Annotated in this window: 8 protein-coding genes and 2 pseudogenes (2 of these 10 cut by a window edge); 6 read left to right on the plus strand and 4 right to left on the minus strand. The window is 70.9% G+C overall.

Translation table 11 applies throughout. The features are described from left to right. The 3 genes in view from DVK44_RS33990 to DVK44_RS34000 are tightly spaced (at most 37 nt apart) and all read left to right on the plus strand, a layout consistent with a single transcriptional unit that may run on beyond the window. A protein-coding gene (locus DVK44_RS33990) for a type I polyketide synthase (RefSeq protein WP_228447487.1) crosses the window boundary here: on the plus strand, positions 1-12,742 show its end. 14,960 nt of this gene lie to the left of the window's left edge; the window shows 12,742 of its 27,702 coding nt (coding positions 14,961-27,702); the start codon falls outside the window, past its left edge; the stop codon is at positions 12,740-12,742. Between the two features lie 15 nt (positions 12,743-12,757). Next, positions 12,758-18,127: a type I polyketide synthase gene (locus DVK44_RS33995; RefSeq protein WP_114664455.1), complete on the plus strand. Its 5,370-nt coding sequence runs from the start codon at positions 12,758-12,760 to the stop codon at positions 18,125-18,127. Between the two features lie 37 nt (positions 18,128-18,164). Then, the gene (locus tag DVK44_RS34000) at positions 18,165-24,137 is read left to right on the plus strand and encodes a type I polyketide synthase (RefSeq protein ID WP_114664456.1); all 5,973 of its coding nucleotides are present in this window, start codon (positions 18,165-18,167) and stop codon (positions 24,135-24,137) included. 394 nt (positions 24,138-24,531) lie between these two features. Here DVK44_RS34000 and DVK44_RS34005 read toward each other — a convergent pair whose 3' ends face one another. Together DVK44_RS34005 and DVK44_RS34010 are read right to left on the minus strand one after the other, a co-directional pair. Continuing rightward, a complete protein-coding gene (locus DVK44_RS34005) occupies positions 24,532-25,590 on the minus strand; it encodes a DegT/DnrJ/EryC1/StrS family aminotransferase (protein WP_114664457.1) in 1,059 nt (352 codons plus the stop codon). A gap of 32 nt (positions 25,591-25,622) precedes the next feature. Next, complete coding sequence (locus DVK44_RS34010) at positions 25,623-26,999, minus strand: glycosyltransferase (RefSeq protein WP_114665617.1); 1,377 nt, start codon at positions 26,997-26,999, stop codon at positions 25,623-25,625. 229 nt (positions 27,000-27,228) lie between these two features. On the opposite strand from DVK44_RS34010, the gene DVK44_RS34015 reads away from it, so the two are divergent. Both DVK44_RS34015 and DVK44_RS34020 read left to right on the plus strand, forming a co-directional pair. After that, a complete protein-coding gene (locus DVK44_RS34015) occupies positions 27,229-36,375 on the plus strand; it encodes a type I polyketide synthase (protein ID WP_456243363.1) in 9,147 nt (3,048 codons plus the stop codon). Positions 36,376-36,465: 90 nt separating this feature from the next. Beyond that, positions 36,466-55,743: a type I polyketide synthase gene (locus DVK44_RS34020; protein ID WP_408055423.1), complete on the plus strand. Its 19,278-nt coding sequence runs from the start codon at positions 36,466-36,468 to the stop codon at positions 55,741-55,743. Positions 55,744-55,946: 203 nt separating this feature from the next. On the opposite strand, the pseudogene DVK44_RS37460 reads toward DVK44_RS34020, so the two are convergent. Further along, positions 55,947-56,162 (minus strand): annotated as a pseudogene (locus DVK44_RS37460) (IS630 family transposase); the annotation flags it as partial. A 148-nt stretch (positions 56,163-56,310) separates the two neighbouring features. Here DVK44_RS37460 and DVK44_RS34030 point away from each other — a divergent pair. Next, positions 56,311-57,375 (plus strand): annotated as a pseudogene (locus tag DVK44_RS34030) (IS256 family transposase). A 198-nt stretch (positions 57,376-57,573) separates the two neighbouring features. On the opposite strand, the gene DVK44_RS34040 reads toward DVK44_RS34030, so the two are convergent. Then, positions 57,574-57,671 (minus strand): IS5 family transposase gene (locus DVK44_RS34040; protein WP_408055377.1) (it continues 723 nt past the right edge of the window). Within the gene, positions 57,574-57,671 belong to an annotated coding region that runs on past the window's edge; the region does not span the whole gene.

The raw sequence follows: 57,671 nt of genomic DNA on the forward strand, positions 1-57,671 counted from the left end.
CGTCGGCGTGGTGCTGCTGGAGAGACTGTCCGACGCACAGGCAAACGGACACCAGGTGCTCGCCGTACTCAAGGGCTCGGCGGTGAACCAGGACGGCGCGTCCAACGGCCTGACCGCGCCGAACGGGCCCGCGCAGCAGCGGGTCATCCGCGCGGCGCTGGCGAACGCCCGGCTGACGGCGTCCGACGTGGACGCGATCGAGGGGCACGGCACCGGGACCGCGCTCGGCGACCCGATCGAAGCACAGGCGCTGTTCGCGACCTACGGCCGGGACCGCGACCCGGAGCGGCCGCTGCTGCTCGGCTCCGTGAAGTCCAACATCGGCCACACCCAGATGGCCTCCGGCGTGGCCAGTGTGATCAAGCTCGTACTGGCTCTGCGGCAGGGTGTGCTGCCGCGGACCCTCCACGCGCAGACGCCGTCCTCGCACGTCGACTGGTCCAGTGGTGCCATCAGTCTGCTGACCGAGCAGGTGCCGTGGCCGCGGACGGACCAGCCGCGCCGCGCCGCCGTGTCGTCGTTCGGACTCAGCGGTACGAACGTGCACGCGATCCTGGAACAGGCGCCGGCTGTGGAGGAGACGGACCCGCCGCGCGCCGGCGGCGTGATCCCGGTCGTCCTCTCCGGACGGACGGATGCCGCGCTGCGGGGGCAGGCCGGCCGCCTGCTCGACCTCCTGCGCACGAGTCCCGGCACACACCCGACCGACCTCGCCTCGTCACTGGCGACCGGCCGCTCGGCGTTCGAGCGCCGAGCCGCCGTTGTCGCGACGGACCTGGCTGAGCTGGGCCGTGGCCTGACGGCCGTGCGGGACGGCGCGCCCGGCGCAGGGGTGGTGCGCGGCTCGGCGGAACGAGGCGGTCTGGCCGTCCTGTTCACCGGCCAGGGCGCGCAGCGCGGCGGCATGGGCCGTGAACTGTACGAGCGGTTCCCGGTGTTCGCCGACGCCCTCGACGAGGTGCTGCTGCACCTCGACAGTGAGCTGGACCGCCCGCTGCGGGACGTGATGTGGGCGGACGACACCACGGAGCTGGACCGCACCGCCCACACCCAGCCGGCGCTGTTCGCCATGGAAGTGGCCCTCTACCGGCTCGTGGAGTCCTGGGGCGTGCGGCCCGACCACCTCGCCGGCCACTCGGTCGGTGAGCTGGCCGCCGCACACGTCGCCGGCGTGCTGACGCTGGCCGACGCCGCCAGACTCGTCGCCGCGCGCGGACGGCTGATGCAGGCGCTGCCCCAGGGCGGCGCGATGGTCTCCGTACGGGCGTCCGAGGCGGTCGTCGCGCCGCGCCTGGACGAGCGGCGCGTGTCCGTCGCGGCGGTCAACGGTCCGGAGTCCGTGGTGATCGCCGGGGACGAGGACGAGGTGTTGGCGCTGGCCGAGGGCTTCGAGGCCGACGGGTACCGCACCCGGCGGCTGCGAGTGAGCCATGCCTTCCACTCGCCGCGCATGGACGCGGTGCTCGACGACTTCCGCCGGGTCGCGACGACGCTGACCTACCGGCCACCGCGCATCCCGATCCTGTCCAACGTGACCGGCGAGCCGGTCACCGACGGACAGGTCTGCGACCCCGAGTACTGGGTGCGGCACGTGCGCGCCGCGGTGCGGTTCGCCGACGGCGTCACCTGGCTGGCCGCCCAGGGCGTCCGCGCCTTCCTGGAACTCGGCCCGGACGCGGTGCTGACCGCAATGGCGCGGGAGAACCTGCCCGAGGACGGTGTCGCGGTCGTGGCGTCCCTGCGGCGCGACCGCTCCGAGGCCGCCGCCATCGCCGCGGCGATGGCGACCCTGCACGTGCACGGCGTTTCCGTCGACTGGGCGGCGTACTTCGCGGGCAGCGGCGCCCGCCGGATCGACGTGCCGACCTACGCGTTCCAGCGCGAGCGCTTCTGGCCGGAGCCGGACACCGACCCGGTGCCGCGGCCCGGCGACACCGTGGACGCCGCGTTCTGGGCGGCCGTGGAACAGGCGGACGTCCACTCCCTCGCCGCCGACCTCGATCTGCCCGCCGAGACGGTCTCGGCGATGGTGCCGGCGCTGTCCACCTGGCGCCGCCGCCGCGACGAGGAGTCCGCCGTGGACTCCTTGCGCTACCGCGTCGGCTGGGCCCCGTTGCCCAGCGGCTCCACGCGGCTCGATGGCACCTGGCTGGTGCTGGCGCCCGGCGACTCGGAGTGGGTGACCGCGGCCATCGGCGGTCTTGTCGCCGCAGGCGCGCACACCCTCCGGCTCGACGTCGCGGAGCCCGACCGGGCCGCGCTCGCCGACACACTGCGCGCCCAGGCCGCCGGAGGCGGCTTCGCGGGCGTGGTGTCGCTGCTGTCGGCCGCCGCTTCCGGCGACGGTGTGGTGCCCGCGGGCCTGGTCCTGACCACAGTTGCCGTACAGGCGCTCGGCGACGCCGGGATCACCGCGCCACTGTGGTGCGTCACGCGCGACGCCGTCGCGGTTGACGGCACCGAGGTCCCGGACCCGGCCCAAGCCGCGGTGTGGGGCCTCGGCCGGGTCGCGGCTCTGGAGCGGCCCGGGACCTGGGGCGGCCTGATCGACCTGCCGGCCCGACTCGACACCGTCACCGCGCGAAGGCTGGGCGGTGTGCTCGCCGCGGCCGGTGAGGACCAGGTCGCCGTGCGCGCGGCGGGCGCGTTCGCCCGCAGACTCGCCCACGCCGCCGCGGGTGCCGGGCAGCCGTACAGCCCGCGTGGCACCGTGCTCATCACGGGCGGCACCGGCGGCATCGCCGGGCATGTCGCCCGCTGGCTGGCCGAGGCGGGCGCCGAGCATCTGGTGCTGGCGAGCCGGCGCGGCGCGGACGCGCCCGGCGCCGCGGACCTCGGCGCCGAACTGGAGGCACTCGGCGCGCGGATCACCATCGCCGCGTGCGACGCCGGCGACCGCGAGGCGCTCGCCGCCCTGCTCGCGGGCCTCACGCCGACCGCCGTCTTCCACACGGCGGGCGTGCTGGCGGACGGCGTACTGGACGCGCTCACACCGGAGTCGTTCGCGACCGTGTTCCACGCCAAGACGGCAGCGGCCCGGAACCTGGACGAACTCACTGCGGGGCTGGAACTCGACGCGTTCGTGCTGTTCTCGTCCACCACCGGCACGATCGGGGCGCCGGGGCAGGCGAACTACGCCGCGGCGAACGCCTGGCTGGACGCCTTCGCGGAGTGGCGGCGGGCACAGGGCCGGGTCGCGACCTCGATCTCGTGGGGTCCGTGGGCCGACGCGGGCATGGTCGCCGACGGCGCGCTGGCCGCACGTGTCCGGCGCGGCGGATTCGAGCCGCTGAACTCGCGGACAGGTGTGGACGCGCTGCGACGGGCGGTCGAGCTCGACGATGTGGCGGTGGCTGTCGCGGACGTCGACTGGGCGGCGTTCGTACCGGCGTTCGCGTCGACGCGGCCGGCCCGGCTGGTCCAGGACCTGCCGGAGGTCAAGGCGCTGCGCATGAGCCCGGCCGTGGAGCGCCCGTCCGAGTCCGGACTGCGCGCGAGCCTTGCGGGCCGCCGGGAGAGCGACCGCAAGAAGGTGCTGCTGGAGCTGGTGCGGGGGCAGATCGCCGCCGTGCTCGGGCACTCCGGCGCGGACCGGATCGAGCACGACCGCGCGTTCCGCGATCTGGGCTTCGACTCGGTGACGACGCTGGAACTGCGCAACGGCCTGGCCGCTGCGACCGGTACGACGCTGCCCGCGTCGCTCGTCTACGACTACCCGACGCCGGCGGAGCTGGCGGACTTCCTGCTCGCCGAGATCCTCGGGGACACGGCCGTGCCGGTGGCCCCGGTCGCGACGCGCCCCGTCGACGACGAACCGATCGCCGTCGTCGGCATGGCCTGCCGCTTTCCGGGCGGCGTCAACTCGCCGGAGGACCTGTGGGAACTCGTCGCCGGCGGAGACGACGGCATTGGAACGTTCCCCACGGACCGCGGCTGGGACCTGGCCGCCCTCGCGGCGGGCGCTTCGGCCACGATGGAGGGCGGCTTCCTCCAGGGCGCGGCCGACTTCGACGCGCCGCTCTTCGGTATCTCGCCGCGTGAGGCCATGGCGATGGACCCGCAGCAGCGGCTGCTGCTGGAGACGGCGTGGGAGGCGGTGGAGCGCGCGGGCATCAGCCCCACGGCTCTGCGCGGCTCACAGACCGGCGTCTTCGTCGGCACCAACGGGCAGGACTATCTGGCCGTCCTGCGGACCGCCGCCGAGGATGTGCACGGTCACGCGGCCACCGGCAACACGGCGAGCGTCCTGTCCGGCCGGCTGTCGTACACGCTGGGCCTGGAGGGCCCGGCTGTCACCGTCGACACCGCTTGTTCGTCGTCCCTGGTCGCGATGCACTGGGGCACACGGGCGCTGCGATCCGGCGAGTGCTCGCTCGTGCTGGCGGGCGGTGTGTCGGTGATGTCCACACCGGACTCGATCATGGAGTTCACCACCCAGGGCGGGCTGTCGCCGACCGGCCGGTGCCGTTCCTTCGCCGACGACGCGGACGGCACCGCCTGGGCCGAGGGAGTCGGCGTCCTGGTACTGGAACGGCTGTCCGACGCACGGGCCAACGGTCACCACGTACTGGGCCTGGTAAGTGGCACCGCCGTCAACCAGGACGGTGCCTCCAACGGCCTGACCGCGCCCAGCGGCCCCTCGCAGCAGCGAGTGATCCGTGCCGCGCTCGCCGACGCCGGTCTGACCACACGGGACGTGGACACGGTCGAGGCGCACGGCACCGGCACCGCGCTCGGCGACCCGATCGAGGCGCACGCGCTGCTGGCCACCTACGGCCGGGACCGTGAGACACCGCTGCTGCTCGGTTCGGTGAAGTCGAACTTCGGCCACACGCAGGCCGCCGCGGGCGTCGCCGGTGTCATCAAGATGGTGCTGGCGATGCGGCACGGCACCGTGCCGCCGACCCTGCACGCGGACACACCGTCCTCGCACATCGACTGGTCGGCCGGCATGATCGAACTGGTCACCGACCCGGTCGCGTGGCCGGAGACCGGGCGTCCGCGCAGGGCCGGAGTCTCGGCGTTCGGTATCTCCGGCACCAACGCGCACGTGATCATTGAGCAGGCCCCGGAGGCGGAGCCTGTCGCCGGCTCCGTCAGCCCCGACATCGTGCTGTGGCCGGTGTCCGGCCGCACCCGCGAGGCGCTGGACGCGCAGCGGGGGCGGCTGGAGGCATTCGCGACCGGACACGAACGGGTCGACGTGGCATGGTCGTTGGTCAGCACCCGCGCCCACCTGGCGCACCGGGCGGTGCTGCTGTCCACCGCGGCCGGTGTCGTGGAGACGGTGACCGGCGTGGCACACGGCGGAGGCTCGCTCGCGGTCATGTTCTCCGGACAGGGCTCGCAGCGGCTGGGCATGGGGCGCGAGCTGTACACACGCTTCCCGGCGTTCGCGGTGGCTTTCGACGCGGTGGTCGCCGAGCTGGAGCCCGGCGTCCGCGACGTGATGTGGGGCTCGGACGCCGACGCCCTGAACGACACCGGACGCGCGCAGCCGGCGCTGTTCGCGGTGGAGGTGGCACTGTACCGGCTGGTTGAGTCGTGGGGTGTACGGCCCGACTTTGTCGTCGGGCACTCGGTCGGTGAGATCGCGGCCGCGCATGTCGCCGGTGTGCTGTCGCTGACCGACGCGGCAGCGCTGGTGTCGGCCAGGGCGCGGTTGATGGCCGCGCTGCCGGCCGGCGGCGGCATGACGGCGATCGAGGCCGGCGAGGACGAGGTCCGCGCCCACCTCGTCGACGGCGTGAGCATCGCGGCCGTGAACGGGCCCCGGGCCGTGGTTGTCGCCGGCCGGACGGACGCCGTCGCCCATCTGGCGGCGCGGTTCGCGACCTCCCGTCGGCTGCGGGTGTCACACGCGTTCCACTCACCGCTGATGGACCCGATGCTGGCCGAGTTCCGCGCGGTGGTCGAGGGCCTGTCCTTCCACCGGGCGCGGATCCCGGTGGTGTCCAATGTGTCCGGCGGCATCGCCGGAGATGAGCTGGCCACGCCGGAGTACTGGGTCCAGCACGTACGCGAGGTGGTGCGCTTCGGCGACGGTGTGTCGACGCTGCTCGACGCGGGAGTGGCGACGCTCCTCGAACTCGGCCCGGACGGCGTACTGTCCGCGATGGCGGCCGAGACCGTGCGGGATCGCGGCGCGGAGGCGACCGCCATGGCGGTGCTGCGCCGCGACAGGGGCGAGGAACGCGCGGCCGTCACGGCGCTGGCCCGACTCCACACACGGGGCATCGACGTCGACTGGACCGCATTCTTCGCCGGCAGCGGCGCACACGCCATCGACCTGCCCACCTACGCGTTCCAGCGCGAGCGGTTCTGGCCGACCGCGGCGCACACGACCGCGACCGACCCCGTGGACGCGGAGTTCTGGGCGGCGGTCGACCGCGCGGATCTCGACACACTGGCGTCGACCCTGGATCTCGGCGGCATGGAGCTGTCCGCGGTGGTGCCGGCGCTGTCACAGTGGCGCCGCCGCCGACGCGACCGCGCGGCCACGGCCGGCCTTCGCTACCGAGTCGCATGGCGACCCGTCCGTCAGGAGCCCGGCAGCGGGAGGTGGCTGGCGCTCGTGCCGAACGGCTGGGAGGCGGACGGGACCGTGGCCTCCGCCGTGGCGGCACTGGACGCGGTGCCTGTCGTGCCGGGCGCGGACCTGCCCGCGACCGGCGGTTTCGCCGGAATAGTGTCCCTGCTCGCCGCCACCGACGGCGACGACGTGCCCGACGGTGCCTGGCCCCGGGCGCTGGTGACGGCGTTCGGGGAGAGCGGCCTGCCGGTGTGGCTCGTGACGCGTGGCGCCGTCGCCGTCGTCGACGGCGAGCGGCCCGTACCCGCCCGGGCCGCGCTGTGGGGCGCGGGCCGCGTCGAGGCACTCGACCACGCCGACCGCTGGGGCGGCCTGGTCGACCTGGACGGCCCGGTGACCACCACCACATCCGAGCACCTCAAGGCCGCGCTCGGCGGGGCGGAGGACCAGGCCGCCGTGCGCGATCACGGCGTGCTGGCCCGCAGGCTGGTGCGAGCCGAGGGACTTGACGCGCGGTGGACCGCCACCGGCACGGTGCTCGTCACCGGCGCCGACACCCCCGAAGGCGTTCGTGTGGCGAGCTGGCTGGCCGACCGGGGCGCGCCCGGCCTGCTGCTGCTCGGCGGTGACCCCGGCGACCTGGGTGTACCGGTCACGGTGTCCGACGTAAACCCCGAGGACCCGGACGCGCTGGCCGCGCTGCTCGCCGAGCACACCGTCTCGGCGGTGTTCGTCACGGGCGACGCGGGCGCCGACGCCCTGGCCGCGCTGCTGCACGACACCCCGCTCGACGCGTTTGTGCTGTTCGGCTCGGTCGCCGGCACATGGGGAGTACGGGACAGGGGCGAGCAGGCCGCCGCCGACGCCCGGCACGAGGCCGTCGCCGCCGAGCGCCGGGCCCGCGGCCTGGCCGGCGTCGCGGTGTTCTGGGGCGCCTGGGTCGGCAGCGAGCACGACGGGATGGCACGGCACCTTCAGCTCAACGGCCTGCCGGCCATGGAGCCCGGTCGTGCCCTCACCGCTCTGGACGGTGTGCTCGGCGGCGCGGTCGACGTGACGGTCGCCGATGTGGAATGGGAGACCTTCGCCCCCGCGTTCACCCGCGACCGGCGCAGCAGGCTGTTCGCCGAGCTGCCCGAGGCCGCCGTCGCGCAACCGGTGGCACATGGTCTGCGCGACCGCCTGCTGGCCCTGCCCGGGCAGGACCGCGCGGATGAGGTGCGCACCCTGGTCCGCGACCGGGTGGCGGCTGTGCTCGGTCACGCGGCCGGCACGGCGATCGAGCCGGACCTGCCGTTCAAGGATCTCGGCGTCGACTCACTGACCGCGGTCGACCTGCGCAACCAGCTCGGCGAGTTGAGCGGGCTGGCGCTGCCGGCCACGCTGGTCTTCGACCATCCGACGCCCGCCGCGCTGGCCGGCCATCTGCTGGCCGAGCTGCTCGGCGAGCGGACCGAGCGGCTCGCGCCGGCGCGAGCCGCCGTCGCTGACGACGACCCGGTGGTCATCGTCGGCATGGCCTGCCGCTACCCGGGTGGTGTCGGGTCGCCGGAAGAGCTGTGGGAGCTGATCGTGGCGGGCACCGACGCCATCGGGCCCATGCCCACGGACCGCGGCTGGGACCTGGCCGGACTGTTCGAGGCCGGACCGGAGGGGAGTTCGCGCACGGTGGCGCGCGGCGGCGGATTCCTGTCCGAGGCGGCCGACTTCGACCCGACGTTCTTCGGTATCTCGCCGCGCGAGGCGGTCATCATGGACCCGCAGCAGCGGCTGGTGCTCGAATCGGCGTGGGAGGCGCTGGAGCGCGCCGGCGTCGACCCGGCCGGGCTGCGCGGCTCGGACGCGGGCGTCTACGTCGGCGGTATCAGCGGCGACTACCGGCCCGTCGCGGACGGCCGTGACTGGCAGACCGCTCAGTCCGCGAGCCTGCTGTCCGGCCGCCTCGCCTACACCTTCGGCCTGGAGGGACCGACGGTCTCGGTGGATACGGCGTGCTCGTCGTCCCTGGTCGCGCTGCATCTGGCGGCTCAGGCGCTGCGCTCGGGTGAGACGGACCTGGCACTCGCCGGTGGTGTGGCGGTGATGTCCACGCCGGTCAACTTCGTGGAGTTCACCGACCTCGGCGCGCTGTCGCCGGACGGCCGTTGCAAGGCGTTCTCGGAGGCCGCGGACGGCACCGGCTGGGCCGAGGGCGTGGGCATGATCGTCCTGGAGCGGATGTCCGACGCGCGACGCAACGGCCACGAGGTGCTCGCGGTGATGCGCGGCTCGGCCATCAACCAGGACGGTGCCTCCAACGGCCTGACGGCGCCGAGTGGCCCCGCGCAGCAACGGGTCATCCACCGGGCGCTGGCGGCGGCCGGCCTGGCGCCGTCCGACGTGGACGCCGTGGAGGCGCACGGCACCGGCACCAGGCTGGGCGACCCGATCGAGGCGCAGGCGCTGCTGGCGACCTACGGCCGTGACCGGGAGACCCCGCTGCTGCTCGGTTCCGTGAAGTCCAACATCGGCCACACGCAGGCGGCGTCCGGTGTCGCCGGTGTCATTAAGATGGTGCTGGCCATGCGGTACGGCATGCTCCCGCGCACCCTGCACGCCGACACGCCGTCCTCGCACGTCGACTGGTCGTCCGGCTCGGTGCGGCTTGTCACCGAGCCGACGGCCTGGCCGCAGAACGACCGGGTACGCCGCGCCGCGGTGTCGTCCTTCGGAGCCAGCGGCACCAACGCGCACCTGATCCTGGAGCAGGCGCCGCCCGTCGCCACCGAGACGGCTCCCGAGCGTCCGCACGGCATGCTGGCGGTGCCGCTGTCCGCGGTGACCGGTGCGGCACTGCGGGACCAGGCCCGCCGTCTTCTCGACACGGACCTCACCTCGCTGCCGGACCTGGGATTCTCCCTCGGTACCACCCGCGGCGTGTTCGACCGGCGCGCCGCCGTGCTCGCGGCCGACACCAGTGCCCTGCGGGCCGGGCTCACCGCCCTCGCCGAAGGCACACGGTCGCCGGCCGTGCTCACGGATCGCGCCGGCAGCGGCGCGGTGGCGCTCCTCTTCACCGGGCAGGGCTCGCAGCGCGTCGGCATGGGCCGCCGCCTCCACGCGCTGTACCCGGTGTTCGCGGAGGCGTTCGACGCGGTCGTCGCGGCGCTGGATCCCCATCTGGCGCGCCCGCTGCGTGACGTCATGTGGTTCGGCACGGACGGCGCCCTCGACCGGACGGAGTTCACCCAGACCGCGCTGTTCGCACTGGAAGTGGCCCTGTACCGGCTGGTGGAGTCCTGGGGCGTCAAGCCCGACTTCCTGGCCGGGCACTCCATCGGCGAGCTGGCCGCGGCCCACGTGGCCGGCGTGTTCTCGCTGGCCGACGCGGCGGCGCTGGTCGCGGCCCGCGGACGGCTGATGCAGGCGCTGCCGACCGGCGGCGCGATGGTCTCCGTACAGGCGTCCGAGGACGAGGTGACTCCGCTGCTCACCGACGCCGTGTCCATCGCCGCGGTGAACGGCCCCGAGGCAGTGGTGATCGCCGGCGACGCCGCCGCCGCGGACGCGGTGGCCGCGTACTTCGCGGAGCGGGGACGCAGGACCAAGCGGCTCAACGTCAGCCACGCGTTCCACTCCCCGCACATGGACGCGATGCTCGGCGACTTCGAGAGCGTGGCCCGCCAGGTGACCTACCACGCCCCGACGACACGGCTGGTGTCCACACTCACGGGCGAGGTCGTCGAGCCGGGGAACCTCATCGCGGATCCGGCCTACTGGGTCCGGCACGTCCGCGACTCGGTCCGGTTCGCCGACGGCGTACGGACCCTGCTGGCGCGTGGCGTGACGACGTTCCTGGAGATCGGTCCGGACGGTGTGCTCACCGCGATGGCGCAGGACACCATCGCGATGAGTGGCGCAGGCCCGGTCGCGGTCGCCTCGCTGCGCCGGGACCGGGACGAGGACGCGGCGCTGGCCGCCGCGCTCGGCACTCTCTTCACACGGGGCGTCCGTGTCGACTGGGCCGGGGTGCACGCCGGTGCTCGCCGGATCGGACTGCCCACCTACCCCTTCCAGCACGAGAGGTTCTGGCCGGAGGTGCCGGCCGCCACGGCGGTGTCCGCTGTCCGACGCGACGACGAGCGCTTCTGGGAGGCCGTCGCGGAGACCGACCTCGACTCCCTGGAGTCCTTGCTCGACGTCGACGGCGAGGCGCTGGCGAAGGTCATGCCGAAGCTACTCGACTGGCGGCGGGAGAAGGACGGACAGGCCACGGTCGACAGCTGGCGGCACCGGATCGCGTGGCGCCCCCTCGCAGGGCGCCGCGGCGCCGTCACGGGCCCATGGCTCGCGGTGCTGCCGGCCGGTCCGGCCCGCGACGCCTGGGCGGAGAAGGTGATCGGGACACTCGGCCCGAACACCGTCCTCGTGGAGAGCGGTGACACGGACCGCGAGCACGTGGCCGCGCGGCTGCGCGAGCGGACGGACGGCATACGGTTCGCCGGCGTTCTCTCGCTGCTCGCGCTGGACGAGACGATGGTGGGCGCGGTGCCGAACGGCGTGCTGCTGACCGCGGCGCTCGTGCAGGCCCTCGGCGATGCCGGCATCACCGCCCCGCTGTGGTGCGCCACGCGGGGTGCGGTGTCGGTGCAGGCGGGTGAGCCGCCGGCGCACCCGGTGCAGGCGGCGGTGTGGGGTCTCGGGCGCATCGTGGCTCTCGAACACCCCGACCGCTGGGGCGGTCTTGTGGACCTGCCGCCGCTTCTGGACGGGGCCACGGCGGCCCGACTGCCGGGAGCCCTGTGCGGCGAGGGCGGTGAGGATCAGGTCGCGGTGCGGCCGGGCGCGGTGTTCGGTCGGCGGCTCGTCGCGGCGCCGGCGTCCGGTCCGGACCGTCTGTGGTCGCCCGACGGCACGGTCCTGGTGACCGGTGGCACCGGCGCTCTGGCCGCGCACGTCGCCAGGTCGCTCGCCGCGGAGGGCGTGCCCCACGTCCTGCTCGCCAGCCGTCGCGGCGAGGCCGCGCCCGGCGCCGCCGCACTGCGCGCGGAGCTGGAGGGCCTCGGGGCACGTGTCACCATCGCCGCGTGCGATGTGGCCGACCGGGCCGGCCTGACCGCGCTGCTGGACGGCATCCCGGCCGGGCATCCGCTGACCGCGGTCGTGCACACGGCGGGTGTACTCGACGACGGGGTGGTCGACGCGCTGACACCGGAACGCTTCCAGGACGTGTTCCGTGCCAAGGTGGCCTCGGCGCTGCTGCTCGACGAGCTGACACGCGGTCTCGGCCTGACCGCGTTCGTGCTGTTCTCGTCCGCGTCCGGCACGGTGGGAAACCCCGGCCAGGCCAACTACGCCGCCGCGAACGCGGTGCTCGACGCGCTGGCCGACCAGCGTCGTGCGAAGGGCCTGCCGGCCACATCGATCGCGTGGGGTGCCTGGGGCGGCGGTGGCATGGCCGCCGGCGCACACGCCGACGAGGGCGCGCGGCGCACCGGCGTCGGCGCGATGGAGCCCGCTCTCGCCGTGACGGCGCTGCGGCAGCTTGTCGCGGAGCCGGCCGCGACCGCGGTGGTGGCCCAGGTGACCGCCGCGGCGTTCCTCCGCGGCACCACGGGCTCCCGGTTGCGGACGTTGCTTCAGGAACTGCCCGGAGGCGGGCATCCGAACGCCCCGGAGCAGCAGCGGGAGCAGGCGCCGCAACTGCTGACTCGGCTCGCGGGCCTGACTCCGGTGCGGCGCGGGGAGGAAGTGCTCCGGTTGGTTCAGGACAGTGCCGCCGCGGTGCTCGGCCACGCCGACGCCGAGCTGGTCGGAGCCGACAAGGTATTCCGGGACATGGGCTTCGACTCGCTGAGCGGCGTGGAGCTGCGCAACCGGCTCACCGCCGTGACCGGGCTGACACTGCCGTCCACGCTGGTGTTCGACCAGCCCTCGCCCGCGGCGATGACCGCGTATCTGCTCGACGAGTTCCGGCTCGACGGGGAGAGCGGCGGGGGGCCGGCCGACGGGGACGAAACGGCCGTTCGCGCGCTGCTCGCCTCCGTGTCGCTCGGCCGGCTCCGCGAGATAGGTGTACTGGAGCCGCTGCTGCAACTGGCCGGCCGCGGCGACGGACTCGCGGAATCCAGCGAGGACGACGACGCCAACCGGATCGACGTCGACGAGATGACCGTGGACGACCTGGTCCGAGCCGCGCTGAACAGCTCGTCGGACCTGACGCTCGACTGAGGAGGGTAAATTCCGGTGACTACAGCCAAGGACAGCACCGACAAGGTCGTCCAGGCGTTGCGTACGGCCGTGAGGGAGAACGAGCGGCTGCGCGCGCAGAACCAGCGGCTGGTCTCGGCTGCCACCGAGCCCATCGCGATCGTCGGCATGGCATGTCGGTTCCCGGGCGGCGTCGCGTCGCCCGAGGACCTGTGGCGGCTGGTCGCCGCGGGCGGTGATGCCATCGCTCCGATTCCCGCCGACCGCGGCTGGGACATCGGGGAGCTGGCGGGCGGCGGCGACACCACACTGCTCGGCGGCTTTCTGCCGGAGGCCGCCGACTTCGACCCCGCGTTCTTCGGCATCTCGCCGAGGGAAGCGCTGGCGATGGACCCACAGCAGCGGCTGTTGCTGGAGACCTCGTGGGAGGCGTTCGAACGGGCCGGGATCGACCCGGCATCGCGGCGCGGGAGCCGGACCGGTGTGTTCGTCGGCACCAACGGCCAGGACTACGCGTATCTGATGGTGCGTTCTCCGGCGGAGAGCACGGGCGAGGTGGGCACCGGCATCGCGGCCAGCGCGATGTCCGGCCGGCTCTCCTACACCCTCGGGCTGGAGGGGCCGGCGGTCACGGTGGACACAGCGTGTTCGTCGTCGCTCGTCGCGCTGCACTGGGCCGCGCAGGCACTGCGGGCCGGCGAGTGCACGCTGGCGCTGGCCGGCGGTGTGAACGTGATGAGCACGCCGGGCGCGCTGGTGGAGTTCTCCAAGCAGGGCGGGCTCGCCCCGGACGGGCGCTGCAAGGCGTTCGCCGACGAGGCCGACGGCACCGGCTGGGCCGAGGGCGTCGGCATGCTTCTGCTGGAGCGATTGTCCGACGCCCGCCGTAACAACCACCCGGTCCTCGCGCTGGTACGCGGCTCGGCGATCAACCAGGACGGCGCGTCCAACGGTTTCACGGCGCCGAGCGGGCCGTCGCAACAGCGGGTGATCCGCGCGGCGCTGGCCAACGCCCGGCTCACCGGGAACGATGTCGACGCCGTGGAGGCGCACGGCACCGGCACCAGGCTGGGCGACCCGATCGAGGCGCAGGCGCTGCTGGCGACTTACGGCCGTGACCGGGAGACCCCGCTGCTGCTGGGATCCGTGAAGTCGAACTTCGGGCACACGCAGGCCGCCGCGGGCGTCGCCGGCGTGATCAAGATGGTCCAGGCCATGCGGTACGGCGTGCTTCCGCGTACCCTCCACGCGCGGAACCGGTCCTCCCAGGTGAACTGGTCGACGGGCTCGATCGAGCTGCTGACCGACGACACGCCCTGGCCACGGACGGGACGGCCGCGCCGCGCCGCCGTCTCCTCGTTCGGCATCTCAGGCACCAACGCGCACACAATCCTGGAACAGGCGCCCCCGCCGGCGCCTGCCGGGCAGAGCCCGGTCCGCGACGCGGTGGTGCCGTGGCTCGTGTCCGGCCGGACGCTTCCCGCGCTGGGGGACCAGGTCGTACGGCTGGCCGGGAACGTGGGGACGGCGAGCGCCGTCGACGTGGCCGCCACGCTGGCCACCGGCCGTACCGCCCACGAACACCGTGTCGCCGCCGTCGGCCGCGGCACCGGGGAACTCGCGTCGGCACTCTCGGCGTGGGCATCGGGCGACCCCGTGCCGGGTGTGGTGTCGGACACCGCCACCCGCACCGGGAAGCTGGCCGTGGTGTTCACCGGCCAAGGCTCCCAGCGGCTCGGTATGGGCCGTGACCTGCACGCCCGGTTCCCTGCCTTCGCCGCGGCCTTCGACGAGGCCGCCACCGAACTGGACCGGCACCTGCCCGGCTCGGTCCGTCAGGTCGTCTGGGGCGCGGACGCCGACACTTTGAACGGCACCCACTGGTCCCAGCCGGCGCTGTTCGCCGTCGAAGTGGCGCTCTACCGGCTCGTCGAGTCCTGGGGTGTGCGGGCCGACCTCGTGGCCGGCCACTCGCTCGGCGAGATCACCGCCGCGCACGTGTCCGGGGTGCTGAGCCTCTCCGACGCGTGCCGGCTGGTCGCCGCCCGCGCTGTGCTGATGGGTGCGCTGCCGGCCGACGGGGCGATGCTCGCCGTGGCGGTGAACGAGGCCGAGATCGCGCCACTGCTCGACGCCACGGTATCGCTGGCGGCGGTCAACGGCCCGACGGCCGTGGTCGTCGCCGGGGACCGGGACGCGGTCGAGCGCGTCGCCGCGGCGTCCGACGAACGTGGCTGGAAGCACAAACGGCTCACCGTGTCGCACGCCTTCCACTCGCCGCACATGGATCCGATGCTGAGTGACTTCGCCGACGCCATCGCGGGAATCGAGTTCGGCGAGCCGGAGATCCCACTGGTCTCCTCCGTGACGGGCACGGTCGCGGAGGCCGCGCGGATTCGCGACGCCGCCTACTGGGTGGCGCACGTGCGCCTGCCCGTACGGTTCGCCGACGGTGTGGGCGCGTTGGTCGCCGCCGGTGCGACGACCTTCCTGGAACTGGGCCCCGACGCGACGCTGTGCGCCATGGTCCAGGACGCCGCGCCGGACCGCGTCACCACCATCCCCGTACTGCGCGTTGGCCGCGACGAGGAGACCACCGTGGTGACGGCGCTCGCCAGCCTGTTCGTACGCGGCGAGCACGTGGCGTGGGACACGTTCTTCGAGCAGCTCGGCACTCGTCCGGTGGACCTGCCCACCTATGCGTTCCAGCGCTCCCGGTTCTGGCCCGGCGCCGGGGCCGGCGGCGACGCCGCGTCCCTCGGGCAGGCCGCGCTCGGCCACGCTCTGCTCGGCTCGTCCGTGGAACTGGCCGGCGACGGCGGCGTGGTGCTCACCGGCCGGCTTTCGACAGCCGTCCAGCCGTGGCTGGCGGATCACGTCATCCGGGGCCGGACCCTCTTCCCCGGCACGGGATTCGCCGAACTGGCGCTGCGCGCGGCTGAGGAGACCGGCGCGGACGCCGTCGAGGAGCTGACCCTTTCGGTGCCACTGGAGCTGCCCCGGCATGGCGCCGTCGCCCTCCAGGTGCGGGTGGGCCCGGCCGACGAGAACGGCCGGCGGCCGGTGGGTATCCACTCCCGCGACGCCGAGCACGCCGGCGAGTGGCTCCAGCACGCCGCGGGCACGCTCGGCACCGGAACCCCGCGGGCCGCCATGGACTTCGCGGCGGCGTGGCCGCCGCCCGGCACCGATCAGGTCGACCTGTCCGGCTTCTACGACCGCGGCGACTACGGACCGGCCTTCCAGGGCCTGCGCGCGGTGTGGCGGCGCGACGGCGAGGCGTTCGCGGAGGTGGCGCTGCCCGCCGAGGCCCGTGGCACGGACCGTACGGGCATTCACCCGGCGCTGCTGGACGCCGTGCTGCACGCTGTCGGCTGGGTCGAGTCGGCGGACGGCGGCCGCGGTGTGCTGCCGTTCTCGTGGGAGGACGTGGCCCTGCACCGCACGGGCGCCACCGCGCTGCGCGTGCGGCTCTCGCGCCGCGGTCACGAGGCCGTCGCGATCGAGGCCGTGGACGGCACGGGCCGACCTGTGGTGACGGTCGGCAAGCTGGTGCTGCGCGCGCCGTCGGAGCGGGACACGACGCGGCGTCCCGACTGGCTGTTCCGTGTCGACTGGACACCGTTCGCCGCCCGGCCGGTGACCGGGACCTTCGCGGTGCTCGGCGCGGAGCCGGGCGGACTTCCCGGCGCGGCGCGGTACGACACCATCGACGCCGCGCTCGCAGCCGGCCCGGACGTGGTGTTCGCCCCGGTCGCAGGAGCTTCCGTGCTCGACGCGACGACGCGGACGCTCGGCCTGGTGCAGGAGTGGCTCGCCGACGAGCGTGCCGAGGAGGTGCCGCTGGTGTTCGTCACCGACGGCGCTGTGTCCGGGGCGGACACTCCGGCCGCCGGTGTGTGGGGCCTGGTGCGGACCGCGCAGTTCGAGAACCCGGAACGTTTCGTGCTGCTCGACGCCTCCGCCGACGAGTGGCCTCTGCTCGCGGTGGTGCCGGAACTCGTGGCGGCGGGAGAGACCCAAGCCGTCATTGAGGAAGGCACCGTGAAGGTCGGCCGGCTGGTCCGGTTCACCGGCGGGGAGCGGCCGTTCGACTGGGACCCGCACGGTACGGTGCTTGTCACCGGCGGCACCGGCGGCCTTGGCAGCGTGCTGGCCCGGCACCTCGTCGCGGAGCGCGGCGTGCGAAAGCTGCTGCTGCTCAGCAGACGCGGCCCCGCGGCGCCCGGCGCGAGTGAACTCGCGGCCGAACTCACCGGGCACGGCGCGGACGTCGACATCGTCGCCTGCGATGTCGCGGACCGCGACGCCCTGGCAGCCGTGCTCGACGGGCGTACGGTAACCGCCGTCGTACACACCGCGGGTCTGCTGGACGACGGTGTCGTCACCACGCTCACCCGGGATCGGCTCAACAGTGTGCTACGGCCCAAGGCGGACGCCGCCCGGCACCTGCACGAACTGACCCACGACCTCGCGGCGTTCGTGTTGTTCTCCTCCGTCGCGGGCACGCTTGGCAGCCCCGGCCAGGGAAACTACTCCGCAGCCAACGCCGCCCTTGACGCACTCGCCAGGGAGCGGCACGCGGCCGGTCAGGCCGCGCTGTCGCTGGCGTGGGGGCCATGGGCGCAGGACGCCGGCATGACCGGTGCGCTGACCGAGACCGACGTCAAGCGTATGGCGGATTCCGGTTCCGTGCCGCTCACGGTGGCGCAGGGGCTCGCGCTCTTCGACGCGGCCGTCACCACCGACGAACCGGTGCTCGTACCACTGGCGGTGCACGCCGGCGCCCGCGGCGCCGCACACCATCCGCTCCTGCGCGGTCTGGTACGCACGGAACGCCGCCGCCCGTCGGCCGACGCGGCTCCGGCGGTGCCCGCCGTGGACCGGCTCGCCGGGCTGGACGAGCAGGGACGGACACGGTTCGTCCTCGACCTGGTGCGTGCGGAGGTGGCGGCGGTGCTGGCGCACGATTCCACGGACGGCATCGGCGACGACCGCGAGTTCCGCGACCTGGGCATGGATTCGCTGACCGCCGTCGAACTGCGCAACCGGCTCGCGACGGTCACCGGGCTGCGGATGTCCGCGACGCTGGTGTTCGACTACCCGACCCCGGCCGTGCTCGCCGCCCACCTGCTGCCCCGGCTCGGCGGTGGCACGACCGCCAAGGCGCAGGGCCCGAACCCGCTGGCCGAGCTGGACCGGCTGGAGTCCGCGCTGGCGGGCGCCGACCCCGACCCGATCACCCGCGCCGGGATTTCCGCTCGGCTGCGCGGCCTCGCGGCGCAGTGGGCCACCCCCGGTGCCGAGCCCGACGGCGAGGCCGTCACGGAACAGATCTCCTCGGCCAGCGCCGACGAGATCTTCGCCTTCATCGACAACGAGCTCGGCCGGCTCAACGACCGCTGAACCCCACTCATCCCGGACGGAAAGGTAGCCATTCGCGATGGCGGACGACACAAAGCTGGTCGAGTACCTGAAATGGGTGACGGCCGATCTGCACCGGACCCGGCGCCGGTTGGAGGAGGCCGAGTCGGGCCACCACGAGCCTGTCGCGATCGTCGGGATGGCCTGCCGCTTCCCGGGCGGCGTCACGACGCCCGAGCAACTGTGGGAGCTGGTCGCCGACGGCGGTGAGGGAATCGTGCCCTTCCCCGCCGACCGTGGCTGGGACATGGATCTGCTGGCCGGCGACGGCCCCGGCCACAGTGCCACCCTGCGCGGCGGCTTTCTGCGGGACGTCGCCGGATTCGACGCGGGCTTCTTCGGGATCTCGCCACGCGAGGCCGTGGTGCTGGACCCGCAGCAACGGCTGCTGCTCCAGACGTCGTGGGAGGCGTTCGAGCGGGCCGGTATCGATCCGGCGTCGCTGCGGGGAAGCCGCACCGCGGTGTTCGCCGGCACCGACGGGCAGGACTACGCGTCGCTGGTGCTGAACTCCGGCGAGGACGCGGAAGGGCACGCCGGCACGGGCATCGCGGCCAGTGCCATCGCCGGGCGCCTGTCCTACACGTTCGGCCTCGAAGGCCCCGCGGTCACGGTGGACACCGCCTGCTCGTCGTCGTTGGTGGCTCTCCATCTGGCGGCGCAGGCGCTGCGGGCGGGGGAGTGCGACCTCGCGCTGGCCGGCGGTGTGACGGTGATGTCGACCGCGCTCAGGTTCGCCGGCTTCACCCGCCAGGGCGCGCTCGCGTCCGACGGGCGCTGCAAGGCGTTCGCGGACGCCGCCGACGGCACGGGCTGGTCCGAGGGCGCCGGCATGTTCGTCGTGGAGAAGCTGTCCGACGCGCGGCGGCTTGGCCACCCGGTCTGGGCCGTGGTCCGTGGCTCCGCCGTCAACCAGGACGGCGCGTCCAACGGTTTCACCGCTCCCAACGGACCCTCACAACAGCGGGTGATCGAGCAGGCCCTGGCGAGTGCCGGCCTGTCCGCGGGCGATATCGACGTGGTCGAGGCTCACGGCACCGGCACCAGGCTCGGCGACCCGATCGAGGCGCAGAGCCTGCTCGCCACCTACGGCCAGAACCGTGAGCGGCCGGTGCTGCTCGGCTCCGTGAAGTCCAACATCGGCCACACACAGGCGGCGGCCGGTGCGGCCGGCGTCATCAAGATGGTGATGGCGATGCGGCACGGTGTCGTACCGCGGACACTGCATGTGGACGCGCCCTCCTCCCACGTGGACTGGACCCAGGGCGCGGTCGAGCTGGTGACGACCGCCTCGCCGTGGCCGGAGACCGGACGTCCGCGCCGGGCCGGCGTGTCGTCGTTCGGCGTGAGCGGCACCAACGCGCACACGATCCTGGAGCAGGCGCCCACGCAGGACACCGGGGCGAGCGTGCCGGAGGACACGGTGATCCCGTGGGCGGTGTCGGCGAAGACCGCCGCGGCCCTACGTGATCAGGTGGCCATGCTGGTGGAGCACGTCGAGCGGGAACCGGACCCGCACGTGGCGGACGTCGCGGCCGCGCTGGCCGCGCGAACCCAATTCGAGCACCGCGTGGTCGCCACCGGCCGCACGAGGCACGGTCTGGCCGACGCGCTGTCGGCGTGGTCCGCCGGCGGCGAGGGGCGCGGCGTCGCCGACGGCGTGGTGACGCGCGGGCGGCTGGGCATAGTCTTCACCGGACAGGGCTCGCAGCGTCTGGGCATGGGACGTGGGCTGTACGAGCGGTTCCCCGTCTTCGCGGACGCGTTCGACGCCGCCATCGCGGAGCTGGGTGCCGAGGTACGCGACGTCATGTGGGGCGAGGACGCCGACGTCCTCCACCGCACCCGCTGGTCGCAGCCGGCGTTGTTCGCGCTGGAGGTGGCGCTCTACCGGCTGGTGGAGTCGTGGGGCGTGCGGCCGGACTTCGTTGGCGGGCACTCGCTGGGTGAGGTCAGCGCCGCACACGTCGCCGGTGTCCTGTCACTGCCGGACGCGTGCCGCCTGGTGACCGCGCGGGCGAGCCTGATGGGCGCGTTGCCGGCCGGCGGCGCGATGCTCGCCGTGTCGGCGGCGGAGGCAGATGTGGCCGCCGTGCTCGGCGCGGACGCGACCGTCGCCGCGGTGAACGGGCCGGCGGCGACCGTCGTCGCCGGCCGGGCGGAGGCGGTGGAGCGGGTCGCCGCGCTGGCGGCCGAGAACGGCTGGAAGCACAAACGGCTGCCGGTGTCGCACGCGTTCCACTCGGCGCTGATGGACCCGATGCTCGACGGCTTCGCCGAAGCCATGACCGGTATCACGTTCGCGCGGCCGGTGATCGGCCTTGTCTCGGGCGATCCCACCGATCCCGGCTACTGGGTGCGGCATGTCCGGGAGCCGGTTCGGTTCGCGGACACCGTCACCACTATGGCCGAGGGCGGTGTGACGACGTTCCTGGAGCTGGGACCCGACGGCACACTGTCCGCGATGATCTCAGCGACGCCTGGGAACAGGACCACGGTGGCGATGCTGCGACGGGAGCGGCCGGAGGAGGAGTCCGCCGTCACCGCGCTCGCCGCCCTGCACACCAAGGGTGTCGCCGTCGATCTGCGCGCGGTGCTGCCGTCGGCGCGGCCGGTGGACCTGCCGACCTACGCCTTCCAGTACGTCCGCTACTGGCCGGAGGCCCGTTCCGCCGCGGCCGACGTCACGGGGGCCGGTCTCGCCCCGGTGGCGCACCCGCTGCTCGGCGCGACCGTCGAACTGGCCGACGGTGACGTCCTGCTGACCGGACGGCTGTCGCTGCGGACTCATCCGTGGCTCGCCGATCACGTCGTGGCCGGGAGCGTCGTACTCCCGGCCACCGCCTTCCTGGAGCTGGCGTTCCGAGCGGCCGACGAGGTCGGCTGCGACACCGTGGAGGAACTGACTGTCGCGGTCCCTCTCGGCCTCCCGGACAGCGGCGCGGTCGCGGTGCAGGTACGGGTGGCCGCAGCCGACGACCGGGGCCGCCGCAGTGTTGGTGTGTTCTCCCGGCCGGACTCGGTCGGCGGCGAGTTGCTGCTCCACGCCACCGGTACCCTCACGACCGGCGGTGCGAGCGGCGCGACCGTGGTGTGGCCGCCGCGTGACGCCGAATCCCTCGACATCGGCGCGCACTACGAGGGCGCCGGCTACGGTCCGGCGTTCCGGTGCCTGCGCGAGGTCCGGCGGGCCGGCGAGAGCGTGTACGCCGAAGTGGCGCTGCCGAACTCGGTCCGGGACGCCGCGGACTTCGGTGTGCATCCCGCGCTGCTCGACTCGGTGGTGCAGGCGGTGGCGTTCCTGCCGGAGGCAGCCGGCCGCGTGCTGGCGCCGTTCTCGTGGGAGGGTGCGTCGCTGCACGCCTCCGGGCCGGCGCTGCTGCGCGTGGCGATCACGTCCCTCGGGGGCGATGCCGTGTCCATCACGGCGGTCGACGCCACCGGCCGTCCCGTGGTGTCTGTGGCGTCGCTGACGTTGCGTGAGCCCGTCGCCGCCGCGCCGGTGCGGCCGGAGTCCGACTGGCTCTTCCGCCTCGACTGGACGCCGGCCGACGTCGCCCCGAGGACGGGCCGGCGCTGGGCGGTTCTCGGCGCCGACGAAGCCGGCCTCGGTGACGCGCTGGTGCGTGCCGGCTGTGACGTCGTCGGATACGGCGACACCGCGGACTCCGTGCTGGCCATGCGGCCGGACTCCGTGCTCGCGGCCGTTGGGGGCGCTTCTGTGCGGGAGGCAACGGCTTCCGCGCTCGGTCTCCTCACGTCCTGGCTTGCTGACGAGCGTGCCGACGAGGTGCCGCTCGTGCTGGTCACCTCCGGTGCCATGGCCGGTGCGGACGTGCCCGCTGCCGGTGTGTGGGGTCTGGTGAGGGCGGCGCAGTCCGAGAACCCGGGCCGGTTCCTGCTGCTCGACGTCGATGACACGGAAGCGTCACGTCGGCTGGTCGCAGCGTCGCCCGGCCTGCTGGACGACGGTGAGACACAGGCCGTCCTCACCGATGGTGTGGCCGCCGTCGCACGGCTGGTGAAGTTCGGCGCCGTGCCGGAACCCAGGGCATGGGACCCGGCCGGCACCGTCCTTGTCACCGGCGGCACCGGCGGCCTCGGCAGCGTACTGGCCCGGCACCTCGTGCTGGAACGGGGCGTGCGCAAGCTGCTGCTGGTGAGCCGGCGCGGCCCGGAGGCCCCGGGCGCGCGGGAGCTGGCAGCCGAGCTGGCCGAGGAGGGCGCCGACGTCACCTTGGCAGCGTGCGACATGGCCGACCGTGACGCGGTGGTCGCGCTGCTCGCCGAGCACCCGGTCCGGGCGGTGGTGCACACGGCGGGCGTGCTGGACGACGGCGTGATCACCACGCTGACGCCGGAGCGGCTGGCGGCCGTCCTGCGGCCCAAGGTGGAAGCGGCGCAGTATCTCGACGAACTCGTCGGCGACGTGGACGCGTTCGTGCTGTACTCCTCGCTCTCCGGAGTCATGGGCAGCGCCGGCCAGGGCAACTACGCCGCTGCCAACGCCGCGTTGGACGCCGTCGCGGCCCGGCGCCGCGCCGACGGGCGTCCCGCGCTCTCGCTGGCGTGGGGCGCGTGGGCACAGGACTCCGGCATGACGGAAACGCTGTCGCAGGCCGAAATGCGGCGCATGGCGAACGCGGGTTCCATGCCGCTCACCGCGGCGCAGGGCCTGGCCCTGTTCGACGCCGCGACCGCCACCGACGAGGCGCTGCTCGTACCCTTGGCGGTGAAGCCCGGCGCGAAGGGCGGACCCGCCACGCACCCGCTCCTGCGCGGGCTGCTGCGGGCGCCGCGCCGCCGCGCCGCCGCTGACGCGTCCGAGGTGTCCGCCTCGACGCTGCGTGACCGGCTGCGCGGGCTCTCCGCCGCCGACCAGGAGAGGGTGCTGTGTGAGCTGGTCGTCGACTACGCGGCGGCCGTGCTCGGCCACGCCGACGCCCGCGACGTGGACCCGGAGCACGACTTCCTGGAAGCCGGCTTCGACTCGCTGATGTCGGTGGAGCTGCGCAACCGGCTCGCCGACACGGTCGGCCTCCGGCTGGCCAGCACGGTCGTGCTCGACCACAAGTCCCCTGCCGAACTGGCCCGCTGGCTGCGTGGTCAGCTCGCAGGCCATGTCGATCCCGGCGCGCCGGCCACATCCGAGCAGTCCGGAGACACGGTCGGCAAGCTGTACTTCGAGGCGGTCCGGGCCGGCAAGGTCGACGAGGGCTGGCAGCTGCTTAGGGCAGTAGCCGTCACTCGGCCGTTGTTCGAGGAGCCTGCCGAACTGGAGGCGCTGCCCGCGCCCGTCACCCTCGCGGACGGGCCGACCAAGCCGAAGCTGATCTGCATCAGTTCGCCCGTGCTGGTCGGCGGCGCACACCAGTACGCGCGCATCGCCGCCCACTTCCGCGGGGACCGTGGTGTGCAGGCGCTGCCGCTGGTCGGGTTCGCGGCGGGGGAGCGTCTGCCGGGCTCGGCCGGGGCTATCGCACGGGTCGTCGCGGAGTGTGTGCTGCAGGCCGGTGACGGGGACCCGTTCGTGCTGGTGGGCCACTCTTCGGGTGGTGCGTTGGCCGTCGCGGTGGCCGGACTCCTGGAGACCGTGTGGGGTGTACGTGCCGACGGTGTGATCATGCTTGACACGCTCAGCCTGCTGCACGACCCCGCGGACAGCGTCGACTACCGGCAGCTGGCCAGGAGGTTCATGAGCGAGATGGACACGCCGACTGTTTCCGTGGACAGCAACCGGCTGTCGGCGATGACGCACTATCTCGACCACATGTCCACCCTGGAGATCCGGCCCATGACCTCGCCGAGACTGCTGGTCCGATGCAGCGTGCCCCTCCTCGGGGGGCCTGACGCGAGTGTGGAACACGCGCAGCAGAAACTGCTCGTCCCCGCGGAGACGGTCCGCACGATCGACGCCGACCACTTCTCACTGGCGCAGCGGGACTCCGACGTCACGGCGACGGTCATGAAGGAGTGGCTGGCCACACTGTGACCCGGCTACCGCGGCCGTTCAGGACCTCGGGGACTCCGCCGGGCCACGACGCACGGCTGACAGCCGCATGACGGCACAGCGTGCGCCCGCGAGGATGAGCGGGCGCACGCTGTGCGGTAGGGATCCAACGGGGGCGTACGCGGAACAGCCACGCGAGCCGGGACCGAACGCGCCACAGCGGAAGCGCCTCCGCCGGGAGGGAACAAGACGTCGTGCTTCTTGTTCCCTCCCGGCGGAGGCGCTTCCGCTCGCCCGGCCGGGTGCCGGGCCGCACGCACGGCGCACCGGACGCCGTGAGCCCGCTTCCCTCCTGCGGATCGCGCTGTGTGCCGGACAGGACGTGGCGGTCCGGCGCGATCGTGCCGGAGGGGGTTCGTTGCGGTCGGGGTGCCGGTCAGCCGGCTTCGTAGAACTCGCGCACCCGGCCGACGATGAAATCCTGGTCCTCGGCGCTCAGATCGGTGTAGGTGGGCAGGTAGAGGCCCTCCTGACTGAACCGGGTGGCGTTGAGCGAGGGCCACACCGGGTCGTGGTACATGGGTTGTTTGCTCATCGGCTGGAAGAAGTACCGGGTCTCTATGCCGTCGTCCTTGAGGAACTCCATGAGGGCGTCCCGATCCGTGGCCAGCAAGTCGTACATCCAGAGCACGTCTCGCGCCGGCATCAGGGTGATCCCGTCGATGCCGGCCAGGCCCTCGTCGTAGCGGTGCCCGATCTCCTTGCGGACGTCCAGGATCTCGTCGATGCGTTCCGCCTGCGCGAGTGCCACCGCGCCCTGGAGCGCGGTCATCCGAAAGTTGTAGCCGATGGTCTTGTGCAGGTAGCTGCGGTCCTTGGTGAACGCCATGGAGCCCAGGTGCGACATCTGCCTGGCCAGCCTGGCGTCGTCGGTGAGGCAGATGCCGCCCTCCCCCGAGGTGATGATCTTGTTGGCGAACAGTGAGTAGCACGCCACGTCGCCGACCGGCTTGATGCCGTGCGCCTCCGCGAAGTCCTCCACCACCCGCAGGTTGTACTCGAACGCGATGTCCATGATCCGGTCCATGGCGCAGCGCCGGCCGTTCACATGTACCGGCATGATCGCTCGGGTGCGAGGAGTGATCTTCTCCTCGATCAGGTCCGGGTCGATGTTCAGGTCGTCCCGGCAGTCCACGAACACCGGCGTGGCGCCCGTGTAGGTGACTGCCCACGCGGAGGCTATGAACGTCATCTCCGGCACGATGACCTCGTCACCGGGACCGATACCCAGGGCACGCAGTGCGAGCGTGAGAGCCGCGGTGCCAGACGAGCACGCCACACCGTGCGCGACTCCGTTGTACTGGGCGAACTCCTCCTCGAAGCGCCGGACATGAGACCCGTGCGCGGAGATCCATCCGCTGTTGATCGCGTCGGACACGTATGCCAGTTCGGCTCCCGTCAGGCTGGGCCGGGAGACCGAGTACCTGATTCCCATTGCTTCCTCGTTCGTTGAGTGGTCGCCAGCGTTCAGGACAGAGCGGGCAGCGCGAGCACGAGATCGGTGGCAGTGGCCGCGCCGCCCGCGACACGCAGTTGCTCGCCGAAGTGGCGGGCGCGCCCGGCGAAGGACGGCTCGTCCAGTACCCGGGTGATGGCCCGCTCGATCTCGTCGACGCCGGTCCGGTGCGCGTCGATCGTGAGGCTCACGCCGAAGTCCTCGCCGCGCACCGCCTGGTCGTGACAGTCCACCCACAGGGGACGGACCACCATCGGTTTGCCGAAGTACAACCCCTCGTGGAAGCCGTTGCCACCGCCGTGGGTGACGAACAGCTTCACGTTGGGATGCGCGAGCACGTCGAGCTGTGAGGGGACCCAGCTCTCGATGCGTACGTTCGCCGGCAGCGGTGTGTCCGGCAACAGGTGCTGCTGGCTCTTCGGTAGTTTCCACAGGAAGTGGGTCCGGCCCGAGAGCCTGCGGATCACCTCCAGCATGCCCGAAACCTGCCCTGCGGTCAGGCGTGTGGTCGTGCCGAGGCCGACGAACACCACGGACTCGTGCTCGGACAGCCAGTCGTCGAGGCCGTCGCTCTCGGGAGCTTGCGGCAGCGGCGGGATCAGCGCGCCCACCATCCGCATGTTGTCCGGCGCCGTGAACGGGTAGTCCAGTTCGGCGAGCGACGTGACCAGCACAAGTTCCGCCCGGTCGATCTTCGCCATGAAGCGGCGCGCCTCCGGGTCGATGCCCAGCTCCTCGGAGGTGCGCTTGTCCTTCTTGAGCATGCGCATCATCGAGGGCCGGAGGAAGACCCCCAGGGTGCGCCACCGGAACAGCCGGTTCTCGATGCGCTGGCGCGCTGTCATTTTCACCGACAGGCCCGAGTGCGGCACCGGGAAGTCCGCGTGTGTGTACGCCTTGCCGAACGGAGTGTAGGAGGTGACGTAGTTGCTCGGCAGGAACGGCACCACCAGTACATAGGGGATCTTGCGAGTGATCGCGATGTCAACGGCATACGCGGTGAGGCTCTCGATGACCATCAGCGCGGGCTTCACCTCATCGACTATCTTGACGAGCCGCTTGTACTTCTCGACGTGCAGCGCGGGGTCGAAGGTGTGGCGGATGAGGGCGGCGTGGGCGGCGAACCGCTTCGGGCCGGTCACCTTGGCGTACACATCCTCGTCCCACGTCAGGGATGACAGCTCAGGCACCACGTCGCCCAGGGAGGCGAACCGGATTTTCGAGGCGTCGGCCAGCGCGTCGATGTCGCTTCGGCGTTCCTCGTCGGTGGCGTACCACAGGTCCTCGACACCACGCCGTGTGAACTCGCCCGCGATCGTGTGCAGCGGGTTGAACAGACCGCTCTCCGGGAGGCTGACGAACAGGATTGGCCGTGAGCTGGATGACATGAACAGTACCTTTCCGGCGGGCTTGTCCATGGACGCGGGACTGGCATGCGCCCCCGAGGTTCCGTTTATCCCATCGCTGGTGCTCGGAATTCCCTAGTGCCTCTCCCGGCAAGCTCTGCCCGTGACGGCAGACATCGCCGGTCATGGCACCGGGCCCACGGAGAGCCGCGCGGTGATCCCCCATCAGTAGGGAAAAACGGGTTGGGCTGCTCATACGCTCCACCGCTGTGTGTCCCTGTCGTGCCTACCGGTTGGGTGGTCCCGCGTCATGAGCGAAGCCGGAAACGAGAACTCCGAAGTGATCGACCCGGTGGTGATCGTCGCCGGCGCGTGCCGTCTGCCCGGCGGCATCGACTCGCCCGAGGCACTGTGGCGCCTGCTGCGCGACGGCGAGGACGTGTTCGGACCGTTCCCCGCGGACCGAGGCTGGAATCTCGACACGCTGTACGACCCCGACCCGGCGGCGCCGGGCCGGAGTTACGTGCACGAGGGCGGATTCCTCCCCGGCGCCGCCGAGTTCGACGCCTCCTTCTTCGGGATCTCACCCCGTGAGGCCGAGGCGATGCATCCGCAGCAGAGAGTGCTGCTGGAGGTCGTGTGGGAGGCGCTCGAACGGGCGGGTATGGATCCGACGACACTGCGTGACAGCGTTACCGGTGTGTTCGTCGGCGCAGAGGCGCACGAGTACGGGCCGGGACTGACCAACGCACACGGCGCCGAGGGCCACCTGCACACAGGCACCGCCGGCAGCGTCGCCTCCGGCCGAGTCGCCTACGAACTGGGGCTCCGCGGACCAGCGCTCACCGTGGACACGGCGTCCTCCAGCTCGCTGGTCGCCCTGCACCTCGCGGTGCGCTCGGTGCGCGGCGGTGAATGCGAGCGGGCCATCGTCGGAGGCGTCACGGTCATGCCGACTCCCGCCGCGTTCATCGCGTTCAGCCGACAGCGGGCACTGTCGCCCGACGCACGGCCGAAACCCTTCGGCGCGGCCGCGAACGGGACCGCGTGGAGCGAGGGCGTCGGTGTGCTGCTCGTGGAGCGCCTGTCCACGGCACGCGCCGAGGGACATCAGGTACTGGCCGTGGTGCGGGGCTCGGCGATCAACTCCGACGGTGCCTCGGCCGGACTCACCGCTCCGAGCGAAGAGGCACAGCGCGAGGTCGTTGTCGCGGCGCTCGCCGACGCCGGCCTGGACACGTGCGAGGTGGATGCTGTGGAGGCGCACGGCACCGGCACCCCGCTCGGCGACCCGATCGAGGCCCGCGCACTGCTCGCCACGTACGGACAGGGCCGCGACCGGCCGCTGTGGCTCGGGTCGTTGAAGTCCAACCTGGGGCACACGCAGGCCGCGGCCGGCGTGCTCGGCGTGATCAAGATGGTGCAGGCCCTGCGGCACGGCGTCCTGCCCGCCACTCTGCGCGCCGAACCACCGACGCCACACGTGGACTGGTCGTCCGGTGCGGTCGCACTGCTGACGAAACGCCGTGACTGGACAGTTGGCGACGCCCCGCGGCGGTGCGGCGTGTCGTCCTTCGGTTTCAGCGGCACCAATGCCCATGTCCTTCTGGAGGAGGCCCCGCCCGTGCCCCCGCCGGTGGCACGCGAGCCCGAAACCGACACGGCCGCGCCGCCGTTGGTGCTGTCGGCCAGGTCCGCGGCGTCGTTGCGCGGCCAGGCGGCGGCTCTGGTCGGGCTTGCGGCCGATCCGCGGGACCTCGGGCTTTCCCTGGTGACCTCACGTGCGTTGTTCGAACACCGGGCGGTGGTCGTCGACCGCGAGGCGCTGGCGGTGTTCGCCCGCGGCGAGGCGTCACCCGCCGTCGTCGAGGGTGTGGCGGACGTCGAGGGCCGGACCGTTTTCGTGTTTCCCGGCCAGGGTGCGCAATGGTCCGGCATGGGCGCGCGGCTGCTGGACGAGTCGCCGGTATTCGCGGAACGGATCGCCGAGTGCGCGGCGGCGTTGTCCGAGTTCACCGACTGGTCTCTGGAGGACGTACTGCGCCGGGCCGAGGGCGCCCCCGGGCTGGACCGTGTGGACGTGGTGCAGCCGGCGTCCTTCGCGATGATGGTGGCGTTGGCGGCGATGTGGCGTTCGCGTGGTGTGCGTCCGGACGCGGTTGTCGGGCATTCGCAGGGTGAGATAGCCGCCGCGGTCGTCGCCGGCGCGCTGTCTCTCGAGGACGGAGCACGGGTGGTGGCACTGCGGAGCCAGGCCATCGCGCGCAGGCTCGCGGGAGCGGGCGGCATGATGTCGGTGCCGCTGCCGGTGGAGCATGTCGAGCCGTTGCTGCCCGCGGACGGATCCGTGCAGATCGCGGCGGTGAACGGGCCGGGCTCGGTCGCCGTGGCCGGTGCGCCCGCCGCGTTGGATACGCTCTTCGACACCTTGACCGCGGACGGCGTGCGGGTACGGCGTATCGCCGTGGACTACGCCTCACACTCGTCGCAGGTCGAGGACGTCCAGGAGGAACTGCTCGCACTGCTCGCGCCGGTCCGGCCCCGCACCGCGGAGGTGCCCTTCTACTCGACGGTGACCAGCGAGTGGCTCGACACCACACTGATGGACGCCGGCTACTGGTATCGGAACCTCCGCAACACGGTGAACTTCGGGCCCGCCGTCGCCACGCTGCTCGGCGAGGGACACCGCGCGTTTATCGAATGCAGCCCGCATCCGGTGCTGCGCATCGGTATCAACGAGGTGGTTGAAGCTGCCGGGGTACGCGCGGTGGTGACGGGTACTCTGCGCCGCGACGAGGGCGGCCTGGACCGTGTGCACAGGTCGCTCGCCGAGGCGTTCGTACGCGGTGTGGCGGTGGACTGGGCCGGGCTGTACGAGGGCGGCCGCCGGATGGACCTGCCCACGTACGCGTTCGACCGTCGCCGGTACTGGACGGCCGGTCCCGGTGCCACGGCAGCGCCCGTGCGGGAACCGGAACCCGTCGCCGTCACAGGAGTTCCCGCACTCGATCGCGCGGCGCTCCTCGATACCGTCCGGACACAGGCCGCTACCGCGCTCGGACACTCGAGTACGGACGCGATCGACACGTCCCGCGAGTTCCGCGCCCTCGGCTTCGACTCGATCACCGCCGTCGACCTGAGCGAGCGACTCGTCGTCGCACTCGGCATCCGCCTGCCGGCCTCCGTCGTCTACGACCACCCGACGCCCGACCGTCTCGCCGACTACCTGTTTGCCACTGTCAACGGCGAGGGAGAGGAGACCACTGCCACCACGGCCGTCGCCGACGAGCCGATCGCGATCGTCGGCATGGCCTGCCGGTTCCCGGGCGGCATCGCCGGCCCCGAGGACCTCTGGCGGGTCGCCGCCGAGGGGCGTTGCGTGGCCGGCGAGTTCCCGGTCGACCGTGGCTGGGACCTGGACGCGCTCTTCACCCCCGGCTCCGACGGTACGCCCGCCGTCGCCACTCGCTCGGGCGGATTTCTCCCTGACGCGGCGGCCTTCGACGCCGAGTTCTTCGGGATATCGCCGCGTGAGGCCATGGCAATGGACCCGCAGCAGCGCCTGCTGCTGGAGACCGCGTGGGAGGCGCTGGAGCGCACCGGACTCGACCCGACCTCCCTGCGCGGCACCCGCACCGGCGTGTTCGTCGGAACGTTCGGCGGCAACTACGGATCGTTGCTCGGCCGACGCGACGACTCCCGCGGCTTTGTGATGACCGGAACGACGCCGAGCGTCATGTCGGGCCGTATAGCGTACATGCTCGGACTTGAGGGTCCGGCGCTGACCGTCGACACCGCGTGTTCGTCGTCACTGGTCGCGCTGCACTTGGCAGCACAGGCACTGCGGGCCGGGGAGTGCGGGCTCGCGCTGGTGGGCGGCGTGACCATCATGTCCACGCCCGACAACTTCGTGGAGTTCACGCGGCAGGGCGGCCTCGCCGCCGACGGCCGGTGCAAATCGTTCTCCGACACCGCCGACGGCACCGGCTGGTCCGAGGGCGTTGGCGTGCTCGCGCTGGAGCGGCTGTCCGCCGCGCGTGCGAACGGACACCACGTACTCGCCGTCGTGCGTGGCTCGGCCATCAACCAGGACGGAGCCTCGAACGGCCTGACCGCGCCGAACGGGCCGTCGCAGCAACGGGTGATCCGTGCCGCGCTCGCGAACTCGGGTCTGCGTCCCTCGGAGGTGGACGCGGTCGAGGCGCACGGCACCGGCACGAGACTCGGCGACCCGATCGAGGCCGAGGCCCTGTTGGCGACCTACGGCCGTGACCGGGAGACGCCACTGCTGCTCGGCTCCCTGAAATCCAACATCGGCCACACACAGGCCGCCGCCGGAATCGCGGGCGTGATCAAGATGGTGCAGGCCATGCGGCACGGGACGCTGCCGCGGACACTGCACGTGGAACAGCCGTCCTCCCATGTGGACTGGTCGGCCGGTGCGGTGGAACTGCTCACCGAGACCATGCCGTGGCCCGACACGGACCGGCCGAGGCGCGCGGGCGTCTCGTCGTTCGGTATCTCCGGCACCAACGCTCACGTCGTACTGGAGGCGGCCGCCCCGCCGGAGCCCGCGCCGGAGACGAACGGTGTACTGGTCCCGTGGGTGGTGTCGGCCCCCACATCCCAGGCGCTGAGCACGCAGGCGGCGCGGGTCGCGACCGCGTCCGGCGGCGCGGCCGATGTGGCGCTCTCCCTGGCGGGCACCCGCACGCGGTTCGCGCACCGTCTCGCCGTGATCGGCCGGGACGGCGACGCCCTGCGGGCCTCACTGACCGATCTGACCCACACCGTCGAGGGCACGGTCGTCCAGGGCAAACTCGCCGTACTGTTCACCGGGCAGGGGGCACAGCGCCTCGGCATGGGCCGCGGCCTGTACGAGCGATTCCCGGCGTTCGTCACGGCGTACGACGAGGTCATCGCGGCGCTGGGCACCGAGGTCCGGGACGTCATGTGGGGCCTGGACGCGGAGGAACTGGACCGGACCGGTTGGACACAACCGGCGCTCTTCGCGCTGGAGGTCGCCCTGTACCGGCTCGTGGAGTCGTGGGGCGTCACACCGGACGTGGTCGGCGGCCACTCGGTCGGTGAGATTGCCGCCGCGCACGTCGCCGGTGTCCTGTCACTGGCCGACGCGGCGACACTCGTGCGCACGCGGGCCGGCCTGATGCAGGCCCTGCCCGAGGGCGGTGCGATGCTGGCCGTCGAGGCGTCCATGGAAGAGGTCTGCCCGCTGCTGGTGGAGGGCGTGTCCATCGCCGCCCGGAACGGGCCGATGTCGGTCGTCGTGGCCGGTGCCGGCGAGGTGGTGGCGGCGATCCGCGACTCGTTCACGGAGCGGGGCCGCCGCACGAGGCGGCTGCCGGTCTCCCACGCCTACCATTCGCCGCTGATGGACCCGATGCTGGCCGAGTTCGGCGAGACGCTGGCGGACCTGACGTTCCATGAGCCCCGCATTCCGTTTGTGTCGGCCCTCACCGGACGCATCGACACCCCGGACAACGCGACCTACTGGGTGCAGCACGCCCGGCAACCGGTGCTGTTCACGGACGCGGTCCGGGCACTGGCCGACGCGGGCGTCCGCACGGTGCTCGAACTCGGACCGGACGGCACGCTCAGCGCACTGGTGCCCGACGCCGTGCCGGACGCCGACATACGGGCGATCCCACTGCTGCGCCGTGACCGGCCCGAGGAGGACCGGGCCGTCACCGCGCTGACGGAACTGCACGTGCGCGGCACGGAGGTGGACTGGCCGGCCTTCCTCTCGGACACCGGCGCGCGCACCGTGGATCTCCCCACCTACGCGTTCCACCACCAGCGGTTCTGGCCGGACGGAGGCGAGAGCGGTGACGTCATCGGCGCGGGTCTCGACCGGGCCGGCCACCCACTGCTGGGCGCGGTTGTGCGGCTGGCGGACGGTGATGGCGTGGTGCTCACCGGCCGTCTGTCCGCCGCGGTGCACCCCTGGCTGGCGGACCATGTGATCGGTGGCCGGATCCTGTTCCCGGGTACGGGATTCGTGGAGCTGGCGCTGCGCGCGGGGGACGAGGTCGGTTGCGGACGGCTGGACGAACTGACGCTGGCCGTGCCGCTGGTGCTGCCCGAGCACGGTTCGGTGCCCGTACAGGTCTCGGTCGGCGTGGCCGAGGGCGGCAGCCACCCGGTGAAGGTCTCCTCGTGGACGGACGGCGCCTGGACGCTGCACGCCACCGGATCCCTCACGGCGGACACCTCCGTGGCGGACACCGCGTTCGCGTGCGGCGAGTGGCCGCCGGCCGGCGCCCTGGCACTGCCGGTGGACGGCTGCTACGAGCGGCTGGCCGGGATGGACCTCGCCTACGGCCCGGCGTTCCGGGGCGTGCGTGCGGTGTGGCAGCGGGGCACCGAAGTATTCGCAGAGGTCGCGCTCCCCGACGTGGTGGCGGGCCGGGCCGGTGCCTTCGGCCTGCATCCGGCGCTGCTCGACGCCGCCGTGCAGGTGGCGTTCCTCGGTGATGTGGGGGTGACGCCCGGGGCCCTGCCGTTCGCGTGGGAGGGCGTGTCCCTGCCGGCGGCCGGCGCGGCGACGCTGCGGGTCCGCCTGACCCCGAACGGCTCGGGTGTTGCCGTCACCGCCGCGGACGTACTCGGCAAGCCGGTCGCGGTCGTGGAGTCGCTGACGCTGCGGTCGGCCGCCGCTCCCGTCGCGGCCCGCGCGTACGACTCGCTGTTCGCGCTGGACTGGAGCCCGCTGCCGCGGGCCGAGCTGGTCGGCCCTCCCGAGGCCGTGGACTTCGCTCCGGCCACCGGCGACATGGCGGCACTGGCCCGTACGGCGGCGACCAGGGCGCTCAAGGCCCTCCAGGAGCGGATATCCGGCGGCAGAGAGGAACCGCTGCTGTTCGTGACGCACGGTGCGGTGACGGGCGACGATCCGGCCTCGGCCGCGGTATGGGGCCTGGTGCGGAGCGCGCAGACCGAGAACCCCGGCCGCTTCCTCCTGCTGGACCTTCCGGAAGGCGGAGACCTGGCGACGGCGTACGGTGCGCTGGTGGCGTCCGGCGAGCCGCAGGGGTGGGTAAGGGACGGAGTCGTGCACGCCCCCCGCCTGGCACGCCTCGGCGCGAACGCGGGCCTGCTGCCGCCCGGCGGCGACGCGTGGCGGCTGGACATCCCTGAGCGGGGCAGCATCGACGACCTCGCACTTGTCCCGTATCCCGAGGCCGGACGGGCACTGAGCGGCCGGCAGGTCCGCGTGCGGGTGCGCGCGGCGGGAGTGAATTTCCGGGACGTGCTCAACGTCCTCGGCATGTACCCCGGCGACCCGGGCGCGCCCGGCGCCGAGGGCATGGGGGAGGTCGTCGAGGTCGGTCCCGAGGCGCGCGGCGTGCGGGTCGGCGACCGCGTCATGGGCCTGATCGTGAGTGCCTTCGGTCCGCTGGCGGTCGTGGACGAACGGCTGGTCACGCCCGTGCCGGCGGCCTGGTCGGACGAGGCCGCCGCGACAGTCCCGGCGGTCTTTCTCACCGCGTACCACGGCCTTGTCGACCTCGCTGGGCTGCGCGGCGGCGAGCGGGTCCTCATCCACGCCGGGGCCGGCGGGGTGGGCATGGCGGCGATCCAGCTGGCGCGGCACCTGGGCGCCGAGGTGTTCGCCACGGCGAGCGAGGGCAAGTGGGACACGCTGCGCGCTCTCGGCGTCCCGGACGACCACATCGCTTCCTCCCGGACGCTCCGGTTCGCCGAGACGTTCGGCAGGGTGCTGGGCGGGCGGCGGATCGACGTTGTCCTCAACTCCCTGGCCGGGGAGTTCATCGACGCGTCCCTGGGCCTGCTCGCCGCCGGCGGCCGCTTCGCGGAGATGGGCAAGACGGACCTGCGCGATCCGGCCGATCTGCCCGACGTGCGGTATCTGCCGTTCGACCTGATGACGGTGGAACCGGATCGCGTCGCGGGCATGCTCGTCGAACTGGGTGAGCTGTTCGATGCCGGCGCGCTGGCGCCGCTGCCGGTGCGGTCGTGGGACGTGCGGCGGGCGGGCGACGCCTTCCGGTTCATGAGCCACGCCAAGCACATCGGCAAGATCGCCCTCACGATGCCGGCGGAGCGCGCGACGGACGGCACGGTCCTCATCACCGGCGGCACGGGGGGACTCGGCAGCAGGCTCGCCCTGCACCTGGCCCGGCAGGGCACGGTCCGGATGGTGCTGGCCTCACGCCGGGGCCCCACAGCGGACGGCGCGGCACAGCTGAGCGAGGAACTGGCGGCGCTGGGCACTGAGGTACGGATCGTCGCCTGCGACATCGCGGACGGTGACGCCACTCGCGAGCTGGTCGCGGGCATTCCCGATCTCGCCATGGTGGTGCACACCGCGGGTGTGCTCGACGACGGCGTGGTCGGTTCGCTCACGCCGCGGCGGCTGGCGACCGTGTTGCGGGCGAAGGCCGACGCTGCCTGGAACCTGCACGAGGCGACCAGGGACAGGCCGCTCGCGGACTTTGTGGTGTTCTCCTCGGTCATGGGCGTCATCGGCGGTGCCGGACAAGCCAACTACGCCGCGGCGAACGCGTTCATCGACGCGCTCGCCGCGTACCGTCGTTCACTCGGCCTGCCGGCCATCTCACTGGCCTGGGGCGCGTGGGCGCCGGGTGTGGGCATGACCGCGACGCTGTCCGATGCGGACCTCGCGCGGATCGCCCGCGACGGCATGACCCCGCTGTCGATGGAGCAGGGCATGGCGTTGTTCGACGTCGCGCTGGCCGTCGACGTCCCGGCGCTCGTCCCGATGCGGCTGGAGCTGTCCAAGCTGCGTATGAGGAGTGACGTGCCGGCCGTGCTGCGCGGCCTCGCCGGCGCCGGTCGCCGTGCCACCGCCTCCAACGCCCCGGCGGATGCCGCCACGCTGGAATCGCGCCTCGTCGGCATGGCTCCCGACGAAGGCGTTCGGCTGGTGCTCGGCGTCGTACGGACCGAGGCCGCCGCCGTTCTCGGCCACGGCTCGCCGACGGCGATCGAGCAGTCCCGCGAGTTCCGGCAGCTCGGCTTCGACTCACTCACCGGCGTTGAACTGCGCAACCGGCTCACCACAGCTACCGGCCGCCGGCTGCCGTCCACACTGCTGTTCGACTACCCGACCCCGTTGGCGGTCGCGGAGCACCTGCGGGACGAGCTGGCGCCGTCCGCCGGGCCCGAGGCCGCCGAACACGGCATGCCATGGGACGAACTGGACCGGCTGGAGGCCGCTGTCGCGGCCGTCGGCTCCACGGCCGAGCACACGGCGCTGGCCGACCGGCTCGACCAGCTCGGCCGGCAGCTGCGACAGGCCGCGACGGACGCGGCCGGCCCCAAGGACGAGATCGATGCCGACAAGATCAACTCAGTGTCGGTCGACGAGCTGTTCACGATCATCGACGGCGAGCTGGGCATCTCCCAGGACTGAGCCCCACCCGCCGCTCCCCCCCCGTTCGTTGATGGAGAAAGAGGACCTGCGATGGATGACCACGGCCAGCAGGACAAGGTTGTCGAGTATCTGAGGCGTGTCACGGTCGACCTCCGCACTGCCCGCCAGCGCGTCGAGGAGCTGGAGCTGAAGGGACGCGAGCCGATCGCCGTGGTCGGCATGGCGTGCCGGTATCCGGGTGGCGTGCGCTCGCCGGAGGACCTGTGGCAGCTGGTCGTGGACGGCACCGACGCGATTACCAAATTCCCTGCGGACCGCGGCTGGGACCTCGATGCCCTCTACGACGCGGACCCCGATCACCTGGGCACGTCGTACGCGCGGAGCGGCGGCTTCCTCCACGACGCCGGTAATTTTGACGCGGAGTTCTTCGGGATGAGCCCGCGGGAGGCCATGGCGACGGACGCGCAGCAGCGGCTGCTGCTGGAGACGTCGTGGGAGGCGCTGGAACGGGCGGGCGTCGACCCGGTGTCGCTGCGTGGCAGTCGCGTCGGCGTGTACGCGGGCGTGATGTACAGCGACTACCGGGAGCTGCTCGCCGACGACGGCTTCGAGGGCTACCGCACCAACGGCAGCCTGCCCAGTGTCGCCTCGGGCCGTGTGGCCTACTCGCTGGGGCTGGAGGGGCCTGCCGTCACCGTCGACACGGCGTGCTCATCGTCGCTGGTGACGCTGCACCTGGCCGCACAGGCGCTGCGCAACGGCGACTGCACGTTGGCGCTCGCCGGCGGCGTGACCGTGATGTCCACGCCGAGCACGTTCGTGGAGTTCTCGCGCCAGCGCGGTCTCTCGGAGGACGGCCGGTGCAAGGCGTTCTCCGACTCCGCGGACGGTACCGGCTGGGCCGAAGGCGTGGGCATGCTCGTACTGGAGCGGCTGTCGGACGCGGTGCGCAACGGGCATGAAGTGCTTGCGGTGGTGCGGGGTTCGGCGGTGAACCAGGATGGTGCGTCGAACGGTCTGACCGCCCCGAACGGTCCGTCGCAGCAGCGGGTCATCAAGCTGGCGCTGGCCAGTGCCGGGCTGAAGGCGTCCGAGGTGGATGTGGTGGAGGGGCACGGTACGGGCACGGCGTTGGGCGATCCGATCGAGGCGCAGGCGTTGCTGGCGACCTACGGCCGTGACCGGGAGACTCCGTTGCTGCTGGGGTCGGTGAAGTCGAACATCGGTCACACGCAGGCGGCGGCGGGTGTTGCCGGTGTGATCAAGATGGTGATGGCGATGCGGCACGGTGTGGTGCCGAAGTCACTCCATGCCGGGACGCCTTCATCGCATGTGGACTGGTCGGCGGGGGCGGTGACGCTGGCGGCGGAGGCGAGTGCGTGGCCGGTGGTGGGGCGGCCGCGGCGGGCTGGGGTGTCGTCGTTCGGGATCTCCGGGACGAATGCACATACGATTCTGGAGCAGGCTCCGGTGATCGAGCCGCGTGTTGCGGTGCCGGACGATGCTGTGGTGCCGTGGGTGCTGTCCGGTCATTCACCGGTGGCGTTGCGTGCGCAGGTGGAGCGGTTGGCGGTGGGGCTGGCCGCGGGTGCGCATCCGGCGGATGTGGGTCTCACTTTGGCCGCCGGGCGGGCGCATCTTGAGCACCGGGCTGTGTTTGTGGGTCGTGATGGTGCTGATCTGGTGGGGAGGCTGACGGCTTGGCAGGGTTCCGGGTCGGTGGTGGGTGATGGTCGGTTGGGGGTTGTGTTTACGGGGCAGGGTTCGCAGCGGTTGGGGATGGGGCGTGGGTTGTATGAGCGTTTTCCGGTGTTTGCGGGGGCTTTTGATGCGGTGATGGTGGAGTTGGGTGGTGATGTTCGTGAGGTGATGTGGGGTGGTGATGGTGTTGAGTTGAGTCGGACGGGGTGGGCGCAGCCGGCGTTGTTTGCGTTGGAGGTTGCGTTGTTCCGGTTGGTGGAGTCGTGGGGTGTGCGGCCTGAGGTGGTTGCTGGGCATTCGTTGGGTGAGGTGGTGGCGGCGCATGTGGCGGGTGTGTTGTCGTTGGGTGATGCGTGTCGGTTGGTGCGGGCGCGGGCGCGGTTGATGGATGGGTTGCCGGTGGGTGGTGCGATGCTGGCGGTTTCGGCGTCGGAGGCGGATGTGGTGGGGGTGTTGTCGGGTGGTGTGTGTGTTGCGGTGGTGAATGGGCCGGGGTCTGTTGTGGTGTCGGGTGATGTGGAGGGTGTGGAGGGTGTGGCGGAGCGGGCGGTGGAGTTGGGGTGGAAGTGCAGGCGGTTGTCGGTGTCGCATGCGTTTCATTCGCCGTTGATGGATCCGATGTTGGAGGAGTTTGCGGAGGTGGTGGGGGGGCTTGAGTTCTGTGAGCCGGTGTTGCGGTTGATGTCGGGTGATCCGGTGAATCCGGAGTATTGGGTTCGTCATGTGCGGGAGGCTGTGCGGTTCGGTGATGCGGTGCGGGGGATGGTGGACAGTGGTGTGGGGACGTTTCTGGAGTTGGGGCCGGACGGGACGTTGTCGGCGATGATCCAGGGGATGGCTGCCGTCACCACGGTTCCCGTGCTTCGCAAGGACCTGCCCGAGGAGGAGTCGGTCGTCACGGCGCTCGGAGCCCTGCACGCGGACGGTGTGGCGGTCGACTGGCCGGCGTTCTTCGGTCCCTTGCGCGCCGCCCGTGCGGATCTGCCCACCTATGCCTTCCAGCACCACTGGTACTGGCCGGAACCTACCGACGGCGAGCCGGTCGCGACCGACCCTGTGGACACCGAGTTCTGGGACGCCATCGAGAGCGAGGACCTCGACGGCCTCGCCGCCGGCCTCGGCCTCACCGGCGAGGAACTGTCCGGCGTGGTACCGGCGCTCGCCGCCTGGCGCCGCCGTCGACGGACAGAACGCGACCTCGACGCCGTTCGCTACCGCGAAACGTGGACTCCGCTGACCGGAGCCGTCACCGGCACTCCGCGCGGCACATGGCTCGTGGTCGTGCCGGAAGACGCCGACGAGACCTGGGTGAGCCGGGTGGCCGGCGCGGCCGGTCCGGGCGCGATTCGCGTGAACACGCCCGCGATCGCCGACGCCGACACTCTCGCGGCGCAGCTGTCCATCGCCCAGGGTGCGGGATTCGCGGGTGTACTGTCCCTGCTGGCCGAGGACCCCGCCGGACTGGTTGCCACAGCCACGCTGATCCGCGCTCTCACCGGGCTCGGCAGCACAGCGCCCATCTGGGCGGTCACCCGCGGCGCCGTCGCCGCCGTCGAGGATGACGCTGTCGAGCACCCCGAGCACGCCGGTGTGTGGGGACTGGCCAGAGTGGCCGCGCTCGAGCATCCGGTCGGCTGGGGCGGCGTGGTCGATCTGCCGGCCGAACCGGACGAGGCTGCTCTCACACGTCTCGCCGCCCTGCTCGCGCATCCCGCGGGCGAGGAGGAAGTCGCCATCCGCAACGGAGGCTTCGCGCTCGGCCGACGGCTGACACCCGCGCCCGCCGGGGACGCGCGGGAGTGGACCCCGACCGGCACCGTCCTCATCACCGGCGGCACCGGCGCGCTCGGCGCGCGCGTGGCACGCAGGCTCGCGGAGCGTGGCGTCGCTCGCCTTGTGCTGGTGAGCCGCCGCGGTGACACCGCGCCGGGCGCGACCGAGCTGCGTGACGAACTGGCGGCCTCCGGCGTGGAGGTGGACCTTGTCGCGGCGGACACGGCCGACCGTGACGCCATGGCCGCCGTGCTCGCGGCGATCCCCGACGACGAGCCGCTGACGGGCGTCGTCCACGCGGCCGGCGTCCTCGAGGACGGCGTGCTCACCGGGTTGAGCGCCCAGCAGTTCGAGACGGTGTTCCGGGCCAAGGCCACCTCGGCGCTGGTGCTGGACGAACTGACCCGAGACCACGACCTCTCCGTGTTCGCGCTCTTCTCTTCGGCGGCCGGTTCCGCCGGCAACCCCGGTCAGGCGAATTACGCCGCGGCGAACGCGGTCCTCGACGCCATCGCCCAGCGCCGTCACGCGCTGGGCCTGCCCGGCACCTCGCTGGCGTGGGGCGCGTGGGCAGGGGACGGCATGGCCGCGAGTGCGGCGGGCGTCGGCGCCGCCGCACTCGACCCGCAGCTTGCTTTGTCGGTTTTCGAACAGGCGGTCGTCGCGCCGGAACCCACGCTCACTGTGCTCGACGTGCGTCACCCCGACGTCCTGGCCACACTGCTCACGCCGCGGCCGCGGCGGCCGCTGTTGTCGGCACTGCCGGAAGCGCGCCGCTTCGCCGAATCCACCGCTGTCGCGGCCTCCGGACTGGCCGCCGAGCTGACAGCTCTCGACGAGGACCAGCGCCTCGCCAGGGTCGCGGACGTGGTGCGGCGCGCCGTGGCGGCGGTCCTGCACAGCCTGCCCGGCGGCGTCGTGCCCGACCGCGAGTTCAGTAAGCTGGGCTTCGACTCCCTCACCTCCGTAGAACTGCGCAACCGCCTCGTCGCGGTGACCGGACTCAGCCTGCCCGCGACTCTGCTCTACGACTACCCGACTCCGGCCGCGCTGGCCGAACTCCTGCTCACCGAACTGCTCGACGCCCCGGTGACCACCGTCACGGCACCGGCCGCCGCTATCACCGACGAGCCGATTGCCATCGTCGGTATGGCATGCCGCTTCCCTGACGGCATCGACTCCCCGGAGGCCCTCTGGGCGCTGCTGACCGAGGGCCGTGACGCCATCGGGCCCTTCCCCGCGGACCGCGGCTGGGACTTGGACGCCCTCGCCGGTGACCGTCCGGATCACAGCGCCACGCAACTGGGCGGCTTCCTGCACGACATCGCGGGCTTCGACGCGGAGTTCTTCGAGGTCTCCCCGAGGGAAGCCATGGCAATGGACCCGCAGCAGCGGCTGCTGCTGGAGACGTCGTGGGAGGCGCTGGAACGCGCGGGTATCGACCCGCTCTCCTTGCGCGGCGGCTCCGCGGGCGTGTTCGTCGGCACGAACGGTCAGGACTACGGCGGCGTGCTCGTCGGCTCCGAGGCCGGCCGCCAGGGCTACACCGGCACGGGTCTCGCCGCCAGTGTGCTCTCCGGCCGCCTCTCGTACGCGCTCGGTCTGGAAGGGCCGGCGGTCACGGTGGACACGGCGTGCTCGTCGTCGCTGGTGGCGCTGCACTGGGCGACGCAGGCGCTACGTGGCGGCGAGTGCTCGCTGGCGCTGGTCGGCGGCGTGACACTGATGACGACGCCGTGGCTGTTCGTGGAGTTCTCCCGGCAGGGCGGGCTGGCGCCGGACGGCCGGTGCAAGGCGTTCGCCGAGGACGCCGACGGCACCGGGTGGTCCGAGGGTGTTGGCATGCTGGTGGTGGAGCGGTTGTCGGATGCGGTGCGCAATGGGCATGAAGTGCTTGCGGTGGTGCGGGGTTCGGCGGTGAACCAGGATGGTGCGTCGAATGGTCTGACGGCGCCGAATGGTCCGTCGCAGCAGCGGGTGATCCGTCAGGCGCTGGCCGGCGCCGGCCTCGAACCGTCCGAGGTGGATGTGGTGGAGGGGCATGGTACGGGTACGGCGTTGGGTGATCCGATCGAGGCGCAGGCGTTGTTGGCGGCCTATGGCCGTGGCCGGGAGACTCCGTTGCTGCTGGGGTCGGTGAAGTCGAACATCGGTCATACGCAGGCGGCGGCGGGTGTTGCGGGTGTGATCAAGATGGTGATGGCGATGCGGCACGGTGTGGTGCCGCGGACTCTGCATGTGGACCGGCCTTCGTCGCATGTGGACTGGTCGGCGGGGGCGGTGACGCTGGCGGCGGAGGCGAGTGTGTGGCCGGTGGTGGGGCGGCCGCGGCGGGCTGGGGTGTCGTCGTTCGGGATTTCGGGGACGAATGTGCATACGATTCTGGAGCAGTACCCCGTCAGTCCGGTGGAGGTGGAGCCCGCTGACATCGTGGTGCCGTGGGTGGTGGCCGGCAAGACTGCGGCGGCTTTGCGGGAGCAGGTCTCCCGGGTCGTCGGCAGTGCGGGACATCCGCTGGACCTCGGTTATTCGCTGGCGACGAGTCGGTCGGCATTTGAGCACCGGGCTGTGCTCGTTGGTCGGACTCGTGGGGAGTTGGTGTCGTCTGTGGTTGAGTCGGTGGTGGGTGATGGTCGGTTGGGGGTTGTGTTTACGGGGCAGGGTTCGCAGCGGTTGGGGATGGGGCGTGGGTTGTATGAGCGTTTTCCGGTGTTTGCGGGGGCTTTTGATGCGGTGATGGTGGAGTTGGGTGGTGATGTTCGTGAGGTGATGTGGGGTGGTGATGGTGTTGAGTTGAGTCGGACGGGGTGGGCGCAGCCGGCGTTGTTTGCGTTGGAGGTTGCGTTGTTCCGGTTGGTGGAGTCGTGGGGTGTGCGGCCTGAGGTGGTTGCTGGGCATTCGTTGGGTGAGGTGGTGGCGGCGCATGTGGCGGGTGTGTTGTCGTTGGGTGATGCGTGTCGGTTGGTGCGGGCGCGGGCGCGGTTGATGGATGGGTTGCCGGTGGGTGGTGCGATGCTGGCGGTTTCGGCGTCGGAGGCGGATGTGGTGGGGGTGTTGTCGGGTGGTGTGTGTGTTGCGGTGGTGAATGGGCCGGGGTCTGTTGTGGTGTCGGGTGATGTGGAGGGTGTGGAGGGTGTGGCGGAGCGGGCGGTGGAGTTGGGGTGGAAGTGCAGGCGGTTGTCGGTGTCGCATGCGTTTCATTCGCCGTTGATGGATCCGATGTTGGAGGAGTTTGCGGAGGTGGTGGGGGGGCTTGAGTTCTGTGAGCCGGTGTTGCGGTTGATGTCGGGTGATCCGGTGAATCCGGAGTATTGGGTTCGTCATGTGCGGGAGGCTGTGCGGTTCGGTGATGCGGTGCGGGGGATGGTGGACAGTGGTGTGGGGACGTTTCTGGAGTTGGGGCCGGACGGGACGTTGTCGGCGATGATTCAGGATGTGGCTGAGGTGACGACGGTGCCGGTGTTGCGGCGTGGTCGGGATGAGGAGATGTCGGCGGTTTCGGCGTTGGGTGTGTTGCATGCTCATGGTGTGTCGGTGGATTGGGGGGCGTTCTTTGCGGGTTCGGGGGCGCGGCGGGTGGATCTGCCGACCTATGCGTTCCAGCGTGAACGGTTCTGGCCGGTCCGGACCGGTGTCACCGGCGACGTGTCCAATGCGGGCCTGGCGTCCGTTGAGCACCCGCTGCTCGGCGCGGCCGTAGCGCTCGCCGGCGCCGAGGCCACCGTGCTCACCGGGCGGCTGTCCGTGCGTTCCGTGCCGTGGCTGGCGGATCACGTTGTGCACGGCCAGGTCCTGTTCCCGGGCACCGGATTCGTCGAGCTGGCGCTGCGCGCCGGTGACGAGGTGGGACTCGACCGGATCGACGAGCTGACCCTGGCGGTCCCGCTCGTGCTGCCCGAGAACGGTGCGGTGCACATTCAGGTACGGGTGGACGGCTCCGCTTTCGGGGTGTTTTCCCGTCCCGAACACCATGAAGGTCACTGGACACAGCATGCGTTCGGCGTCCTCGCGGCCTCCGAAGTCACTACAGCCGACCTCTCCGAGTGGCCGCCGGCCGGCGCGGAGGCCGTAGCCCTGGACGGCTTCTACGAGCGGCTCGGCGGCCTCGGATTCGGCTACGGCCCGACGTTCCGCGGTCTCAGGGCCGCGTGGCGCCGCGGCCACGAGGTCTACGCGGAAGTCGCGCTGCCCGGAGACACCGCCGACCAGTGCGCCGCGTACGGCCTGCACCCGGCACTGCTCGACGCGGTTCTGCACGCGACGTCGCTGACCGGCGACGCTCATCGCAGTGTGCTCCCGTTCGCATGGGAGGGCGTGACCCTGCACGCGGCCGGTGCCGCCGCGCTGAGGGTGAAGCTGACCGGCAACCCCGCCAACGGAGTTACCATCACCGTCGCCGACGTGGCCGGGAACCCGGTCGCCACCGTCGACTCGCTCGTGTTCCGCGAGGTCACAGCGGACCAAATCGGACCGAGCACCGACGCGCTCTACCGGATCGACTGGTCGACACCGGTGCGCGCCGTCGACGAGCCGGTGACCGCCGTCGTGCTCGGTGACGATCCGAGTGGTGTCGCCGACCGGCTGCGGTCGGCAGGCGTCATGGTTTCCACCGCCGCCGACCTGGCTTCGCTCGGTGACGCCGCCGCCGACGCCGTTGTGGTGCCTCTTGCCGCGGACGGCGATGTGCTCGTCGGGACCCATGACCTCGCTGAGCGTGTGCTGGGCCTGCTCCAGCATCGGCTTGCGTCCCATGCGGCCGACGGCACGCGGCTGGTGTTCGTCGTCGACGGTGCCGACCTGACCGCGGCCGCGCTGTGCGGCCTCGTGCGGTCCGCCCAGACCGAGAATCCCGGCCGCTTCGTTCTCGTCGACACGGACCACGGACCGCTTCCGCTGGGCGCGGTCCTCGGCGTTGACGAGCCCCAGGTGCGTGTGCGGGACGGCGAGGTCCGGGCCGCCCGGCTCGCCCGCCTCACCGCTCCGGCCGCCGGCACGGACTGGGACGCCGACGGCACGGTCCTGATCACCGGTGGTACCGGCGGACTCGGCGCGGCTCTCGCACGGCACCTGGCCGCCGAGCGCGGCGTACGGCACCTGCTGCTGCTCAGCCGCCGCGGACCCGCCGCCGACGGCGTCGCCGAGCTGGTCGCCGATCTGGCGGAGCTTGGCGCGACCGCGACGGTCCTCGCCTGCGATGTCGAGGACCGGGAGGCCCTGGCGACGGCGCTCGGCGGTGTGCCGGCCGAGCACCCGCTACGCGCGGTCGTGCACGCCGCCGGCGTGCTGGACGACGGTGTCATCGACTCCCTCACTCCCGAGCGCCTCGCCGCGGTGCTGAGGGTGAAGGCGGACGGCGCCTGGCATCTGCACGAGCTGACCGCAGACCTCGACGCGTTCGTGCTCTTCTCCTCGGTCGCCGGCATCCTCGGCTCGGCCGGCCAGGGCAACTACGCGGCGGGCAACGCGTTCCTCGACGCACTCGCCGCGCACCGCCGAGCCCACGGGCTGCCGGGCCTGTCACTGGCCTGGGGCGCGTGGGCACCCGAGACCGGCATGACCGCCGGACTCACCGACGCCGACCGCGCCCGCCTGGCCCGGGAAGGCGTGCCACCGCTGACAGTCGAGCAGGGTATGGCGCTGTTCGACGCGGCTCTGTCGGTGACGGACGAAGCGGTGGTGTCGCCGGTGCTGCTCGACCTGGCGGCACTGCGGGCCCGCGGCGAGATCCCCGCCCTGCTGCGTGGACTTGTGCCCACGCGGGGCCGCAGGATCGCGGTGAATGCCGGGGAGGCGGCCGACGGCCTGGCCCGTAGCCTCTCGGCGCTGCCGGAGGCCGACCGCACTGAGGTCGTGCTCGATCTGGTCCGTGGCCGGGTGGCGGCTGTGTTGGGCTATGAGGCTTCGGCGTCGGTGGATCCGGTGCGCTCGTTCCAGGAGTTGGGTCTGGATTCGCTGACGGCGGTGGAGTTGCGTAATGGTCTGGCGGCTGTGACGGGGCTGCGGTTGTCGGCGACGCTGGTGTTCGACTACCCGACCTGCGCCGTGCTCGCGGACCACCTCCTCGACGAACTGCTCGGCGTCGAGCAGACGCTGACGCCGGTCGCGGTGTTGCCGCCGGTGTCCGACGATCCGGTGGTGATCGTGGGCATGGCGTGCCGGTATCCGGGTGGGGTGCGGTCGCCTGAGGACCTGTGGCGGTTGGCCACTGACGAGGTGGACGCCGTGTCGTCGTTCCCGGTGAACCGGGGCTGGGACCTCGAAGGTCTCTACGACCCGGATCCGGACCACCTCGGCACCTCGTACGCGCGTGAGGCCGGTTTTCTGCACGATGCCGCCGATTTCGACGCGGAGTTCTTCGGTATGAGCCCGCGCGAGGCGCTCGCGACGGACGCGCAGCAGAGGTTGCTGCTGGAGACGTCGTGGGAGGCGCTGGAGCGGGTCGGGGTGGATCCGGTGTCGCTGCGCGGCAGTCGCACCGGTGTGTTCGCCGGCGTGATGTACAGCGACTACTCGGAGTTGCTGAACACCCCAGAGTTCGAGGGGTACCGCGGCAACGGCAGCGCGCCGAGCCTGGTTTCCGGCCGCGTCGCCTACACCTTCGGCTTCGAGGGCCCGGCGGTGACGGTCGATACCGCGTGCTCGTCGTCGCTGGTGGCCCTGCACTGGGCGGCGCAGGCGTTGCGGTCGGGTGACTGTGATCTGGCGTTGGCGGGTGGTGTGACAGTGCTGTCCACCCCGAACCTCTTCATCGACTTCTCTCGGCAGCGGGGGATGTCGGCCGATGGTCGTTGCCGGTCCTATGCGGACTCCGCGGATGGTGTCGGGTGGTCCGAGGGTGTTGGCATGCTGGTGGTGGAGCGGTTGTCGGATGCGGTGCGCAATGGGCATGAAGTGCTTGCGGTGGTGCGGGGTTCGGCGGTGAACCAGGATGGTGCGTCGAATGGTCTGACGGCGCCGAATGGTCCGTCGCAGCAGCGGGTGATCCGTCAGGCGCTGGCCGGCGCCGGCCTCGAACCGTCCGAGGTGGATGTGGTGGAGGGGCATGGTACGGGTACGGCGTTGGGTGATCCGATCGAGGCGCAGGCGTTGTTGGCGGCCTATGGCCGTGGCCGGGAGACTCCGTTGCTGCTGGGGTCGGTGAAGTCGAACATCGGTCATACGCAGGCGGCGGCGGGTGTTGCGGGTGTGATCAAGATGGTGATGGCGATGCGGCACGGTGTGGTGCCGCGGACTCTGCATGTGGACCGGCCTTCGTCGCATGTGGACTGGGAATCCGGTGATGTCGACCTTGCCACGGAGAGTGTTGTGTGGCCGGTGGTGGGGCGGCCGAGGCGGGCTGGAGTGTCGTCGTTCGGGATTTCGGGGACGAATGCACATACGATTTTGGAGCAGGCTCCGGTGGTGGAGGCCGTTGAGTCGGAGCCGTCGGATGTGGTGGTGCCGTGGCTGGTGTCGGGGCGGTCGGCGGTTGCGGTCCGTGAGCAGTTCGGCCGGTTGGCCGAGGTGTCGGCCCGGCCGTTGGATGTTGCCTACTCATTGATGCTGCGGTCGCGGTTCGACTTCCGTTTGGTGTCGGTTGGTCGGACTCGTGGGGAGTTGGTGTCGTCTGTGGTTGAGTCGGTGGTGGGTGATGGTCGGTTGGGGGTTGTGTTTACGGGGCAGGGTTCGCAGCGGTTGGGGATGGGGCGTGGGTTGTATGAGCGTTTTCCGGTGTTTGCGGGGGCTTTTGATGCGGTGATGGTGGAGTTGGGTGGTGATGTTCGTGAGGTGATGTGGGGTGGTGATGGTGTTGAGTTGAGTCGGACGGGGTGGGCGCAGCCGGCGTTGTTTGCGTTGGAGGTTGCGTTGTTCCGGTTGGTGGAGTCGTGGGGTGTGCGGCCTGAGGTGGTTGCTGGGCATTCGTTGGGTGAGGTGGTGGCGGCGCATGTGGCGGGTGTGTTGTCGTTGGGTGATGCGTGTCGGTTGGTGCGGGCGCGGGCGCGGTTGATGGATGGGTTGCCGGTGGGTGGTGCGATGCTGGCGGTTTCGGCGTCGGAGGCGGATGTGGTGGGGGTGTTGTCGGGTGGTGTGTGTGTTGCGGTGGTGAATGGGCCGGGGTCTGTTGTGGTGTCGGGTGATGTGGAGGGTGTGGAGGGTGTGGCGGAGCGGGCGGTGGAGTTGGGGTGGAAGTGCAGGCGGTTGTCGGTGTCGCATGCGTTTCATTCGCCGTTGATGGATCCGATGTTGGAGGAGTTTGCGGAGGTGGTGGGGGGGCTTGAGTTCTGTGAGCCGGTGTTGCGGTTGATGTCGGGTGATCCGGTGAATCCGGAGTATTGGGTTCGTCATGTGCGGGAGGCTGTGCGGTTCGGTGATGCGGTGCGGGGGATGGTGGACAGTGGTGTGGGGACGTTTCTGGAGTTGGGGCCGGACGGGACGTTGTCGGCGATGATTCAGGATGTGGCTGAGGTGACGACGGTGCCGGTGTTGCGGCGTGGTCGGGATGAGGAGATGTCGGCGGTTTCGGCGTTGGGTGTGTTGCATGCTCATGGTGTGTCGGTGGATTGGGGGGCGTTCTTTGCGGGTTCGGGGGCGCGGCGGGTGGATCTGCCGACCTATGCGTTCCAGCGTGAACGGTTCTGGCCGGAGCCGTTGGATGTGGTGTTGTCGTCGGTGGGGCATCCGTTGTTGAGTTCGGTGGTGGTGCTTGCCGATGGTGATGGTGTTGTTCTGTCGGGGAGGTTGTCGTTGCGTGCGCAGCCGTGGTTGGGGGATCACGTGGTGCATGGTCAGGTTCTGTTTCCGGGGACCGGGTTTGTGGAGCTGGCGCTGCGTGCTGGTGATGAGGTGGGGCTTGAGCGGATTGAGGAGCTGACGATGGTGGCGCCGTTGGTGCTGCCGGAGCGTGGTGGTGTTGAGCTTCAGGTGTCGGTGGACGGGGGTGGGCGGGTCGGTTTCTTCTCCCGGCCGGAGGGTGTGGATGGGTCGTGGACGCGGCATGCTGTCGGTGTTCTGGGGCGGGGTGCGGGTTCTGTTGCCGACGTTGGTGTGTGGCCGCCGGTGGGTGCGGAGTCCTTGTCGTTGGACGGGTTTTATGACCGGGTGCTGGATCTTGGTTTTGGTTATGGGTCGTCGTTCCGGGGTTTGCGGTCGGTGTGGCGTGCTGACGATGGGGTGTTGTTTGCTGAGGTTGAGCTGCCGGAGGGTGTGTCTGGGCAGTTTGGTGTGCATCCGGCGTTGTTCGATGCTGTTCTGCATGCTCTGGGGGTTGCCGGGGGTGGTGAGCTGAGTCGGCTGCCGTTTGCGTGGGAGGGTGTGACCCTGCATGCGGCTGGTGCGACTGCGTTGCGGGTCAGGCTGGGGGTTGACGGGGACACGGTGTCGGTGGTTGCGGCCGACGGGACGGGTGCTTGTGTGCTCTCGGTGGATGCGTTGACGTTGCGGGCTGTTACGGCGGATCAGTTCGGGCGGGTGGATTCGCTGTTCCGGGTGGAGTGGTCGACGTCGGTGCCGGCGGTCGGGGTTGATGGGGTGCGGTTTGTTGAGTTGGTGGGGGATGGTGATGTGGTTGAGTCGGCTCATGTGCTGGCGGGGCGTGTGCTGGAGTTGGTGCGGGAGCCGGATTCGCGGGTGGTGTTTGTTACTCGGGGTGTGGTGAGTGGTGCGGATCCGGCTGCTGCGGTGGTGTGGGGTCTGGTGCGTTCGGCGCAGTCGGAGTCGCCGGGGCGGTTCTGGTTGGTTGATGTGGAGGGTGAGGGTGATCCGGTGGTTACGGGTGAGCCTCAGGTGGTGGTGCGTGGGGGTGAGGCGTTTGCGGCCCGGCTTGTTCGGGAGGGGGTTGGTGAGCGTCGGTTGTGGAGTGGTGGGGGGAGGGTGTTGATTACGGGTGGTACTGGGGGTCTGGGTGCTTTGGTGGCTCGGCATTTGGTGGCTGAGTGTGGTGTGCGTGAGTTGTTGCTGTTGAGTCGGCGTGGTTCTGCTGCGGTGGGTGTGGGGGAGTTGGTTGCGGAGTTGGAGGGGGGTGGTGCGCGGGTTGGTGTTGTGGCGTGTGATGTGGCGGATCGGTCCGCGTTGGCTGGGGTGTTGGAGCGGTATCCGGTGACGGGTGTGGTTCATGCGGCTGGTGTGTTGGATGATGGTGTGTTGGAGTCGTTGACTCCGGAGCGGTTGGATCGTGTGTTGCGTCCGAAGGTGGATGCTGCGTGGTATCTGCATGAGTTGGTCGGGGATGTGGAGCACTTTGTGGTGTTCTCGTCGGTGGCGGGTGTGCTGGGTGCGGCTGGTCAGGCGAATTATGCGGCGGGTAACGCGTTCTTGGATGCGTTGGCGGTGCATCGTCGGGCTCGGGGCTGGTCTGGTGTGTCGTTGGCGTGGGGTCCGTGGGGTCAGGGTGCGGGGATGACCGAGGAGCTGGCGGAAGCGGATCTTGCGCGGATGCGGCGTTCGGGTGTGCTGCCGTTGGCTCCTGCTGAGGGTCTGGCGTTGTTCGACGGTGCGGGTGAGGGAGCGGTGGTGCCGGTGAAGCTGGACCTGGCGGCGTTGCGGGCCGCCGGCCAGGTACCGGCCCTCCTCCACAACCTCATCCGCACCCGCAACCACAGAGCCGTCGCACGCACGGGTGAGGCCGGCGGTCTTGTGCACCGCCTGGTCGGCCTGACCGTCGGGGAACGCAACGATCTGGTGCTCGATCTGGTCCGTGGCCGGGTGGCGGCTGTGTTGGGCTATGAGGCTTCGGCGTCGGTGGATCCGGTGCGCTCGTTCCAGGAGTTGGGTCTGGATTCGCTGACGGCGGTGGAGTTGCGTAATGGTCTGGCGGCGGTGACGGGGCTGCGGTTGTCGGCGACGCTGGTGTTCGACTACCCGACCTGCGCCGTGCTCGCGGACCATATCCTCGACGAACTGATCGGCACCGTCGAGGAACCCTCGGTCCGCGCGGGTGTGTTGCCGCCGGTGTCCGACGATCCGGTGGTGATCGTGGGCATGGCGTGCCGGTATCCGGGTGGAGTGCGGTCGCCGGAGGACCTGTGGCGGTTGGTCATCGACGGCATCGACGCCGTCGACGGCTTCCCGAACGATCGCGGCTGGGACCTCGATGCCCTCTACCACCCCGATGCGGAGCACACCGGTACGTCCTACACCCGCTCGGGCGGTTTTCTGTACGACGCCGCCGATTTCGACGCGGAGTTCTTCGGTATGAGCCCGCGCGAGGCGCTCGCGACGGACGCGCAGCAGCGGTTGCTGCTGGAGACGTCGTGGGAGGCGCTGGAGCGGGTCGGGGTGGACCCGGTGTCGTTGCGCGGCAGCCGTACCGGTGTCTTCGCCGGCGTGATGTACGGAGATTACTCCGACCTCCTGACCGGTGCCGAGTTCGAGGGCTTCCGCGGCAACGGCAGCTCCGCCAGCGTGGCCTCCGGCCGCGTGGCCTACTCGCTGGGCCTTGAGGGCCCGGCGGTGACGGTCGATACCGCGTGCTCGTCGTCGCTGGTGGCGCTGCATTCGGCGGCGCAGGCGTTGCGGTCGGGTGACTGTGATCTGGCGTTGGCGGGTGGTGTGACAGTGCTGTCCACCCCGGAGCTGTTCGTAGAGTTCTCTCGGCAGCGGGGGATGTCGGCCGATGGTCGTTGCCGGTCCTATGCGGACTCCGCGGATGGTGTCGGGTGGTCCGAGGGTGTTGGCATGCTGGTGGTGGAGCGGTTGTCGGATGCGGTGCGCAATGGGCATGAAGTGCTTGCGGTGGTGCGGGGTTCGGCGGTGAACCAGGATGGTGCGTCGAATGGTCTGACGGCGCCGAATGGTCCGTCGCAGCAGCGGGTGATCCGTCAGGCGCTGGCCGGCGCCGGCCTCGAACCGTCCGAGGTGGATGTGGTGGAGGGGCATGGTACGGGTACGGCGTTGGGTGATCCGATCGAGGCGCAGGCGTTGTTGGCGGCCTATGGCCGTGGCCGGGAGACTCCGTTGCTGCTGGGGTCGGTGAAGTCGAACATCGGTCATACGCAGGCGGCGGCGGGTGTTGCGGGTGTGATCAAGATGGTGATGGCGATGCGGCACGGTGTGGTGCCGCGGACTCTGCATGTGGACCGGCCTTCGTCGCATGTGGACTGGTCGGCGGGGGCGGTGACGCTGGCGGCGGAGGCGAGTGTGTGGCCGGTGGTGGGGCGGCCGCGGCGGGCTGGGGTGTCGTCGTTCGGGATTTCGGGGACGAATGTGCATACGATTCTGGAGCAGTACCCCGTCAGTCCGGTGGAGGTGGAGCCCGCTGACATCGTGGTGCCGTGGGTGGTGGCCGGCAAGACTGCGGCGGCTTTGCGGGAGCAGGTCTCCCGGGTCGTCGGCAGTGCGGGACATCCGCTGGACCTCGGTTATTCGCTGGCGACGAGTCGGTCGGCATTTGAGCACCGGGCTGTGCTCGTTGGTCGGACTCGTGGGGAGTTGGTGTCGTCTGTGGTTGAGTCGGTGGTGGGTGATGGTCGGTTGGGGGTTGTGTTTACGGGGCAGGGTTCGCAGCGGTTGGGGATGGGGCGTGGGTTGTATGAGCGTTTTCCGGTGTTTGCGGGGGCTTTTGATGCGGTGATGGTGGAGTTGGGTGGTGATGTTCGTGAGGTGATGTGGGGTGGTGATGGTGTTGAGTTGAGTCGGACGGGGTGGGCGCAGCCGGCGTTGTTTGCGTTGGAGGTTGCGTTGTTCCGGTTGGTGGAGTCGTGGGGTGTGCGGCCTGAGGTGGTTGCTGGGCATTCGTTGGGTGAGGTGGTGGCGGCGCATGTGGCGGGTGTGTTGTCGTTGGGTGATGCGTGTCGGTTGGTGCGGGCGCGGGCGCGGTTGATGGATGGGTTGCCGGTGGGTGGTGCGATGCTGGCGGTTTCGGCGTCGGAGGCGGATGTGGTGGGGGTGTTGTCGGGTGGTGTGTGTGTTGCGGTGGTGAATGGGCCGGGGTCTGTTGTGGTGTCGGGTGATGTGGAGGGTGTGGAGGGTGTGGCGGAGCGGGCGGTGGAGTTGGGGTGGAAGTGCAGGCGGTTGTCGGTGTCGCATGCGTTTCATTCGCCGTTGATGGATCCGATGTTGGAGGAGTTTGCGGAGGTGGTGGGGGGGCTTGAGTTCTGTGAGCCGGTGTTGCGGTTGATGTCGGGTGATCCGGTGAATCCGGAGTATTGGGTTCGTCATGTGCGGGAGGCTGTGCGGTTCGGTGATGCGGTGCGGGGGATGGTGGACAGTGGTGTGGGGACGTTTCTGGAGTTGGGGCCGGACGGGACGTTGTCGGCGATGATTCAGGATGTGGCTGAGGTGACGACGGTGCCGGTGTTGCGGCGTGGTCGGGATGAGGAGATGTCGGCGGTTTCGGCGTTGGGTGTGTTGCATGCTCATGGTGTGTCGGTGGATTGGGGGGCGTTCTTTGCGGGTTCGGGGGCGCGGCGGGTGGATCTGCCGACCTATGCGTTCCAGCGTGAACGGTTCTGGCCGGAGCCGTTGGATGTGGTGTTGTCGTCGGTGGGGCATCCGTTGTTGAGTTCGGTGGTGGTGCTTGCCGATGGTGATGGTGTTGTTCTGTCGGGGAGGTTGTCGTTGCGTGCGCAGCCGTGGTTGGGGGATCACGTGGTGCATGGTCAGGTTCTGTTTCCGGGGACCGGGTTTGTGGAGCTGGCGCTGCGTGCTGGTGATGAGGTGGGGCTTGAGCGGATTGAGGAGCTGACGATGGTGGCGCCGTTGGTGCTGCCGGAGCGTGGTGGTGTTGAGCTTCAGGTGTCGGTGGACGGGGGTGGGCGGGTCGGTTTCTTCTCCCGGCCGGAGGGTGTGGATGGGTCGTGGACGCGGCATGCTGTCGGTGTTCTGGGGCGGGGTGCGGGTTCTGTTGCCGACGTTGGTGTGTGGCCGCCGGTGGGTGCGGAGTCCTTGTCGTTGGACGGGTTTTATGACCGGGTGCTGGATCTTGGTTTTGGTTATGGGTCGTCGTTCCGGGGTTTGCGGTCGGTGTGGCGTGCTGACGATGGGGTGTTGTTTGCTGAGGTTGAGCTGCCGGAGGGTGTGTCTGGGCAGTTTGGTGTGCATCCGGCGTTGTTCGATGCTGTTCTGCATGCTCTGGGGGTTGCCGGGGGTGGTGAGCTGAGTCGGCTGCCGTTTGCGTGGGAGGGTGTGACCCTGCATGCGGCTGGTGCGACTGCGTTGCGGGTCAGGCTGGGGGTTGACGGGGACACGGTGTCGGTGGTTGCGGCCGACGGGACGGGTGCTTGTGTGCTCTCGGTGGATGCGTTGACGTTGCGGGCTGTTACGGCGGATCAGTTCGGGCGGGTGGATTCGCTGTTCCGGGTGGAGTGGTCGACGTCGGTGCCGGCGGTCGGGGTTGATGGGGTGCGGTTTGTTGAGTTGGTGGGGGATGGTGATGTGGTTGAGTCGGCTCATGTGCTGGCGGGGCGTGTGCTGGAGTTGGTGCGGGAGCCGGATTCGCGGGTGGTGTTTGTTACTCGGGGTGTGGTGAGTGGTGCGGATCCGGCTGCTGCGGTGGTGTGGGGTCTGGTGCGTTCGGCGCAGTCGGAGTCGCCGGGGCGGTTCTGGTTGGTTGATGTGGAGGGTGAGGGTGATCCGGTGGTTACGGGTGAGCCTCAGGTGGTGGTGCGTGGGGGTGAGGCGTTTGCGGCCCGGCTTGTTCGGGAGGGGGTTGGTGAGCGTCGGTTGTGGAGTGGTGGGGGGAGGGTGTTGATTACGGGTGGTACTGGGGGTCTGGGTGCTTTGGTGGCTCGGCATTTGGTGGCTGAGTGTGGTGTGCGTGAGTTGTTGCTGTTGAGTCGGCGTGGTTCTGCTGCGGTGGGTGTGGGGGAGTTGGTTGCGGAGTTGGAGGGGGGTGGTGCGCGGGTTGGTGTTGTGGCGTGTGATGTGGCGGATCGGTCCGCGTTGGCTGGGGTGTTGGAGCGGTATCCGGTGACGGGTGTGGTTCATGCGGCTGGTGTGTTGGATGATGGTGTGTTGGAGTCGTTGACTCCGGAGCGGTTGGATCGTGTGTTGCGTCCGAAGGTGGATGCTGCGTGGTATCTGCATGAGTTGGTCGGGGATGTGGAGCACTTTGTGGTGTTCTCGTCGGTGGCGGGTGTGCTGGGTGCGGCTGGTCAGGCGAATTATGCGGCGGGTAACGCGTTCTTGGATGCGTTGGCGGTGCATCGTCGGGCTCGGGGCTGGTCTGGTGTGTCGTTGGCGTGGGGTCCGTGGGGTCAGGGTGCGGGGATGACCGAGGAGCTGGCGGAAGCGGATCTTGCGCGGATGCGGCGTTCGGGTGTGCTGCCGTTGGCTCCTGCTGAGGGTCTGGCGTTGTTCGACGGTGCGGGTGAGGGAGCGGTGGTGCCGGTGAAGCTGGACCTGGCGGCGTTGCGGGCCGCCGGCCAGGTACCGGCCCTCCTCCACAACCTCATCCGCACCCGCAACCACAGGGCCATGGCTGCTGCCGCGCCGACCGGCGGCGGATTCGTCGCTGCACTTGCCGCGGCCGCTCCCGCCGACCGGCCTGAACAAGTACTCGAGCTCATCCGTCGACACGCCGCTTCCGTCCTCGGCCACGGCGACGCGACAGAACTCCTGCCGAACCGGCGCTTCCAGGACCTCGGGTTCGACTCGCTGATCGCCATCGAATTCCGCAACCGAATCGGTGACGAGATTGGTCAGCGACTGCCCGCGGCATTGCTGTTCGACTACCCGACTCCGGCCGAGCTGGTCGACCATCTGCTGCCCATAATGGTCGCCGAGGAACCGACCGGGCCGGCCGCGCTACTGGCGGAACTGGATCGACTGGAGCGTGTGCTGGACGAGACCACCGTGGACGACGAGCGCCTGCACCGGCAGATCGCCGGCCGACTGGACGTGCTCCGCGGCAGGTGGACGACAGGCCAGGAGAAGAACGAGGAAGGGTTCGATGTCGAGTCGGCCACCGACGACGACATGTTCCGTATGCTCGACGGTGAGCTGGGCCTGGGCCAGTGACCTGAGTCGGAGATTCGGTGGCAGTCGGCGGTGAATTTGTCGAGGATCTCGTCGCTGTCTTCGCCCGGACGAAGGGGCGGGGTTGGTCGTTCCAGTAGGCCAGCCACGCCCTGACGTCGCGTTCGAGAGCCTGGACGGCCAGGATCAGGTGTACATCCAGCCCGGCGGGCACTTCCCTGTCGAGTTCGGCCAGGATTTTTCTTGAACTCGATGGCGCGGTGACGGCGGTGCAGTGAGCCGATGACCTTGCCGGTGGCCACCTCCAGGGCAGCGAACAGGGTGGTAGTGCCGGCACGGACGTAGTCGTGGCTCAGCCGCTCGGGGACGCCGGGCACCATCGGCAGGACGGGCTGGGACCGGTCCTGGGCCTGGATCTGCGACTTCTTGTCCACGCAGAGCCCCAGGGCCTTCTTCGGCGGATATGGCGTCCCGCTGTGTGGTGTAGCCGACCACGTTGAGGGAGTGCGCCGGGGGCGTGTGCTCACCGGTTTCCGCTCCCTGCCCATGGGGGCGGTCAACCGTGCAACTCTCCCTGGTGAAAGGCTAGTTCAACGCGGGAGGTGCAGGGTGGCCCTGTCTCAGCATGACCTGCTCCGGCTGCTGGAGTCACTACGTTCGGCGGACGGGCTCCAACTCGTCCGCGCAGTGGCCGAGCGGATGCTCCAAGAACTGATCGAGGCCGAGGCCACCGTGAGAATCGGCGCCGCGTGGAACGAGCCCACCGACACACGCACCGCGTTACGCAACGGCCACCGGGAAAAGACGCTGACCACCCAGGCCGGCGACCTGGACCTCGCGATTCCCGAGCTGCGGGGACCTGTTCGGGCAGCTGACCGTGTTCCGCGGCCGGCCCCTGGATCACATCCGTTTCCCTTACGTGTACTTGGACGCGACGTACTGCAAGGCGAGGGTCGAGCACCAGATCGTGTCCCGGGCCGTGGTGATCGCCACCGGGATCACCGAAGACGGCGGCCGCGAGGTGCTGGGGGTGATGGTCGGCGACAGCGAGACCGAGGTGTTCTGGACCCAGTTCCTGCGTCACCTGCGCGAACGTGGTCTGGCCGGAGTCCGGCTCGTGATCGGTGACCACCACTCGGGGCTGGTCAGGGCCATCCGCAAGGTCATGCCGGGGGGCGCCTAGCAGCGATGCAGGGTTCACTTCCTGCGCGATGTGTTCGGCGTGATCAACAAGGAAGCGGCGGAGATGGTGGCCGCGACGATCCGCACGATCTTCGCCCAGCCCACCGCCGAAACGGTCCGCGGCCAGCTCGACACCGTAGCCGACATGCTCGGCACGCAATTCCCGAAGGCCAAGACGATGCTGCTGGAGGCGAGGGCGGATCTCACCGCCTTCGCCACCTTCCCGGAACGACATTGAAAAAAAATCCAGTCGACGAACCCGCTGGAGCGGATCAACCGCGAAATCAAACGCCGCACCGACGTCGTCCAGGTCTTCCCCAACGACGACGCGCTCCTGCGACTGGTCACCGCCGTGCTCTTCGAACTCCACGACGAGTGGTCGCCTTCCCCCGCCGCTACCTGCCCGAGGGCAGCATGGAACAGATCTACCCCACCGAGCTCCCCAAACACGCCCCCACGCTACCCAACACCCCCAACACAACCGCCGATTGATCGGCTCCACCACAAGAAGGGAGGCGATCCCGGCGGACCTGCGTCATCGACCGGGTGGACCAGTGGCTGGCGTTCTTCGGCCTCTCCTCACAGTGTTTTGACGCTCACCCGCTCGACATCGGCGTCGATGATCTTCCTTGGCACACTCCGCTCCGGCTCGTCGCCCAGCCCGTCCAGGCCGTGCTTGAGTAAGAGGAGCTAACACAATGCTCGGACGCGTCGGTAGGTGATCACGCAGCAGGCCAGTTTGAGGAATGCTTCGTGGATGTCGTCGCGGATGTCCCAGCGGATCCGCA

This window comes from Streptomyces paludis (assembly GCF_003344965.1).
Classification (GTDB): Bacteria; Actinomycetota; Actinomycetes; order Streptomycetales; family Streptomycetaceae; genus Streptomyces; species Streptomyces paludis.

What these genes read in the sequence shown, in the direction of transcription:
- DVK44_RS34000 (WP_114664456.1), top strand. Translation starts at nt 18,165, where the DNA reads ATGGCGGACGACACAAAGCTGGTCGAGTACCTGAAATGGGTGACGGCC.
- DVK44_RS34005 (WP_114664457.1), bottom strand. Translation starts at nt 25,590, where the DNA reads ATGGGAATCAGGTACTCGGTCTCCCGGCCCAGCCTGACGGGAGCCGAA.
- DVK44_RS34010 (WP_114665617.1), bottom strand. Translation starts at nt 26,999, where the DNA reads ATGTCATCCAGCTCACGGCCAATCCTGTTCGTCAGCCTCCCGGAGAGC.